This is a genomic window from Shewanella sp. (assembly GCF_047975355.1).
In the GTDB taxonomy this organism is placed as follows: Bacteria; Pseudomonadota; Gammaproteobacteria; order Enterobacterales; family Shewanellaceae; genus Shewanella.
In genome coordinates this window covers 115,343-173,013 of sequence record NZ_JBKEDJ010000004.1, presented here as the reverse complement: position 1 = coordinate 173,013, position 57,671 = coordinate 115,343, and the positions used below count along the sequence as shown (strand labels likewise).

At 46.8% G+C, this 57,671-nt stretch carries 50 protein-coding genes, 1 tRNA gene and 1 pseudogene (1 of these 52 cut by a window edge); 32 read left to right on the top strand and 20 right to left on the bottom strand.

The annotated features are described in order from the left end of the window. Positions 1-300 precede the first annotated feature (300 nt). From ACK5NH_RS02020 to ACK5NH_RS01995, 6 genes are all read left to right on the top strand, one after another. Positions 301-3,039 (top strand): DNA translocase FtsK 4TM domain-containing protein, encoded by a 2,739-nt coding sequence (locus tag ACK5NH_RS02020; protein ID WP_416917577.1) that lies wholly within the window; start codon positions 301-303, stop codon positions 3,037-3,039. A gap of 69 nt (positions 3,040-3,108) precedes the next feature. Then, positions 3,109-3,729 carry an outer membrane lipoprotein chaperone LolA gene (gene lolA, locus ACK5NH_RS02015; RefSeq protein WP_416917576.1) on the top strand — a complete coding sequence of 207 codons (621 nt, stop codon included), beginning with the start codon at positions 3,109-3,111 and terminating at the stop codon, positions 3,727-3,729. Between the two features lie 8 nt (positions 3,730-3,737). Beyond that, positions 3,738-5,069, top strand: coding sequence for a replication-associated recombination protein A (locus ACK5NH_RS02010; protein WP_416917575.1), 1,332 nt, complete (start codon positions 3,738-3,740; stop codon positions 5,067-5,069). Next, the gene (gene crcB, locus ACK5NH_RS02005; RefSeq protein ID WP_011622732.1) at positions 5,062-5,436 is read left to right on the top strand and encodes a fluoride efflux transporter CrcB; all 375 of its coding nucleotides are present in this window, start codon (positions 5,062-5,064) and stop codon (positions 5,434-5,436) included. Before ACK5NH_RS02010 ends, crcB begins: the two co-directional genes overlap by 8 nt. A gap of 18 nt (positions 5,437-5,454) precedes the next feature. Next, complete coding sequence (gene serS / locus ACK5NH_RS02000) at positions 5,455-6,741, top strand: serine--tRNA ligase (protein ID WP_011622733.1); 1,287 nt, start codon at positions 5,455-5,457, stop codon at positions 6,739-6,741. Between the two features lie 18 nt (positions 6,742-6,759). Then, positions 6,760-6,882 (top strand): hypothetical protein, encoded by a 123-nt coding sequence (locus ACK5NH_RS01995; RefSeq protein ID WP_011622734.1) that lies wholly within the window; start codon positions 6,760-6,762, stop codon positions 6,880-6,882. Positions 6,883-6,949: 67 nt separating this feature from the next. Here ACK5NH_RS01995 and ACK5NH_RS01990 read toward each other — a convergent pair whose 3' ends face one another. The 6 genes from ACK5NH_RS01990 to punR all read right to left on the bottom strand — a co-directional run bounded on the left by ACK5NH_RS01990 (position 6,950) and on the right by punR (position 10,204). Beyond that, positions 6,950-7,288: a TusE/DsrC/DsvC family sulfur relay protein gene (locus ACK5NH_RS01990; protein WP_416917574.1), complete on the bottom strand. Its 339-nt coding sequence runs from the start codon at positions 7,286-7,288 to the stop codon at positions 6,950-6,952. Beyond that, the gene (gene tusB, locus ACK5NH_RS01985) at positions 7,282-7,563 is read right to left on the bottom strand and encodes a sulfurtransferase complex subunit TusB (RefSeq protein ID WP_011622736.1); all 282 of its coding nucleotides are present in this window, start codon (positions 7,561-7,563) and stop codon (positions 7,282-7,284) included. The genes ACK5NH_RS01990 and tusB overlap by 7 nt, the downstream gene beginning before the upstream one ends. Beyond that, positions 7,563-7,919 carry a sulfurtransferase complex subunit TusC gene (tusC, locus tag ACK5NH_RS01980; RefSeq protein WP_416917573.1) on the bottom strand — a complete coding sequence of 119 codons (357 nt, stop codon included), beginning with the start codon at positions 7,917-7,919 and terminating at the stop codon, positions 7,563-7,565. The genes tusB and tusC overlap by 1 nt, the downstream gene beginning before the upstream one ends. A gap of 14 nt (positions 7,920-7,933) precedes the next feature. Beyond that, the gene (gene tusD, locus ACK5NH_RS01975; protein ID WP_037419061.1) at positions 7,934-8,323 is read right to left on the bottom strand and encodes a sulfurtransferase complex subunit TusD; all 390 of its coding nucleotides are present in this window, start codon (positions 8,321-8,323) and stop codon (positions 7,934-7,936) included. Positions 8,324-8,382: 59 nt separating this feature from the next. Further along, the gene (locus tag ACK5NH_RS01970; RefSeq protein ID WP_011717039.1) at positions 8,383-9,042 is read right to left on the bottom strand and encodes a Bax inhibitor-1/YccA family protein; all 660 of its coding nucleotides are present in this window, start codon (positions 9,040-9,042) and stop codon (positions 8,383-8,385) included. A 259-nt stretch (positions 9,043-9,301) separates the two neighbouring features. Then, on the bottom strand, positions 9,302-10,204 hold the full coding sequence (punR, locus tag ACK5NH_RS01965) for a DNA-binding transcriptional activator PunR (protein ID WP_416917572.1): 903 nt from the start codon (positions 10,202-10,204) through the stop codon (positions 9,302-9,304). A gap of 115 nt (positions 10,205-10,319) precedes the next feature. Here punR and punC point away from each other — a divergent pair, with 115 nt between their 5' ends. Further along, positions 10,320-11,591 (top strand): purine nucleoside transporter PunC, encoded by a 1,272-nt coding sequence (gene punC / locus ACK5NH_RS01960; RefSeq protein WP_416917571.1) that lies wholly within the window; start codon positions 10,320-10,322, stop codon positions 11,589-11,591. An 80-nt stretch (positions 11,592-11,671) separates the two neighbouring features. Next, positions 11,672-11,762 (top strand) — tRNA-Ser (locus ACK5NH_RS01955). A 404-nt stretch (positions 11,763-12,166) separates the two neighbouring features. On the opposite strand, the gene ACK5NH_RS01950 is transcribed toward ACK5NH_RS01955, so the two are convergent. Beyond that, positions 12,167-12,697, bottom strand: coding sequence for a hypothetical protein (locus tag ACK5NH_RS01950; RefSeq protein WP_416917570.1), 531 nt, complete (start codon positions 12,695-12,697; stop codon positions 12,167-12,169). A gap of 369 nt (positions 12,698-13,066) precedes the next feature. Here ACK5NH_RS01950 and ACK5NH_RS01945 point away from each other — a divergent pair, with 369 nt between their 5' ends. The 5 genes from ACK5NH_RS01945 (at position 13,067) to ACK5NH_RS01925 (ending at position 18,615) form a co-directional block, all read left to right on the top strand. After that, positions 13,067-14,740, top strand: a complete 1,674-nt coding sequence (locus tag ACK5NH_RS01945) for a ribulokinase (protein WP_416917569.1) — start codon at positions 13,067-13,069, stop codon at positions 14,738-14,740. Between the two features lies 1 nt (position 14,741). Next, positions 14,742-15,437: an L-ribulose-5-phosphate 4-epimerase gene (locus tag ACK5NH_RS01940; protein WP_011626173.1), complete on the top strand. Its 696-nt coding sequence runs from the start codon at positions 14,742-14,744 to the stop codon at positions 15,435-15,437. A gap of 38 nt (positions 15,438-15,475) precedes the next feature. Then, a complete protein-coding gene (gene araA, locus ACK5NH_RS01935) occupies positions 15,476-16,978 on the top strand; it encodes an L-arabinose isomerase (protein ID WP_169548513.1) in 1,503 nt (500 codons plus the stop codon). 76 nt (positions 16,979-17,054) lie between these two features. Further along, on the top strand, positions 17,055-17,663 hold the full coding sequence (locus ACK5NH_RS01930) for a beta-phosphoglucomutase family hydrolase (RefSeq protein ID WP_317519757.1): 609 nt from the start codon (positions 17,055-17,057) through the stop codon (positions 17,661-17,663). A gap of 235 nt (positions 17,664-17,898) precedes the next feature. After that, entirely contained in the window at positions 17,899-18,615 is a 717-nt protein-coding gene (locus ACK5NH_RS01925) for a FadR/GntR family transcriptional regulator (RefSeq protein WP_011622747.1), read from the top strand. Between the two features lie 87 nt (positions 18,616-18,702). On the opposite strand, the gene ACK5NH_RS01920 is transcribed toward ACK5NH_RS01925, so the two are convergent. Further along, a complete protein-coding gene (locus ACK5NH_RS01920; RefSeq protein WP_416917568.1) occupies positions 18,703-19,650 on the bottom strand; it encodes a glycoside hydrolase family 43 protein in 948 nt (315 codons plus the stop codon). Positions 19,651-19,826: 176 nt separating this feature from the next. Between ACK5NH_RS01920 and ACK5NH_RS01915 the strand changes: the two genes are divergently transcribed. The 11 genes from ACK5NH_RS01915 (at position 19,827) to ACK5NH_RS01865 (ending at position 31,318) form a co-directional block, all read left to right on the top strand. Beyond that, positions 19,827-21,560 (top strand): IlvD/Edd family dehydratase, encoded by a 1,734-nt coding sequence (locus ACK5NH_RS01915; protein WP_416917567.1) that lies wholly within the window; start codon positions 19,827-19,829, stop codon positions 21,558-21,560. A gap of 60 nt (positions 21,561-21,620) precedes the next feature. Then, on the top strand, positions 21,621-22,391 hold the full coding sequence (locus ACK5NH_RS01910; RefSeq protein WP_011717047.1) for an SDR family NAD(P)-dependent oxidoreductase: 771 nt from the start codon (positions 21,621-21,623) through the stop codon (positions 22,389-22,391). 78 nt (positions 22,392-22,469) lie between these two features. Further along, positions 22,470-23,525 carry an aldose epimerase family protein gene (locus ACK5NH_RS01905; protein WP_416917566.1) on the top strand — a complete coding sequence of 352 codons (1,056 nt, stop codon included), beginning with the start codon at positions 22,470-22,472 and terminating at the stop codon, positions 23,523-23,525. Positions 23,526-23,623: 98 nt separating this feature from the next. Beyond that, entirely contained in the window at positions 23,624-24,565 is a 942-nt protein-coding gene (locus ACK5NH_RS01900; protein ID WP_416917565.1) for an ABC transporter substrate-binding protein, read from the top strand. 31 nt (positions 24,566-24,596) lie between these two features. Continuing rightward, complete coding sequence (locus ACK5NH_RS01895; protein ID WP_416917564.1) at positions 24,597-26,096, top strand: sugar ABC transporter ATP-binding protein; 1,500 nt, start codon at positions 24,597-24,599, stop codon at positions 26,094-26,096. Then, positions 26,097-27,314, top strand: a complete 1,218-nt coding sequence (locus ACK5NH_RS01890) for an ABC transporter permease (protein WP_416917563.1) — start codon at positions 26,097-26,099, stop codon at positions 27,312-27,314. After that, positions 27,311-28,273: a galactofuranose ABC transporter, permease protein YjfF gene (gene yjfF / locus ACK5NH_RS01885; protein WP_011622755.1), complete on the top strand. Its 963-nt coding sequence runs from the start codon at positions 27,311-27,313 to the stop codon at positions 28,271-28,273. Before ACK5NH_RS01890 ends, yjfF begins: the two co-directional genes overlap by 4 nt. Continuing rightward, positions 28,248-29,384, top strand: coding sequence for a family 43 glycosylhydrolase (locus ACK5NH_RS01880; protein ID WP_416917562.1), 1,137 nt, complete (start codon positions 28,248-28,250; stop codon positions 29,382-29,384). Before yjfF ends, ACK5NH_RS01880 begins: the two co-directional genes overlap by 26 nt. A gap of 61 nt (positions 29,385-29,445) precedes the next feature. After that, positions 29,446-30,447, top strand: coding sequence for a family 43 glycosylhydrolase (locus tag ACK5NH_RS01875; protein WP_416917561.1), 1,002 nt, complete (start codon positions 29,446-29,448; stop codon positions 30,445-30,447). 281 nt (positions 30,448-30,728) lie between these two features. Beyond that, positions 30,729-31,157 carry a DUF4303 domain-containing protein gene (locus ACK5NH_RS01870; protein WP_416917560.1) on the top strand — a complete coding sequence of 143 codons (429 nt, stop codon included), beginning with the start codon at positions 30,729-30,731 and terminating at the stop codon, positions 31,155-31,157. 26 nt (positions 31,158-31,183) lie between these two features. Beyond that, positions 31,184-31,318 (top strand): hypothetical protein, encoded by a 135-nt coding sequence (locus tag ACK5NH_RS01865; protein WP_416917559.1) that lies wholly within the window; start codon positions 31,184-31,186, stop codon positions 31,316-31,318. Positions 31,319-31,636: 318 nt separating this feature from the next. Here ACK5NH_RS01865 and ACK5NH_RS01860 read toward each other — a convergent pair whose 3' ends face one another. Beyond that, complete coding sequence (locus ACK5NH_RS01860; protein ID WP_416917558.1) at positions 31,637-33,043, bottom strand: MFS transporter; 1,407 nt, start codon at positions 33,041-33,043, stop codon at positions 31,637-31,639. Positions 33,044-33,250: 207 nt separating this feature from the next. Between ACK5NH_RS01860 and ACK5NH_RS01855 the strand changes: the two genes are divergently transcribed. Next, complete coding sequence (locus ACK5NH_RS01855; RefSeq protein ID WP_416917557.1) at positions 33,251-34,321, top strand: arabinan endo-1,5-alpha-L-arabinosidase; 1,071 nt, start codon at positions 33,251-33,253, stop codon at positions 34,319-34,321. Then, a complete protein-coding gene (locus tag ACK5NH_RS01850; RefSeq protein ID WP_416917556.1) occupies positions 34,321-36,225 on the top strand; it encodes a family 43 glycosylhydrolase in 1,905 nt (634 codons plus the stop codon). Before ACK5NH_RS01855 ends, ACK5NH_RS01850 begins: the two co-directional genes overlap by 1 nt. 179 nt (positions 36,226-36,404) lie before the next feature. Here the strand turns inward: ACK5NH_RS01850 and ACK5NH_RS01845 are convergent, their stop codons facing one another. Continuing rightward, positions 36,405-37,160, bottom strand: a complete 756-nt coding sequence (locus ACK5NH_RS01845; protein ID WP_416917555.1) for a sulfite exporter TauE/SafE family protein — start codon at positions 37,158-37,160, stop codon at positions 36,405-36,407. Positions 37,161-37,347: 187 nt separating this feature from the next. Next, positions 37,348-40,158 carry a TonB-dependent receptor gene (locus tag ACK5NH_RS01840; protein ID WP_416917554.1) on the bottom strand — a complete coding sequence of 937 codons (2,811 nt, stop codon included), beginning with the start codon at positions 40,156-40,158 and terminating at the stop codon, positions 37,348-37,350. A 575-nt stretch (positions 40,159-40,733) separates the two neighbouring features. Here ACK5NH_RS01840 and ACK5NH_RS01835 point away from each other — a divergent pair. From ACK5NH_RS01835 to fdhE, 4 genes and pseudogenes are all read left to right on the top strand, one after another. Beyond that, complete coding sequence (locus ACK5NH_RS01835) at positions 40,734-44,099, top strand: LamG-like jellyroll fold domain-containing protein (protein WP_416917553.1); 3,366 nt, start codon at positions 40,734-40,736, stop codon at positions 44,097-44,099. 98 nt (positions 44,100-44,197) lie between these two features. Beyond that, a complete protein-coding gene (locus ACK5NH_RS01830; protein ID WP_416917552.1) occupies positions 44,198-45,049 on the top strand; it encodes a DMT family transporter in 852 nt (283 codons plus the stop codon). A gap of 99 nt (positions 45,050-45,148) precedes the next feature. Beyond that, complete coding sequence (locus ACK5NH_RS01825) at positions 45,149-46,045, top strand: SMP-30/gluconolactonase/LRE family protein (protein WP_416917551.1); 897 nt, start codon at positions 45,149-45,151, stop codon at positions 46,043-46,045. Between the two features lie 76 nt (positions 46,046-46,121). Further along, positions 46,122-46,271, top strand: a pseudogene (fdhE, locus tag ACK5NH_RS01820) (formate dehydrogenase accessory protein FdhE); the annotation flags it as partial. 1,348 nt (positions 46,272-47,619) lie between these two features. On the opposite strand, the gene ACK5NH_RS01815 reads toward fdhE, so the two are convergent. From ACK5NH_RS01815 to ACK5NH_RS01790, 6 genes are all read right to left on the bottom strand, one after another. After that, a complete protein-coding gene (locus ACK5NH_RS01815; protein ID WP_416917550.1) occupies positions 47,620-48,957 on the bottom strand; it encodes a zonular occludens toxin domain-containing protein in 1,338 nt (445 codons plus the stop codon). Continuing rightward, the gene (locus tag ACK5NH_RS01810) at positions 48,957-49,364 is read right to left on the bottom strand and encodes a DUF2523 family protein (RefSeq protein ID WP_416917549.1); all 408 of its coding nucleotides are present in this window, start codon (positions 49,362-49,364) and stop codon (positions 48,957-48,959) included. The genes ACK5NH_RS01815 and ACK5NH_RS01810 overlap by 1 nt, the downstream gene beginning before the upstream one ends. Further along, on the bottom strand, positions 49,357-50,724 hold the full coding sequence (locus ACK5NH_RS01805) for a hypothetical protein (RefSeq protein ID WP_416917548.1): 1,368 nt from the start codon (positions 50,722-50,724) through the stop codon (positions 49,357-49,359). The genes ACK5NH_RS01810 and ACK5NH_RS01805 overlap by 8 nt, the downstream gene beginning before the upstream one ends. A 98-nt stretch (positions 50,725-50,822) precedes the next feature. Beyond that, positions 50,823-51,026, bottom strand: a complete 204-nt coding sequence (locus ACK5NH_RS01800; RefSeq protein WP_416917547.1) for a hypothetical protein — start codon at positions 51,024-51,026, stop codon at positions 50,823-50,825. Between the two features lie 261 nt (positions 51,027-51,287). Continuing rightward, on the bottom strand, positions 51,288-51,629 hold the full coding sequence (locus ACK5NH_RS01795; protein WP_416917546.1) for a hypothetical protein: 342 nt from the start codon (positions 51,627-51,629) through the stop codon (positions 51,288-51,290). Positions 51,630-51,640: 11 nt separating this feature from the next. Next, positions 51,641-53,272 (bottom strand): phage/plasmid replication protein, II/X family, encoded by a 1,632-nt coding sequence (locus ACK5NH_RS01790; protein ID WP_416917545.1) that lies wholly within the window; start codon positions 53,270-53,272, stop codon positions 51,641-51,643. A gap of 68 nt (positions 53,273-53,340) precedes the next feature. Here ACK5NH_RS01790 and ACK5NH_RS01785 point away from each other — a divergent pair, with 68 nt between their 5' ends. Next, positions 53,341-53,523, top strand: a complete 183-nt coding sequence (locus tag ACK5NH_RS01785) for a hypothetical protein (protein ID WP_416917544.1) — start codon at positions 53,341-53,343, stop codon at positions 53,521-53,523. 345 nt (positions 53,524-53,868) lie between these two features. Here ACK5NH_RS01785 and ACK5NH_RS01780 read toward each other — a convergent pair whose 3' ends face one another. The 3 genes from ACK5NH_RS01780 to ACK5NH_RS01770 all read right to left on the bottom strand — a co-directional run bounded on the left by ACK5NH_RS01780 (position 53,869) and on the right by ACK5NH_RS01770 (position 56,175). Continuing rightward, a complete protein-coding gene (locus ACK5NH_RS01780) occupies positions 53,869-54,048 on the bottom strand; it encodes a hypothetical protein (RefSeq protein ID WP_416917543.1) in 180 nt (59 codons plus the stop codon). A 551-nt stretch (positions 54,049-54,599) separates the two neighbouring features. Further along, the gene (locus ACK5NH_RS01775) at positions 54,600-55,895 is read right to left on the bottom strand and encodes a tyrosine-type recombinase/integrase (RefSeq protein ID WP_416917542.1); all 1,296 of its coding nucleotides are present in this window, start codon (positions 55,893-55,895) and stop codon (positions 54,600-54,602) included. A 61-nt stretch (positions 55,896-55,956) separates the two neighbouring features. Next, positions 55,957-56,175 (bottom strand): hypothetical protein, encoded by a 219-nt coding sequence (locus tag ACK5NH_RS01770; RefSeq protein ID WP_416917541.1) that lies wholly within the window; start codon positions 56,173-56,175, stop codon positions 55,957-55,959. Positions 56,176-56,346: 171 nt separating this feature from the next. On the opposite strand from ACK5NH_RS01770, the gene ACK5NH_RS01765 reads away from it, so the two are divergent. After that, positions 56,347-57,671 carry the 5' portion of a DUF3369 domain-containing protein gene (locus tag ACK5NH_RS01765; protein WP_416917540.1) on the top strand. 253 nt of this gene lie beyond the right edge of the window, so only the first 1,325 of its 1,578 coding nucleotides appear in the window; the start codon lies at positions 56,347-56,349; the stop codon falls past the right edge of the window.

Here is a 57,671-nt window from a genome sequence, read left to right as displayed (position 1 = left end):
GTTTTCAATAAGGGGCTTAGGCCCCTAATTTATTCCAGTGTAAGTCGTTTCGAACACAATAATCACCTTGCTTTGCCCTTAGGTTTGCCAGCTTAGGGGCATATTTTTATCGTAAATAAATGCCGCAAATTGGTTATGTAATAACCAGTTAGTGCTCAAAAGCTTAGCTTTAAGTCATTAGCACGTTTTTTTTGTCTTGTACCAGCAAATCTTAGGATAAAAACAGCCTAAGATGCTCCACATTTAGTGGGATTCTGGTATCGTTAGCCCACCTGTTTTCATTTTTATGGATTACGTCGTTTGTCTCAAGGAAATAGTGTACGCACGCTCTCAGGCCTGCAGCGTCTGCTCGAAGGTGGACTCATCATTTGCTGTGTTTTAGCCACATATATTTTGCTCGCCTTAACCAGTTTTAGTCCGTCCGATCCGGGCTGGAGCCAGTCTCATTTTCAAGGCGATATCAAAAACTGGACGGGTGCAGTAGGGGCTTGGATTGCCGACATTCTGTTGTACTTTTTTGGTGTCACTGCCTACATCATGCCTATCATTGTGGCCTCTACAGGTTGGCTGCTTTTCAAACGCGCCCATGATTTGTTGGAAATTGACTACTTTTCGGTCGCTTTGCGCATCATAGGTTTTCTGCTGCTTATTCTCGGTTTTTCGGCATTAGCCAGCATGAATGCTAATAACATCTATGAGTTTTCCGCAGGCGGTGTGGCAGGAGATGTTATCGGCCAAGCCATGTTGCCGTATTTTAATAAGCTCGGCACTACCTTATTGCTGCTGTGCTTTTTAGGCTCGGGTTTTACATTATTAACGGGGATTAGTTGGTTAACAGTGGTCGAAAAGGTCGGCTTTGTCTCCATTTGGTGCTACAAACAACTTAAACGTCTGCCACAGGCGTTAAAGCGTGAGCGCGAAACCGAGGATACCCGCGGATTTATGACAGTCGTTGATAAGTTTAAGCAGCGCCGCGATTCCCAGCATCAGCTCGAAAAAGCCCGAGTGCGTGAGCCAGAAGTCGCACCAAGTCGTATATTCACCACTCGCCCCGCGAAGGAAGAAGAGGTTAGCGACGAAATCATCACCGAAGCAAGCACCGGTAAGGGTAAGCTGTCGGCGCTCGCAAAGATTTTGAGTTTGAACAGCACTAAAGCTAAGGCAGAAACCAAAGGCCTGCAAAGGGTTGAACCACAATTGGATCAAGCCAGCGCCGTTGCCGAACACGGTCATTTTGAAGCACCGCCTTGGGTGGCTAAGTCTAAAGATACTGATTTAGATGAAGATGAAACTGAGTTCAAAGCGCATGTATTCGAAGATGTCGATGACGATGAACCCGTATTCCACCGTGAAAACATGCTCGATGATGACGATGAAGAATTAGGTTTTAACGATGACGATGTTATCGATTTCGATACTAAAGCTTCGACGGGTGCGGTGACGCAGGCGCAGCGTCAAAAACAAGCGCCTAAGGCGAAGATTGTCGATGGTATTGTGGTCTTACCGGGACAAGAAGATAAACCTGTGCCTGCAAAACCCATGGATCCGCTGCCAAGTATCAGCTTGCTGGATGTGCCCAATCGCAAAAAAAATCCGATCAGCCCGGAAGAATTGGAGCAGGTCGCACGTTTAGTTGAAGCTAAGCTTGCCGACTTTAACATTGTGGCGACTGTCGTTGGTGTCTATCCTGGCCCTGTGATCACCCGTTTTGAACTTGAATTGGCGCCAGGCATTAAAGCTTCGAAGATTTCAAACCTTGCAAATGACTTAGCGCGTTCACTGCTGGCCGAGCGTGTGCGGGTGGTTGAGGTGATCCCGGGTAAATCCTATGTTGGCCTCGAACTGCCTAACAAGTTCCGCGAAACCGTTTACATGCGTGATGTACTCGATTGTGAAGCCTTTACCGAGAGCAAATCGAACCTGACCATGGTGCTTGGCCAAGACATTTCCGGTGAGCCTGTGGTGGTTGATTTAGGCAAAATGCCGCACTTACTGGTTGCCGGTACCACAGGTTCGGGTAAATCGGTCGGGGTGAACGTGATGATCACCAGCTTATTGTATAAGTCTGGCCCTGAAGATGTTCGCTTTATCATGATCGACCCCAAAATGCTCGAATTGTCAGTCTATGAGGGCATCCCGCATTTGCTCTGTGAAGTCGTTACCGACATGAAGGAAGCGGCCAATGCGCTGCGCTGGTGTGTGGGTGAGATGGAGCGTCGTTATAAGTTAATGTCTATGATGGGCGTACGTAACATTAAGGGGTATAACGCGAAGATTGCTGAAGCTAAGGCCAATGGCGAAGTAATTTTAGACCCAATGTGGAAGTCATCAGACAGCATGGAGCCTGAGGCACCTGCCTTAGATAAACTGCCATCGATTGTGGTGGTTGTCGACGAATTTGCTGACATGATGATGATTGTCGGTAAGAAAGTGGAAGAACTGATCGCCCGTATTGCCCAGAAGGCTCGTGCGGCTGGGATTCACTTAATTTTAGCGACCCAGCGTCCATCGGTGGATGTGATCACCGGCTTAATCAAGGCCAACATTCCGACGCGGATGGCATTCCAAGTATCTTCCCGTATCGACTCCCGTACCATTTTGGATCAGCAAGGTGCTGAAACCTTATTGGGTATGGGTGACATGTTGTACTTACCACCAGGAACTGCGGTACCAAATCGTGTCCATGGTGCCTTTATCGATGACCACGAGGTTCACCGAGTGGTTGCAGATTGGTGTGCCCGTGGCAAGCCGCAATACATTGATGAGATCCTCAACGGCGTGAGTGAGGGCGAACAAGTGCTATTGCCGGGCGAAACCGCCGAATCCGATGAAGAATACGATCCACTTTACGATGAGGCTGTCGCCTTCGTGACTGAAACTCGCCGTGGTTCGATTTCGAGTGTGCAGCGTAAGTTTAAGATTGGTTACAACCGTGCTGCGCGTATTATCGAACAAATGGAAATGCAGGGTGTAGTCTCGGCGCAAGGTCATAATGGTAACCGTGAAGTACTAGCACCTCCGGCACCGAAACACTATTAATGTTAAGCTAAACGTCAGTTTGAACTCGCCATAATGCGGCGAGTTCAACTTTTAGTCCAAAGGATACCTATGAAAAAACTGTTGTGTGCTGTGTTGTTATCACCAATGTTATACAGCAATGCAGTGTTGGCCGATGACGCGAAGCAATTACGCGAAACCTTAAACGGCACTGAGTCACTCAAGGCTGATTTCAAGCAAACCGTTACAGATATCAATAAAAAAGTTATTCAAACGGGCGCGGGAGTATTTGCGCTTGCCCATCCAAACCAGTTTTATTGGCATTTAACTTCGCCCGATGAATCCCAAATTGTCGCCGACGGTAAAGATTTGTGGATCTACAATCCCTTCGCCGAAGAAGTGGTGATTATGGATTTTGCCGAAGCCATTAATGCATCGCCGATTGCCTTATTAGTTCACCGCGATGACGCCACTTGGTCACAATATAGCGTGGCCAAGCAGCAAGACTGTTATGAAATCAAACCTAAAGCCACGGATGCCGGGATCTCCTCGGTCAATGTCTGTTTTAGCAAAGGCACGCTGAATAAATTCAATGTGCTCGATGATAAAGGCAACTTAAGCCAGTTTGATTTGAGCAATCAACACAGCATTAGCGCCGCGGATAAAGCGCTCTTCAAATTTGTGTTACCAGAAAACGTTGATGTGGATGATCAACGTATTAGAACCCGATAGGTTTACGCGTGAGCAGTTTATCGTTTAATTTTGCGCCTGATTTTCGTCCCTTAGCCGCGCGTATGCGGCCAAGGACGATTGCCGAGTATATAGGTCAAGCCCATTTGTTGGGGGAAGGCCAACCACTGCGCCAAGCATTAGAAGCGGGCCGAGCCCATTCGATGATGTTATGGGGACCGCCGGGCACAGGTAAAACGACTTTAGCCGAACTTATCGCCCATTATTCCAATGCCCATGTTGAACGCATCTCGGCAGTGACTTCGGGTGTAAAAGATATCCGCGCTGCTATTGAGCAAGCCCAAGCCATTGCCCAATCCCGTGGACAACGCACCTTATTGTTTGTCGATGAGGTACATCGCTTTAATAAGAGTCAGCAAGACGCCTTCTTACCCTTTATTGAAGATGGCACAGTAATTTTTATTGGGGCGACTACCGAAAACCCCTCATTTGAAATCAACAACGCCTTACTCTCGCGAGCGCGTGTCTATCTTATTAAGCGCTTAAGCCAAGACGAGATAGTGCATATCATCACCCAAGCCTTAACGGATCCCGAGCGTGGGTTAGGGCAACGTCAGTTAGTCATGCCAACAGATGTGCTCAATAAGCTGGCGCAGCTCTGTGACGGTGATGCACGCAAGGCGTTGAACCTGCTTGAATTGATGAGTGATATGGTGCCAGATGGCGGCAGTTTTACCACAGATATGCTGGTACAAGTCGCAGGCCATCAAGTGGCAGGGTTCGATAAAAATGGCGATCAGTTTTACGATTTAATTTCGGCGGTACACAAATCGATTCGCGGCTCGGCTCCCGACGCCGCGCTGTATTGGTTCTGCCGCATTTTAGAAGGCGGCGGCGATCCGCTATATGTCGCCAGACGTTTATTAGCCATTGCCTCGGAAGATGTGGGCAATGCAGACCCGGTTGCCATGACAGTTGCGCTCAATGCCTGGGATTGTTTCCACCGCGTTGGGCCTGCCGAAGGTGAACGGGCGATTGCGCAGGCGATTGTGTATTTAGCCAGTGCGCCAAAGAGTAATGCCGTGTACACCGCCTTTAAAGCGGCGAGGACGCTGGCACGCGAAACGGGCCAAGAGGCCGTGCCTTATCATCTGCGTAATGCGCCGACCAAACTCATGGCGGAAATGGGTTTTGGCGCCGAATATCGCTATGCCCACGATGAACCCAATGCCTATGCCAGCGGCGAGAATTATTTCCCCGAATCCTTACAAGAGTCGCAATTTTATTTCCCGACCGAACGCGGATTTGAGAAGCGAATTAAGGACAAATTGGCGCAATTAGCCCAATTAGATCAAGCCAGTGAGAGAAAAAGATATGAATAATCTCCTACTTGTAGCCTTGGGTGGTTCCATTGGTGCGGTTTTTCGCTATCTTATTTCAATATTCATGATCCAAGTATTTGGCAGCAGTTTTCCTTTTGGTACACTGTTGGTCAATGTCCTCGGTTCATTTTTAATGGGCGTCATTTACGCACTGGGACAAATGAGTCATATCAGCCCAGAACTCAAAGCCCTGATCGGTGTTGGCCTATTAGGCGCTTTGACAACGTTTTCAACTTTCTCAAACGAAACTTTATTGCTGATGCAAGAAGGAGATTGGTTGAAGGCGGCTTTGAATGTGGTGTTGAACCTAAGTCTATGTTTGTTTATGGTTTACTTAGGCCAACAACTGGTTTTTTCTCGCATTTAACTATTAAGAATATATCACATGTTAGATCCTAAATTTTTGCGCAACGAATTAGCAGTTACCGCTGAGCGATTAGCTACCCGTGGTTTTATTTTAGATGTCGCTCATCTCACTCAATTAGAAGAAAAACGTAAGTCACTGCAAGTGGCGACTGAAGAGTTACAAGCTTCGCGTAATGCTATTTCCAAGTCCATCGGACAAGCAAAAGCCCGCGGCGAAGATGTGGATGCCATCATGGCGCAGGTTGGCGATTTAGGTGCGCAATTAGATGCGAAGAAAGTCGAGCTGGCCGCGGTACTGGAAGAAGTAAACGCGATTGCCATGTCGATGCCAAACCTGCCGGATGAGTCTGCGCCTATCGGTGCTGACGAGACTGAAAACGTCGAAATCCGTCGTTGGGGCACACCACGCAGCTTCGATTTCCCAGTTAAAGACCATATCGATTTAGGTGAAGGCCTAAACGGTTTAGATTTCAAAAGCGCAGTGAAAATCACTGGCTCACGCTTCATCGTCATGAAAGGCCAAATCGCCCGTCTTAACCGCGCATTAGGTCAGTTCATGTTAGATCTGCACACCACTGAGCACGGTTATACCGAAGCTTACGTGCCATTACTGGTTAACGAAGCAAGCTTACTGGGTACTGGCCAATTGCCTAAGTTTGGTGAAGACTTGTTCCACACTAAACCTGCGACCGAAGAAGGCCAAGGCTTAAGCCTGATCCCAACCGCAGAAGTGCCATTAACGAATCTAGTGCGTGACAGCATTGTCGATGAAGACGAATTACCAATTAAGTTAACCGCACATACCGCCTGTTTCCGCAGTGAAGCGGGCTCATACGGTAAAGATACCCGTGGTCTTATCCGTCAGCACCAATTCGATAAAGTGGAATTAGTGCAACTGGTTAAGCCTGAAGACTCAATGGCGGCGCTCGAGGCATTAACGGGCCACGCTGAAACCGTGCTGCAACGCCTCGGTCTGCCATACCGCACAGTGATCCTGTGTACCGGTGACATGGGCTTTGGCTCAAGCAAAACCTACGATATCGAAGTGTGGTTACCAGGCCAAAACACTTACCGTGAGATCTCTTCATGTTCAAACATGAAGGACTTCCAAGCCCGTCGTATGCAAGCACGTTACCGCGTTAAGGCAGATAACAAGCCAGCCTTGCTGCACACCTTAAACGGCTCAGGCCTCGCGGTAGGTCGTACTTTAGTCGCTATTTTAGAGAATTATCAAAATGCCGATGGTAGCGTGACCATTCCAGAAGCTCTGCGTCCATACATGGGCGGACTGACTCAGATCGGTTAATTGGCGTAACACAACACCATGGATAAAGGTCAACGTTATCTTCGTTGGCTTTCCTACACCGCTGTCATCGCCGTGTTTTGCGCTGTGATGTTGGCCACCCTAGGTAAAGCCGTCTGGGTTGTGTTAGAAAACGTGAAATAGCACGACTCAAATAAAAAGGTATATTCCAGTGGAATATACCTTTTTTGTTAACAGAAGTGATTAAAGCTTAAATACACTTGGCTGGTTTAGGCAGGCCCGCAATCTTTGTCGCCTGTTTGGCAGGACCAACAGGAAAGAGGGTATAGAGGTACTTGGAGTTACCTTTATCCGGCCCTAATGTTTGACCAATAGCTTTGACTAACACCCTGATCGCAGGGCTGGTTTTATATTCCAGATAAAAATCTCGAACAAAATTAACCACCTCCCAGTGAGCACTGGTCAGTTCAATCTGTTCTTCTTGGGCTAACAGCGGCGCCATATCCGGCTGCCAGTCGGCGATATTCTTTAAATAGCCTTGATGGTCGCGTTCAATTTCGACGCCATTGAATATAAGCGGATTTACCACGTGATCACCTTATCGTGCTGCAAAGATTGAGCGACAAACTCGTTGTAATCAATTTGACTAATGTTTTTAAGACGTTCCGTTAAGCCGCGGGCGATAACATCGTCTTTCAGCACCATCACCTTAAAGGGCGATAGCGCCATGGCCCATTGGCGCAGTAATAATGCGTTAACGCCATCGCTCGAGAGTAAAATTGCATCCTCTTTGCAAGCATAACGCAGGCAAAGTTTGAGGGCATTGTCTCGGCTGGGCGAGGTTTGGATATGATGTAAAATCATTAGAATACTAAGACCTCATCGACGGCTTTTAAGTGAGCCGAGATGGCTTCATCGTTTAAGATCGTCACCGGAATCGACAGCAAGCCATGGCTTAAGCCGTAGTCACCTAAGGATTGTTTGCAGGCGAATACTGATTCGATGTCGTACAGCGGGAGTGCTTTTAGCGCCGCGAGGTAATCTTTACCACCGATAAGTTCGGGTTGTTGATCTTTAAGCAGATGCAACACGCCTTCATCGAGAAACACTAAACTCACTTCTTGCTCAAAACTGGCGCTTAACAGGGCAAAGTCTAAGGCTTCGCGACCTTTAGTAGTGCCATGGGGCGCGCTTCGGAACAATATACAGATTTTTTTCATAGCATTTCCGAAGCTTAAAAGCAGATCAAACGATCGGCTGATTCAATTCCCGTGACCAGTTCACCTAGTCCACCCATAATAAAAGAATGTTCTACATTCCAGTGGCTTAAGCCGTTCTCCTGCGCCTCTTGTTGCGAGACGATGCCACGTCGTAATGCCGCTGAAACACAGTTCACTAACGAGACTTGATGCTCGGCCGCCAGTTGTTTCCAACCTTTAACCACATCATATTCATCGGATGCGGGTAAGTTAAAGTCCGTCGAGTTATACACGCCATCCTGATAGAAAAACACGCAGACAATCTCATGTCCGCTTTGCAGGGAGGCTTGGGTGAAACGTAGGGCATTCACACTTGCCGACGTGCCATAGGCTGGCCCGTTTACTTGGATAATAAATTTGCTCATCATAAAAAAAATGGCCCTAAAAGTCGGGCCATTTTAGCGTAAGTTTCCCGAAAAGGGGATTAATCATCGTTACCAATGCCAAGCAAATGCAAAATGGCAATAAACAGGTTTAAAAAGTCCAGATACAAGGAGATAGTGGCGCGGATATAGTTAGTCTCGCCGCCATTCACGATACGGCTAGTATCGAACAGGATAAAGCCGGTCATTAACAGCGCAAGACCCGCGTTAATTGCCATAAAGGCCACACTGTTACCCACGAAAATGTTAATCAGCGCTGCGGCAATCACCACAATCAATCCAGCGAACAGGAAACCACGTAGGAAAGAGAAATCTTTCTTCGTCGTGACTGCGTAGGCCGAGAGCGCAATAAAGATAACCGAGGTTAATCCTAAAGCTTGCATGATAAGCTCAGAGCCATTGGTCATGCCGGCATAGTGGTTAAGCATGTAACCTAAAGAGGCGCCTTCCATACCAGTAAAGGCAAATACCCAGAAGATGCCCGCAGCCGAATCGGCTTTGCGCAGGGTAACGAACAACAGCACTAAACCACCGATAGATAAACCGAGTGACATCAGAGGGCTGATATTGAGTGCCATCGCTAAGCCTGCACACAACGCCGAGAAGGCGAGGGTCATGGCCAGCAATAAATAGGTATTTTTGAGAAGTTTATTCACTTCTAAGGTGGATGCACTCGCTGAGTACAAGGTTTGCTGAGTCATATCTTTCTCCATTAGCTTTTAAATCCAAACTGATCATTTTGATTTTTAACGGGGACAAGAGTTCCCATTAATATCGCAAATCCAGTAAAACTGGGTGAATACTACCGAAAACAGCGCTGGGCTTAAAGGATTGACACCACAAATAACAAGTTGTAATGACTGATTTTTCTGTGCGGCCTAACGCTTAAGGTGTATTTCGTTACACCAGTGCAACACAAAGACTTTAAAACAAGCTTAATCCTGTGGTAATACGGAAATATTACGCCAGCCATTCACGGTGTAATTTATCGGTATCCCCTAAGTAGTCGAGCACCCAAGCTAGGGCGGGCGACATCTTATCGGCGTTCCAAGCTAGGCAACAAGGGCTGGTTAATTTCGGATTTTCAAGCTGCTTTTCAACCAAGGCGCCCGCTTTAATAAATACGCTGGCCAAATGCACCGGCATATAGCCGATACCTAATCCCTCTCTAAAGCAGTTAATCGCACGGATCCAATCCGGTACTACGAGTCTGCGTTGATTCTCCAATAACCAGGTCATGCGCTTAGGAATTTCCCGCGAGGTATCTTCCAAACAAATGGAGGGGAAGGGACGCAATTCATCATCGGTCAAAGGACGGTCAATACTGGCTAAGGGATGGTTTTTACTCACCAAAAATGCCCATTGAATATCACCCATGTCCTTATATTGGTATACGCCCCCCACAGGGATAGCAGTTGTTGCGCCAATGGCGATATCACTGCGACCGGTCGCAAGCGCCTCCCAGACCCCGTTAAAGACCTCGATGCGAATGATAAGCTCAATATCATGGAAATGACGGTAAAAGTCGGCAATTAAAACGCTAATTCTGTCGGCGCGCACTATGTTATCTAAGGCGATAGACAATGTGGGTTGCCAGCCGTTGGCCACACGCTGGGTGCCGCGTTTCATCTCATCCATTTGAGTCAGCAAGTTTCTGGCTTGCTTAACAAAATGCTCTCCCGCTGGCGTCAAGCTCACGCTGCGGTGGTGGCGCTCAAATAACACTACGCCAAGTTCTTCTTCGATTTGTTTAACGGCATAACTGACCGCAGAAGGGACCTTGTGCAGTCGATTGGCTGCCGCCGTAAAACTCCCAACACGGGCCACGATATCAATGAGTTCTAACGCTTGTTCCGAGAGCATAGCTGACATCCATTGTGATGAAAATAATTGATAGCATCTGTCAAAAATAAACGTTTCCAATCAAATTAACAAGTATTTAAACTGCACGCCTTAAGTCTTTTGACATGATTATTTTATGAAAACGTCTAGTAATATCTTTGTAAATATGAAGTTTTTTATATTCTTATTCTATTTAGCCTTGTTAAGCATGTTAGGCTTTATTGCCACAGACATGTATTTACCTGCTTTCAAAGCAATTGAAAGTTCGTTCAATTCTTCACCGTCACAAGTGGCGATGTCGCTCACCTGTTTTCTGGCTGGTTTAGCCTTAGGGCAGCTGATTTATGGCCCTTTGGTGAATAAACTCGGCAAACGTTATGCCCTGATCCTCGGACTCGGCATTTTTGCGCTCGCCAGTGTGGCCATCGCCAATAGCGATTCGATACTGATGCTGAATATCGCTCGCTTCTTCCAAGCCGTAGGCGCCTGTAGTGCAGGGGTCATCTGGCAAGCAATTGTGGTCGAGCAATATGATGCCGAAAAAGCGCAGGGGATTTTCAGTAACATTATGCCGTTAGTGGCATTGTCACCCGCATTAGCCCCCATCCTCGGCGCTTATATTCTGAACGATTTTGGATGGCGTGCAATCTTTATCTCATTGTGTGTGATTGCCTTTTTATTGGTTTTGATGACCTTATACTTCGTGCCGAGCCACGCAGAGCATCAGGATACTAAGCCAAGCGCGGTTTCCTACGGGCAGATTTTGAAAAATACCCGTTACCTTGGCAATGTGGTGATATTTGGTGCCTGTTCGGGTGCATTTTTCGCATACCTTACTGTATGGCCGATTGTGATGGAGCAACACGGCTATCAGGCAACTGAGATTGGGCTGAGCTTTATTCCGCAAACCATCATGTTTATTGTGGGCGGATACGCGAGTAAGTTATTGATAAAACGCATTGGTGCCGACCGTACACTCAACGTATTGCTGACCATTTTTGGACTCTGCGTTATCTCAATTGTGTTTTTCACCTTATTAATGAAGGCGGAAACTATTTTCCCACTGCTGATTTCCTTCTCGATACTCGCTGCGGCGAACGGGGCGATTTATCCGATTGTGGTTAACAGTGCTTTGCAACAATTCACTCAAAATGCGGCTAAGGCGGCAGGATTACAGAACTTTTTGCAAATCACCATCGCCTTTGGCGCCTCAAGCTTAGTCGCGCTCTGGGCAAGTTCGGGAGAAGTCGCCATAGGTTGGGGCATTCTGAGCTGTTCATTGGTAGTGATCTTGGGTTACCTGTTAAAAACCGAACAAACTTGGGCTGATTTTGCCAAACAATTTACTGCGCCGGATCCTGCTCGTCTTGGGATCAATGCTGATACGAAGCAAAATCAAGCAGATTGAATGTAATACGAGCAGTTAGCGCAGAATTATCAGTTTGTGCTTTACAGTCAGTAAACTAACTTATATTATGCGCATCGTTCGGAGGGGTGGCAGAGTGGTTTAATGCACCGGTCTTGAAAACCGGCGTGGGTTTATAGCCCACCCAGGGTTCAAATCCCTGCTCCTCCGCCATATTCTACGGAAAAGCCATCAGCAATGATGGCTTTTTTGTTTTTGTCATTTCGAAAGTTGAACCCAGGGTTCCTCATGCTAAGCGCAGCTCCTCCGCAATATTCCACAGATAAACCATCAGTAATGATGGCTTTTTTGTTTTTGCAATTTGAACCCCAAGGTTCCTGATGCTAAGTGCAGCTCCACCGCAATATTCCACAGATTTGTCATCTGTTATGGTGACTTTTCTGTTTTTGGAATTTCGGAAGTTAAACCCTAGGGTTCCTCATGCTAACCACAGCACCTCCACCAAATTCAGATAAAAAGGCCGCTAAGTCATTAGCGGCCTTTTTCTTTCGAAAGAGATGTTATTTCCCAATAGCTTGGTTGTTCAAATAGCAAAGCTGCTTAGGTTTAAGGCTAGGCTAAGTGAGCTTATGCCTGATAAGGCTTAGCGCAAAAGCTTCATAGGCAGGAACCGCTTCACTTCCCACCCATGTGCAATAAATGCAGTCGGGATCGTTCAATATAAGTCCCAGAGCGTCAAGATAGTCGGGGCCGTTGACCGCGAAGAACTGCTTTTTATAGGGCAACAACACCATCCGCGGTGCTTGCTCCAAAAAAGCCAACGCCTCATCAAAACAGCTAAACCAGTGATTGAGCAAGGTATCGCAGCGCCTGTTATGGAATAGGGTACCTAAGTCTTCACCAATTAACGCTTGCCCCGATAACACTCTTTGACAGTGATTAAAATCAGTAAAACCGAGCTCACGAGCCAATAGGCTTTGGCAATGCTTAAGCTGTATATCCTGCTGTGTTAAATCTTGCTTATTCATCAAGGAGGCGAGTTTATCTAGTGCCACTATATCGCCTGCTTGGCAGGCTTTAAGGTGCTTTTTAGCGAGGATTTTGACTTCAGTTAAGGCGCGTGGTGCTGGGGTAATTTGTTGTGTCACAAACAATTCTCCTAAGTTTTATTGGCATCTCCGCTAAGCCAAACCTAATCAATTGTTGTGTCATACATGTGATGCGTACATCGAGATATGAGTCAGAGTGATGTCATCTTCTGCGGATAGGCGTCTCTGCAACCTGGCGCCATTATTCGACTTCTTTATGCTCGAGTCAAGCTCAGCACTGCTTCGACCTTCCTTCCGCTTCATCCCCTGAATCGTTACATGCTCAGCCTTAATGTTAAAAATTTTATCACTCAACAACTAAAATCATATTGTATTACTATTGAGCTGTAGTAATATTGTAGTACTAAATAATATTTACTCTACCTGCGTAAACCGGATCGGACGCAGACAAAATGTACGGGGATACAAATGTCGAATGTTTTAGGGGCTTACGCGTTAGGGCTTGATTACGGCTCTGATTCAGTTCGCGCGTTATTGGTGGATACCCAAACGGGCGCAGAAGTAGCAACGAATGTGGTGTACTACCCACGTTGGAAGAAAGGGCTTTTTTGCGATCCCGCGAAGAATCAATTTAGACAACATCCCCTCGATTACATCGAAAGCCTTATCGAGGTAGTACAAGGACTCTGGGCAAAAGCTCCCAGTGGCGCCGCGCAAAGAGTCTGCGGTTTGAGTGTTGATACCACAGGTTCAACCCCGATTGCGGTTGATGAATCAGGTGTTGCTTTAGCCTTGAAACCAGAGTTTGCGAGTAATCCCAATGCCATGTTTTTGCTTTGGAAAGATCACAGCGCCATTCTCGAAGCCCAGCAAATTACCGCAGCGGCAAACAATTCAAGCGAAAATTACCTGAAATATGAAGGGGGAATTTACTCCTCCGAATGGTTTTGGGCGAAAGCGCTATTTGTACTGCGTCACGACACAGAAGTTAGACAAGCGGCCTATAGCTGGGTCGAACACTGTGATTGGATCACCGCATTAATGACAGGCACCACACATCCAAAAGTCTTTAAGGCAGGGCGCTGCGCTGCCGGTCACAAAGTGATGTGGCATGAGTCATGGAATGGTTATCCGCCGAATGACTTTTTCGTTGGTATCGACCCCTTACTCGATGGATTGAGAGACAAGTTACCGCTTGAAACCTGCACATCTGACAAAGTTTGCGGCCAGCTAACCTCTGAGTGGGCACAGCATTTAGGGCTATCGACCGAGGTTATCGTGTCTTTTGGCTCATTTGACTGCCACGCAGGCGCCGTTGGAGCCAATGTTAAGCCCGGCGTCTTAACTAAGGTGATGGGGACTTCTACCTGCGACATTACCGTTGCCAGTTATGAAGATATTGGTGAGCGTTGTATCAAAGGCATTTGCGGTCAAGTGGATGGCTCAGTATTACCCGGCATGATAGGGCTGGAAGCGGGTCAGTCAGCCTTCGGCGATCTCTACGCTTGGTTTAGGGATCTCACCGCATGGCCGATGCAACAGCTCGACACCTCAGCCTTATTTGATGACAACACCAAGGCCAAACTCATTCAGCAACTCGAATCTGAAACTCTGACAATGTTAGGCAATGCGGCCGCGAAAATCCCCGTTGGCGAGACTGGTATTGTCGCGCTCGATTGGATTAACGGACGTCGCACCCCCGATGCCGACCAGTCTGTTGCCATGGCTATCACAGGGTTAACCATGGGCAGCCAAGCACCGCAAGTCTTCAAAGCTTTAGTGGAAGCCAGTGCCTATGGCGCACGGGCCATTATCGAGCGCTTCAAACAAGAAGGCGTTTGCATTGACCATGTGGTCACCATCGGTGGGATCTCGAAAAAATCTGACTTCATTATGCAAACCTGTGCCGATGTGTGGAATTGCAACATCGACGTACTCGAGAGCGAGCAAAGCTGCGCACTGGGCGCTGCCATTTATGCCGCAACCGCAGCCGGGGTTTATCCCGATGTACTGAGTGCCCAAGCCGCCATGGCCTCAAACGTTGCCAAAACCTATCAGCCAAATCCTGAAAACGCAGAGAAATATGAAGCGCTTTACCAAGCGTATTTAGCCCTTGGCCACTATGTTGATGGAGCGAAATAAGATGTCTTTTTTAGAGCTAAAACGCGAAGTATACGAAGCCAACATGGAGCTTGAGAAACGCAAACTGGTGACTTACACCTTTGGCAACGTTTCACAAATTGACCGCCAACTCGGCGTCATTGGTATCAAACCAAGCGGTGTGCCCTATGAAGATTTGAAGGTTGAAGACATTGTGATTGTTGACCTTGAGAATCAAATCGTAGAAGGGCGCATGCGTCCTTCATCCGATACCAAGACACATACCTATTTGTATCGCCAGTGGCAGAGTATTGGTGGCATTACCCATACCCACTCGACCTATGCCACCGCTTGGGCGCAGGCACAGATTGCGATTCCCTGCTTAGGCACGACACAGGCCGATTATGTGTACGGTGAAATCCCATGCACAGCGGTGATGCGCAACGATCAGATAAGCCGCGACTACGAAGAAGAAACCGGCGTGCAGATCCTTGATTGTTTCGCCGACCGAGATCCCAACGAGTCGCCCATGGTGATCGTTGCAGGCCATGCACCGTTCACTTGGGGCGCGAATGCGGCTAAATCTGTGTACCACGCCGTGTTGCTCGAAGAAATCGCTCGGATGGCATATCTCACCAAAACATTATCACCAGGTATCAGTCAGTTAAAACAAGAGCTTATTGATAAGCACTATTTGCGTAAGCATGGAAAAGACGCTTATTACGGCCAAAGCAAGTAATTGCCAGTCGGGTCTCATTTCAAACTAGAGAGAGTAATATGAAAGCCTTCAAACAAAAACAAGTGTGGTTTATCACGGGTTCGCAGGATTTATACGGCCCGAAAGTATTAGAGCAAGTCGCTAAAAACAGTGAGCAAATTGTTCATGGCTTTAATGAATCATCCGCCATTTCCATCGAAGTGGTGTATAAGCCAACCGTCAAATCCCCACGGGAAATTCACGCCGTATGCCAAGCGGCCAACAGCGATGAAAACTGTGTTGGCGTTATTCTGTGGATGCACACTTTCTCTCCTGCCAAGATGTGGATTGCAGGCCTTAATGAATTAAGCAAGCCATTCATGCACTTACACACGCAGTTCAATGCTGAGCTCCCTTGGAGCGAAATCAACATGAACTACATGAACACCCACCAAAGTGCTCACGGTTGCCGCGAATTTGGTTTTATCGGCACTCGTATGCGTAAAGAGCGCAAAGTGGTTGTGGGTCACTGGCAATCGAGCGATGTACAGGCACAAATCGATGATTGGTGCCGCGCAGCGGCGGGTTGGCATGAGAGCCAAAACCTGCGTATTGCCCGCTTTGGCGACAACATGCGTCAAGTGGCCGTAACCGAAGGCGACAAAGTTGCCGCACAAATTCAATTCGGTTACGAAGTGCACGCCTACAGCTTAGGTGAACTCAATGAAGCGATTGCAGCCATTGCCGAAGGTGATGTAACCGCACAACTCGACCGTTACGCCAGCGAATACCAAGTGGGTAACGAGCTATTTGGCGATGAATACCAATTAGACCGTTTAAGAAAAGAAGCCAAGATTGAACTCGGCTTAACCCAATTCTTAACCCAAGGCGGATTTGGTGCCTTTACCAACTGCTTCGAAAACCTGACCGGTATGACAGGATTACCGGGACTGGCTACCCAACGTCTGATGGCGAACGGTTTCGGTTACGGCGGCGAAGGCGACTGGAAAACGGCTGCCATGGTGCGCATCATGAAGGTGATGGGCCAAGGCCGTACCGGTGGTACTTCATTTATGGAAGACTACACCTATAACTTTGGCGCGACTGACCAAGTTCTTGGCGCCCACATGTTAGAAGTGTGCCCATCGATTGCTGCTGCAAAACCGCGTTTAGAAGTTCACCGCCACACCATTGGTGTGCGTTGTGACGTGCCACGTCTGTTATTCACAGGTAAAGCTGGCCCAGCAATCAACGTATCGACTATCGATTTAGGCAACCGTTTCCGTATCATTCTCAATGAATTAGATACAGTGACACCACCACAGGATCTGCCAAATCTGCCTGTCGCGTCTGCACTGTGGGAGCCTCGTCCGAATTTAGCGGTTGCCGCCGCTGCTTGGATCCACGCCGGTGGTGCTCACCACTCGGCTTATAGCCAAGCTATCACGACGGATCAGATTGTCGACTTTGCTGAAATGGCCGGTGCTGAGCTGGTTATCATCGATGCCGACACTAAGATTCGCGAGTTTAAGAATGAGCTTCGCCAAAATTCCGTTTATTACGGTTTAGCAAGAGGTTTATAATTCTCGCACAGCAATAAAGCCGCCTTCGGGCGGCTTTCATTTTTCTGGCACCATTCATTTCATAGGGTTAACACAGATGTATACAGAATTTGACGGCATTATCTTCGATATGGATGGCACCTTAGTCGACAGCGGTCAGTTGCATGAGCAGGCATGGCGACAAACCTTGAATCACTTTGGGATCCCGGTAGAGCCTGCACTGATGCGCTCGTTAGCGGGCGTGCCCACCATTGGCACCTTAGAGATTCTGATCGCCCATTTTGGCGTCACGCCAACGGCCAGTTGCGAGGCCATGAACGAGTATAAAGAAGCCCTAGTGCGCGACACTATGCATTTATATGTGAAACCGACAGCATTAGCCGAATTTGCCAAGCATAATCAGGGCAAACGCCCAATGGCGGTCGGCACAGGCGCCTACACAGAGGAAGCAATTCAAATCTTGACCCTGTGTGGATTGTTGAAATTAGTCGATTATGTGGTGGGCGCCGACCAAGTCGCGTCACCCAAACCCGCGCCAGATACCTTTTTACGCTGCGCGGAACTGATGGGCATAGCGCCTGAGCGCTGTATCGTATTTGAAGATGCGAAGGCGGGCATCCAAGCCGCCGAAGCTGCGGGGATGTTTGTGGTCGATGTGCATGCCGAATTACAGATTGAAAATGACTATTTCCTAGGCGCTCAGTAGCCGTTGCGAGCTTGTCCAATCACTGGCTAAAACGCAAAATTAGGCTTTACAATGTAAAAGTTTGGGGTAAGGTAGGGACAGTAAGTTTGAGGAAATTCCCATAAATTCTTAGCGTTAACAAAATTTTTATTACCTTTATCAGGAAAGGTAGTATCATAACATTTGTTTATCAGCGTTAAGCACCTTATCCAGCTGATTGGATTGAGCACAGAGATAGAGAGTTAAAGAGGGCACTATGGCAAATCAGGCAAATAACCGTCCGCAGAATATCCATAACTGGGTGGCAAGCGAATTAGGTTCTCGCATTGTGGGCGGCTTTTATGCGCCAGGTGAATATATCCCTAATGAAAATGCTATCTGTGAAGAGCTGGAAGTGTCACGCACCTCCTTAAGGGAAGCCTTTAAGGTGCTCACGGCAAAAGGGCTTATCGAATCTCGTCCTAAACTTGGCACCCGTATTCGTGAGCGTCGCCACTGGAATATGTTCGATCCGGTGATCTTAAACTGGTTTTCCCAATCTAAACCTTCACCCGAGTTTTACACTTCTCTCTATGAAATCCGTGAAGTGTTTGAACCCGCAGCGGCGGAACTGGCGGCGAAAAAACGCACCCCTGAGCAGCTTGAGGTGATTGCGGCGGCCTATGCCAAGATGGAAGCGGCCGAATTAGGCACGGATGAAGTCTATACCTCGGATATCGATTTCCACATGGCGATTTTAGATGCGACCAATAACGAGTTTATGGTGTCCCTCGGTGTGTCGATTCAATCCGCGCTGCTCGAAATCTTTAGACTCAGTAGCACAATTCAGGATGACTTTATCCAATCACTCCCAGGCCATAAGGCCATTTATACTGCGATTGCCGCAGGGGACAGTGAAGGCGCGAAAGCCGAGATGAATAAATTACTCTCGACGTCTCAAGATACAGTGCATAAAAATATTGAGCGTAAATAACGAGTTATTCATTTTGAACGCACTCGACCCATAAAAAAGGTGAACTTAGGTTCACCTTTTTTGCTTTGCTGTGAGCAGAAAATAGGGTTACTGCGGCTCGCTGATACCTTCGCTGGTCATATGAATGCGTTGTAGGGTGCCATCGGCATTGTAATGCAGCGGGTCAATGGCAACTGAACGTCTAAATTCACCGCCACCATCCTGCGATGCGCCGGTATGGTAGATAAAGTAGGATTTACCTTTAAATTCAATAATCGCTTGATGGTTTGTCGGCGAGTTGCCCGCCACTTCATTTAAGATGCCTTGGTACTTCCACGGACCCAGAATGCTATCACTGGTGGCATAAGCAATTTTTTCAGGGAAGCCTGAAGCGTATGAAAGATAATAAGTTTTATCTTTTTTATGTACCCAAAGCGCTTCGGTAAAGTTAGGCACATCAATGGCATGAATTGGGCCATCGAGTTCAATCATATTGTCTTTAAGTTTTGCATATCGCGGTTTAGTGTTACCCCAGAAAATATAAGCTTGCTTGTCATCGTCGATAAAGACCGCAGGATCGATATCATCCCAATCAATCTCAGTATCTGTGGTCATGTCATTGGTGATAAGGGCTGTGCCGCGGGCATCCTTGAAGGGGCCAAGTGGACTATCAGCAACCGCGACACCAATGGCAAAGCCATTGATTTTGTTGTGTCTTGCCGTCACATACCAGTAAAACTTACCTTCTTTTTCGATCACATGGCTAGCCCATGCATCTCCTTTAGCCCAGCTGAAATCCTTCACCGATAACTCGCTGCCATGGGCCGTCCAATTATGCATATCCTTAGAGCTGAAAACGAGCCAATCATGCATTTCGAAGAAGGTGCGATTGTCCTTTGCTACGTCATGGCCAGTATAAAGATAGACAGTATCTTGATGCACTATAGCGGCGGGATCGGCGGTAAATACATCCGTAAACAGAGGGTTAGCAGCAATCGCTGCAGTGCTAATAGTCGTACTCAATGCCAAACACACACTCAAAAATGCCTTTTTCATACTTCCTCTATTGTTTTTTGATATTTTGGTATTATAGTAATACCAATACTTTTACGTGCTAGCAATATTAAAGTACAAATTCTTAACTCAGGGCATTAGGTTCGTCCGTTCGTTTTATGTTGAGTGTTACTCAATCGTTCGGGCAGGGCATATGCCTTGGAAGACGAAGGTGTCATATGAATAATAAAAAACCGAAAACACTTCGTTCGGCTAGTTGGTTTGGTAGTGATGACAAAAATGGCTTTATGTATCGCAGTTGGATGAAAAACCAAGGCATACCCGAGCATCACTTTCAAAATAAGCCTGTGATTGGTATTTGCAATACCTGGTCAGAATTGACGCCCTGTAATGGTCATCTCCGGGAATTGGCGCAAAGAGTAAAGAATGGCATTCGGGAAGCGGGTGGCATTCCACTGGAGTTTCCAGTGTTTTCGAATGGCGAATCCAACTTGCGTCCAAGCGCCATGCTCACCCGTAACCTTGCGGCCATGGACACGGAAGAAGCCATTCGAGGCAACCCCATCGACGGTGTTGTGCTGTTAGTGGGTTGTGATAAAACGACTCCGGCGTTGTTAATGGGCGCGGCCAGTTGTGATTTACCGACAATCGTTGTTACCGGTGGTCCCATGCTTAATGGTAAGCATAAGGGCAAGGATGTCGGTTCGGGCACACTCGTATGGGAACTGCATCAAGAATATAAAGCGGGCAACATCAGTCTCGCCGCATTTATGAATGCCGAAGCGGATATGTCACGCTCAACGGGCACCTGTAACACTATGGGCACGGCATCAACCATGGCCTGTATGGTGGAAACCCTTGGGGTGAGTTTGCCACACAATGCAGCCATTCCTGCGGTGGATTCTCGCCGCCAAGTATTGGCGCATATGTCGGGAATGCGAATAGTGGACATGGTCAAAGAGGATTTGACCTTAAGTAAAATTTTAAGCCGTGATGCTTTTATCAATGCCATCAAAGTCAATGCCGCCATTGGTGGCTCAACCAACACCGTTATCCATTTAAAGGCGATTGCCGGCAGGATAGGGGTTGAGCTGTCACTCGATGACTGGCGCCATGGTTACACAGTACCGACCATAGTGAATCTTAAACCTTCGGGTCAGTACTTAATGGAAGACTTTTACTATGCAGGTGGTCTGCCAGCAGTATTAAGGCAGCTGTTTGAGCATGATTTACTGAGCAAAAACACGCTTACAGTCAATGCAGCTAGCCTTTGGGATAATGTCAAAGAGGCGCCTTGTTATAACCAAGAGGTGATCATGTCATTTGAAAATCCCTTGGTTGAAAATGGTGGCATTCGCGTACTTCGCGGCAATCTCGCGCCCCGAGGCGCAGTGATCAAAACTTCAGCCGCCAGCGCACACCTGATGCAACACCGCGGTAAAGCCGTGGTGTTTGAAAGCTTCGACGATTACAACGCCCGCATCGGCGATCCTGAATTGGATATCGATGAAAACAGCATTATGGTGCTTAAAAACTGTGGCCCGAAGGGATATCCGGGCATGGCCGAGGTCGGCAACATGGGACTGCCACCTAAGTTGTTGAAAAAAGGAATTAAGGACATGGTGAGGATTTCTGATGCGCGCATGAGTGGCACCGCCTTTGGCACAGTTGTGCTGCATGTTGCCCCAGAAGCACAAGCCCTTGGGCCACTGGCCGCCGTCCAAAATGGTGACATGATAGCGCTAGACACCTATGCCGGAACGTTACAGTTGGAGATCAGTGACCAAGAATTGCAGGCTCGTCTTGCCAAACTGGCGGCGGTGAAATCCATTCCCGTAAATGGTGGCTATCTCTCGCTCTTTAAAGAGCATGTTCTCCAGGCGGATGAGGGCTGTGATTTTGATTTTCTCGTGGGATGTCGAGGTGCAGAGATACCAGCACATTCCCATTAAATATGAACTCGTTTTCTTTTATAATAAAACCAGATAATTATTTTAATAAAAGGTTGAGTTATGAAGTTGACTAATCAATACCCGAGTTTACAAGGGAAAACCATTTTTATCAGTGGTGGCGCAACGGGTATTGGAGCTTGCTTGGTTAATGCTTTTTTAGAGCAGGGCGCTAAGGTGGCATTTGTCGATATTTTAGTTGAGGAGTCGACTCAACTCGTCGCAGACCTTAAGCAGACTCAACCAGAGGCCAGCGTAACATTTTATCACTGTGATCTTGTCGATATCGCCGCCCTCAAGCGTGTGATTGCTCAGGTCGAGGACGATTTAGGTCCAATCTCGGTATTAATTAACAATGCCGCGTGCGATCAACGCCATAGCATCGACGAAGTGACCCCAGAATATTGGGACCAATGCCTAAACACCAATTTGCGGCATTACTTTTTCGCTGTACAAGCGGTCAGGCCGCAAATGCAGCGCCTAGGCGGAGGCTCAGTGATCAACTTAGGTTCAATGAGTTGGCACAATCGGCAGGCGGGCATGGCGGGTTACACCGCATCTAAGGCTGGCGCCATGGGCTTAACCCGTGGATTAGCTGCCGATTTAGGTAAAGATAAAATCCGGATTAATACCTTAACGCCGGGTTGGGTGATGACAAAACGTCAACTCACACACTGGGTAGATAAAGATACGGCAAAACATATCGAAAATAACCAATGTATTAAAGAATATGTGATGCCCGAAGATATTGCTGCTATGGCATTATTTTTAGCAGCAGATGATAGCAAACTCTGCACCGCACAAAATTTTATTGTCGATGGTGGTTGGATTTAAATATCACAATAAAATTTCAGTTCATTGAATAATGAGGTGAGTGCTGAGTTTATTTTAAATAAAGGTAAAGCACTCACCATGCAACTCTCTGTTACTCAAAAAAGCCTACAACACGCTGCATTTGCGGATGAATTACAATTAGTCACGCTCACCAATAGCCACGGGCTTGAAGTGGTTCTCTCAAATTACGGCGCCAGTATTTGGTCGGTCAAACTTTATGGTCAAGCGCAAGAACCTATTTCATTAAGTCTTGGCTATCAAGATATTAAAGATTGGGCGACTAATCCGTATTATTTTGGTATTACCGCCGGCCGTGTCGCCAATCGCATTGGTAAAGCACAATTCCCCTTAGCGGGTAAAACGATTCAATTAGTCGCCAATGAAGGCAATAATCAACTTCACGGCGGACCTAAAGGATTAAGCCATTGCACTTGGCAGGTTGAGACGTTGCAGGACAATGACAGTGTGGCGGCGGTTTTCAGCATTATCAGCCCCGATGGCGATCAAGGATTTCCGGGTAATCTTGCCATTAAGCTAGAATACCGCCTCAATGAAAACAATGAATTAACTCTGAACTATCAAGCCGTTTGCGATCAAACCACCCCCGTCTGTTTAACCAATCATGCTTACTGGAATCTTGCCTCCAACAAACAGCAAGGCATTTTAGGGCACGAACTCTCCATTCAAGCCAGCCATTTCCTGGCGCTCGATAATGAACAGATCCCAACAGGCGAATTAATCTTAGTCGACGATAGCGCTTACGATTTCAAACAACCAAAGCTAATTGCCACGGATATAAAGCAATTAACCAATGGTTATGATCATTATTTTGTTATGGATAGAAATCCTGACAATAAAAACAGTTTGCAGACTATTGCGGTGTTAAAAGATCCGCTTTCTGGCCGAGAAATCGAAATTAGTACCACTGAAGTCGGCGTGCAATTTTATAGTGGCAACTTTCTCGATGGCAGCCATATTGATGATGAAGGTTATAGCATTAATCAATTCCATGGCCTGTGTTTAGAAACCCACGGTTATCCGAATGCGGTAAACATTGACCATTTCCCGAGTGTCATGCTTGAGGCAAATACTCAATATCAACAAATTACGGTACATAAGTTTAAGAATATTTAATTCATTCAAGGCGAAAGAACATTTATTTGTACGAGTTAGCCTGCTGTTAACAGCAGGCTAGGGGATCTCTGTTACCTAAAATTATAAAGGGAATAATAATGAAACATAATAAAATCATTACCGCATTGGGATTATGGGCTGTCAGTGCAACTTGTGCCTACGCCACCACGGTGGGCTTTTCACAGGTTGGCTCCGAGAGTGGTTGGCGCACCAGCTTTAGTGAAGCGGTCAAGGCCGAAGCTAAACAGCGTGGCATCGATTTGAAATTTGCCGACGCTCAGCAAAAACAAGAGAACCAAATCAAAGCCGTGCGTAGCTTTATTGCCCAAGGCGTGGATGCCATTATTATTGCGCCCGTGGTAGAAACAGGCTGGAAACCCGTACTCAAAGAAGCCAAACGTGCCCATATTCCTGTGGTGATTGTCGACCGTAATATCAAGGTCGATGATGACTCCTTATTCCTTACCCGTATCGCCTCCGACTTTACCGAAGAAGGCCGCAAGATTGGCCAATGGCTAATGGATAAAACCCAAGGCAACTGCAATATCGCCGAGTTGCAGGGCACGGTAGGTGCAACTGCAGCGATAGATCGCGCAGCCGGTTTTAACCAAGTGATTGCCAATTATCCCAATGCCAAGATTGTTCGTAGCCAAACTGGCGAATTTACCCGCGCTAAGGGTAAAGAAGTGATGGAAGGTTTCCTCAAGGCGCAAAACGGTCAGCCACTGTGCGCCGTGTGGTCGCATAACGATGAAATGGCCCTTGGCGCCGTGCAAGCCATTAAAGAAGCGGGTTTAAAACCGGGCAAAGATATTCTGATTGTCTCCGTGGACGGTGTTCCCGATTACTTTAAGGCGATGGCCGATGGCGATGTTAATGCCACGGTTGAGCTTAGCCCATACTTAGGCGGCCCAGCGTTCGATGCTATCGATGCGTACCTGAAGGGCAATAAGGATCAAGCCAAGCTTATTAGCACCACGGGTGATGTATTTACCCAAGAAACCGCTGCCGCAGAGTACGAAAAGCGCCGCCAGCAATAATCCCATTGACGCTTTCTTGGGGAATAGCGCTATGAGCCTTATTTTAGAACTCAAGCAGATCAGTAAGCATTATCCGGGCGTTAAAGCCCTTGAGGATGTGAGCTTACGGTTATTTGCGGGGGAAGTTCACGCCCTATTGGGCGAAAACGGTGCGGGTAAATCAACCCTGGTGAAAGTGATGACAGGCGCCCAGTCGAAAGACATGGGCGACATCCTCTTTCTTGGCGAGCCGCAACACTTCAACACACCAATGGACGCGCAAAAAGCGGGGATCAGCACGGTTTATCAGGAGGTGAACTTAGTGCCTAACCTGACCGTGGCACAAAACCTGTTCCTCGGTTATGAGCCGCGACGCCTTGGGCTGATCCATTTTAAAAAAATGTATGCCGACGCGCGGGCCGTGTTAACCCAGTTCAAGCTAGATATCGATGTTAGCGCACCGCTGTCGGATTATTCCATCGCGGTGCAGCAACTGATCGCCATCGCCCGCGGCGTAGCCATGTCGGCCAAGGTATTAGTGCTCGATGAGCCTACCGCGAGCTTAGATGCCAAAGAAGTGCAAGTACTGTTTGGGATCTTAAACCAGCTCAAAGCCAAGGGCGTGGCTATCGTCTTTATCACTCACTTCCTCGATCAGGTTTATCAGATAAGCGATCGCATTACCGTGTTACGTAACGGGCAGTTTATCGGCGAATATCTGACGGCAGAACTGCCACAACCTAAGTTGATTGAAGCCATGCTCGGGCGTTCTCTGCAGGAGCAATTGGTTGATAAACAGGAAAAGGAGAGCACCGTCACCCGCGCTGAGGCCGTACTCTTGTCACTCAAAGATGTATCGGTAAAAGGTTCAATCCAATCGATGAATCTCACCGTGCCAAAGGGGCAGGCAGTTGGACTTGCGGGGCTGTTAGGCTCTGGGCGCAGCGAAGTCTGCAACGCCGTATTTGGGCTGGACTTGGTCGATAGCGGCAGTATCCATTTAGCTGGGCAGAAATTGAATCTGTCACAACCCGTAGATGCAATCAGCGCCGGGATCGCCCTGTGCCCGGAAGATCGCAAGATTGACGGCATCATCGGCCCTTTATCGATTCGTGAAAACATCATACTCGCGCTGCAGGCGCGTATCGGGTGGTGGCGGTATCTATCCAATACTCGGCAGCAGGAGATTGCCCAGTTCTTTATCGATAAATTACAGATTGCAACCCCAGATGCGGATAAACCCATAGAGCAATTGAGTGGTGGTAATCAACAAAAGGTGATCCTCGCGCGTTGGTTAGCCATCGAGCCCATTTTGCTTGTGTTAGATGAGCCGACCCGCGGCATTGATATTGGCGCCCACGCCGAAATCGTCAAACTTATCAGAACTTTGTGTGATGAAGGCATGTCGCTGCTGGTTGCATCGTCTGAGCTCGATGAGCTCGTGGCCTTTTCAAATAAAGTCGTGGTATTACGCGACAGATATGCAGTACGTGAACTTTCAGGAGCGGAATTAACCTCGCAACACGTAATGCAAGCGATTGCGGAGGGATAAATGAAAAGCTCAGCCGAAACCCTATCATCCACACGCATGTCCGCTGATTTGCTCTCACCCCAGATAAACGCATCTGAGGCGCATTCATCTGAGCGGCAACCGCGGATGCAGGAAAGCCACAAGACCATGGTTCAAGAAAAAAACGCCCGTTACCAAGCGGGCAAGTCGACCTCCATTGGTCGATACCTCTGGCCACTATTGGCCTTAAGTATTCTGTTACTGGCCAATCTGTTTATTGACAGCAGTTTCTTCAATATCAGCTATCAAGACGACAGACTCTATGGCTCTTTGATTGATATTTTAAATCGCAGTGCACCCGTGGCGCTGCTCTCCATTGGCATGAGTCTCGTGATTGCCACTGGCGGAATCGACCTGTCGGTTGGTGCCGTGATGGCGATTGCGGGCGCGGTTTGCGCCAATCTACTGTTAGTGCCGGATATCAGCTTAATCACCGTCATTGCAGCAGGCTTGATCGTTGGGCTCTTAGCTGGCTGTATTAATGGCGGTCTGGTGAGTTTCTTAGGTATTCAACCGATTGTCGCGACCTTGCTGCTCATGGTGGCGGGGCGCGGTGTCGCTCAGCTTATCAACCAAGGGCAAATTATCACCTTCCAGCACCCAGGCTTTGCCGCCATTGGCGTGGGCCAGTTTTTAGGCCTGCCGATGCCAGTGTGGATTGTGATTGGGATGCTAACCTTCAGCCAATTACTGCTGCGTAAAACCGCTTTAGGGCTTTTTATCGAAGCGGTTGGCTGTAATGCCAAGGCGAGTCGTTACCTTGGGATCAACGATAAATCCATCAAACTGTTTGCCTATGGCATTGCGGGTCTGTGCGCGGCGTTGGCCGGCATGATCAGCACCGCCGATATCCAAGGCTCAGATGCGAATAACGCCGGGCTTTGGCTTGAGCTCGATGCGGTGCTCGCCGTCGTGATTGGCGGCGCTGCGCTTACGGGCGGGCGTTTCTCGTTAATTTTGTCTGTCGTCGGCGCGCTGATCATCCAGACCTTAGCGACCACCATTATCGTCAGCGGTTTACCCGCTAAGTTTAACTTGCTGATCAAGGCCATCGTTATCCTGACCGTGCTGCTGTTGCAATCGGCTAAATTTAGGCGCCAATTGTCGGCGCTGTTCACATCCAAGCGCCAAACTGATGACAAACCAGCAGAAAAGGGCACAAGTGCAAAAGCCAGTACAGCAACAGGAGAAAAACCATGATAGCAAGACGTTTTATCCCGCTGTGGATCACCGCCTCATTGCTGCTGACCATGTTTCTGGTTGGCACCTTTCAGTTTGACGGTTTTGCCAGTGGCCGAGTAGTCACCAACCTGTTGCGTGACAATGCATTCCTATTGATCACCGCATTAGGCATGACCTTAGTGATTATCTCTGGCGGGATCGATCTTTCGGTTGGCGCCGTCATCGCCTTAAGTGGGGTCGTCACCAGTTTATTGATCACCGAGTACCAGTGGCATCCATTGTTGGCCTTTGCGGTTATTCTGCCCCTAGGCACTCTGTTTGGCGCACTCATGGGCACTATTATCCATGTGTATAAGTTGCAGCCATTTATTGTGACGCTTGCGGGCATGTTCTTAGCGCGGGGCTTAGCGACGACGCTCAGCGAAGAGTCGATTGCCATTGACCATCCATTTTACGATGCGGTGGCCGAGATGAGCATTGCACTACCAGGCAATGGCGCGCTCGATTTAAGCTCGCTGATCTTTATCCTGTTCTTTGTGATTATCGCCGTGGTTATGCATTACACCCGTTTTGGTACGAATGTATATGCCATTGGTGGCAATCAACATTCCGCCGAGCTAATGGGGATTTCCATCGCTAAAACCACTATCAGTATTTACGCCATCAGTAGTTTTCTGGCGACGCTGGCGGGCATTGTGTTTACCTTTTACACCTTCTCTGGCTATGCGCTTGGCGCCATTGGCGTCGAACTGGATGCCATTGCGGCCGTGGTCATTGGCGGCACCCTGTTAACTGGCGGCAGTGGCTTTGTGCTCGGCACTGTGCTTGGGGTGATTTTGATGGGGGTGATTCAAACCTATATTACCTTCGATGGCAGCTTAAGCAGTTGGTGGACCAAGATAGTCATTGGCCTGTTACTGTTCTTCTTCATCCTGTTACAGAAACTCTTGAATGGACGCAAAACACAACATGGATAATCGTCAACCTAACCTGTCGGTCTTTCGACGCTTGCCTTTGACCTGTGGCTTACTCGCCGCATTGGCGCTGCCATTAGCGCAAGCTGTGCCTGTGCTTGATATTAGCCGCGCACAATCCCACAGCGCCACGGCGCAAACCCTCGATGCGAATGCGCCCTTTATCGAGAGAAGGGCGGATCCTTGGGTGATCCGCGATGATGACGGCAGTTACTACTTTATTGCCTCGGTGCCTGAGTTTGACCGCATCGAACTTCGCCACGCCAAAACCATCGACGATTTGCAGCGAGCAACACCCAAAACCCTGTGGCGCAAGCATGAAACCGGCCCCATGAGTATCGATATTTGGGCGCCTGAGCTGCACAAAATTGATGGTCACTGGTATATCTATTTTGCGGCCAGCAATAAGGATGTGCGTTTTCATAACCGCATGTTTGTCTTAGGACTTGAGGGCGACTCTCCGATGACGGGCCAATGGCAAGAGCTTGGCAAGTTGCAATCAGCGCAGGATGCCTTCTCCCTCGATGCGACCAGCTTTAGCCTGAAGGGCGAGCGTTATTTTATTTGGGCGCAGCAGGACAAAGCCAAGCGTTACAACACTGGCTTAGTGATTGCCAAAATGCTATCGCCAACTCAACTCTCTGATAACGAAACCATTATCAGTGAGCCCTTATTGGATTGGGAGCGTTTAGGCTTTAAAGTCAACGAAGGCGCTGCTGTGTTGGTTAAAAACGGTAAAGTCTTCGTGACCTATTCCGCCAGTGCCACTGACGACCGTTATGCCATGGGGCTATTATGGGCCGATGAAAATGCCGATTTACTCGATCCCAAGAGTTGGCATAAATCGCCAAGCCCAGTCTTTACCACTGAGCCTAGTTTGAATCGTTTTGGTCCTGGCCATAATAGTTTTGTGCTCGCAGAGGATGGTAAAACAGAGCTGATGTTTTACCATGCACGAAATTACCTTGAGCTGCAGGGGACACCATTGACCGACGGTAATAGACACACTTACTACCGTGCCATTCGCTGGTCGGCGGACGGTTTCCCAGTATTTGATAATCAGCACAGCGATAGCCAAACCCTGCATCAGCAAGACACGCAATCCCGCGAATAAGCGAAATGCATTTAACAGACACGAACAGCACACTTAAGTAATCGAAATAGACAGGTTTTCCATGATAAGAGCAACAAACAGCCCCCTAGTCGAGCAGCGCGCCGATCCCTTTGTGTACCTACATAGCGACGGTTATTACTACTTTACGGGCTCTGTTCCGACCTACGATCGGATTGAACTGCGTAAATCAAAGACCTTAGACGGCTTAAAAGACGCCCAAACCTTCGATATCTGGTTCAAACACCAAAGCGGCCCGATGAGCCGCCATGTATGGGCGCCCGAGATCCATTATCTCGACGGCAAATGGTACATCTACTTTGCGGCCAGCGAAGAGGAAAATATTTGGGCCTTGCGCCCCTATGTGCTTGAGTGTCTTGGACAAGATCCCTTGAATGATGAATGGATTGAACTTGGCATGATGCAGGCGGCCGAGGGTGATAATAAGTCATTTATCGACTTTTCCTTAGATGCGACCATTTTCGAAAACAACGGTAAGCGTTACTTCTGCTGGGCGGAGAAAACCGGCGGACAATTTGCGGCATCCAACCTGTACCTAGCGGAAATGGCATCGCCCATCAAGTTAAAGACGGCGCAATTTATGCTCACCACCCCAGATTACGATTGGGAGCGAGTCGATTTTTGGGTTAACGAAGGGCCTGCAGTACTTAAACATCAGGGAAAAATCTTCATTACTTTCTCGGCAAGCGCGACAGGTGCTTGTTATTGCATGGGTTATATGGAGGCCGATGAGCATGCTGATTTGCTCGATCGTAACTCATGGAAGAAAACCCGCCAGCCAGTGCTGTGCACTGATGTCGACAAGCAAATCTATGGTCCAGGCCATAACAGTTTCACCGTGGCTGAAGATGGCGTGACGCCCATCTGTGTTTACCATGCCCGTGATTATGAACATGCAGTGGGCGATCCTAGCGTGGTGCCAAAGACAGATACCCGTCCATTAGCGCAAATCATTAAAGATCCACTCTATGATCCCAATCGCCATGCGCGGACGTTAGCGGTGTCATTTGATGAGAGCGGGCGCCCCTTGTTCAACCTCTACTAATTGATTTGCCGCCACAAATGATTCAATAACCGCGGGGCATGCTTCAGCAGCCCCGCTTTTCATGCCTGACTTATGCACTATTGTTAGGTGAATCGCGATTTTTAGGCTAGCACGCACAACAAGCTATTCCGGTCGCAATTTCAATCACTTAACCGATTCAACCCTTGAACCTATTGATGTTATATTGCCGCCCGAGCATTCACATGGAGAGCAGAAGTACTGCCTGCGTGTGGTAGTGAATATCAGTGATGATGATTTTGCCAAGTTCGAGGAGAAGGGATATGGCGACAAACAAGGACAAGCTTAGTGCAAATATTGAAGCAAGAATGGATGAGTTTGCTCAGGAAATCACTCAGGCACTTGCGAAATATTACGATTGGTGGCTGTCAGAATATCCGGCGCAAACCCTCTACGGTTTTTGCCTATACAGCACGCCCTTAGTGGAATATTTAGGCGTCACCCTTTTCACCGAGGAAGGCCTAACGGCCGTCGCAGAGCAATATCAAAACGATCATCGTTTTCGGCATAAATCCCTCGCACAGCTTAAGCAAACACTGCGCTGGTCGGCCTGTGACTCTCCACATCACGATGAAAATGAAGATATTTTTGAGGCAGTTAACGACAAACTGCAATTGCTGCATGAGGACGCTGAAGCGCTTGAGTCCGAAGAGGCATTTGATGCTTACCTCAGGCCTTGTACGCCATATTAGTCAGGGCGCTCAATGAGGTTAAAGCCATGCGCCCGCTAAACCCGCAGGCCATATTGTTCTCCGTCTGGTTTGGCGACCAAAGCGATGCTGATATCGATTATTTTGTTCGAAGTTGTAACGATGAAGATAAAGTTGCACAGTTTTATCAGCAGTGGCGATAGTTTTTGCACGCAAAAATTTTCAACTCAACTGTCTTATTTAGTCTGCAACTGATCTCATCGAACTCGATATTGGCATAGGGCCACCAGCAAAGATCCAGCAATGCCAAGAGCTGAATCGATGGGAAAGGGGATAAAGAAATAAGGAAAAGATATGCATTTTCCCTTGCCCGAGGTCAGCGTTTTTACCCTAAGTCCATATCGGCCAAATAATCGGGAAATTTCATCCTGGCTCCCTTAATTCGGATTTGGGGTTAGCGTCAGCTTTAGGGTGATAAAAAGCCCCCGAATGGGAGCTTTGTCATACTTGTGCTAAATGGGTTACGCCGAGATTTGGCGCGTCACAGCCTTAGTATTGACTTCATGGCTGGCTTTAACTTGGCTAAAGTGCGCCTGCTCTGGCAAAGCCTGTTTGATTTCTTCATAAACGCGGTCAGAAATCTTATATTTGAACATCAGTAAACCCATCAGCGCATGGAATGCGCCAGGGATCACCGTCAGCATTAACGAAATACCGGTCAACGCAAACTCGCTTTGTGTTTCACCGGGTTGATAGTTGAAGTAGGTCAGCAACATACCCACCACAAATCCCGCCGCGCCCATGCCCGCTTTTTGGGCGAATGAGATCCCGCCAAAGGCAAGGCCAGAAACCCTGTGGCCCGTTTTAACTGTGCCGTAATCTACCGACTCGGAAATCACCGACCAGAAGACAGGCGCATGTAAATCCACCACGAATGAAATCGCAAAGTAGAATACAAAGGCCAGTACTATGTCACCCGGTTGCACAGCAAAGAACATGATGACGCTTAAGATCCCAACTACGATTTGGCTATAGCGGAAGAGTTTCAATTTGCAGTAACGCTTAGTGATCCAAGTTGAAGCGACCATGGCCAGAATCGCAGCCCCCACACCGGTCGACAGGAATGCCGAGAGCATTTTGGCATCGCCGCCCAAGTAATAGGTGGCGTAGTAGGCTGCTACCGAGCCGCGGATCACATAGCCAATGGTGCCAATCACACAAATCGCGACTAAGACTAACCATTGATCGTTTTTAAACAATAATCGCAGTTGCATGCCAACAGGCTTAGTTTCTACCTTGTAGGCCACGCGCTCTGTGGTAGTGAAAAAGCAGAACAAAAACAGTAGGGTCGCCATCAACGCCATTACACCCATGGCTTTTTGATAGCCCGCAGCAATGTTCTCACCGCCCCAGGCAGACGCCAACATAGGCACGATAATGGTCACTAAAAAGGCGGCAATCTTTGCGAAGAACAAACGATAACCGTTGGCGGATAACCGCTCTTTTGGATCGTCGGTGATCACGCTGATAATCGAAATATATGGAATAGTCACAGTGGTAAAGATGATAGTGACAAGAATATAGGTCGAGTAGGCCCAGATAAGTTTGGCATTGTAATCCCAATCCGGGGTTGAGAAGGTTAAGAACACCGAAATACCAAAGGGAATCGCCATAAACAGGAAGTAGGGGCGATATCTTCCCCAGCGGGTCGTCACTTTATCGTTAATAATGCCCATTAAAGGATCGGTAATGGCATCGATAAGACGAACCAGCAGGAACAATATCCCGACATCGGCGGGTTTTAACCCAAAAATATCGGTATAAAAGAAGGTAATAATTAACATCATTGACGAAATCACCACGTTAACGGCCATGTCCCCGGAGCCGTAACCGATCTTTTCAATGACTGACAATTTATGAGAACTCATCAGAAATCCTTATTATATTTATTATAAACAGTGAGTTATTGTGTTATTTTGCGATTTAACGCCTCCGCAATGTTAACACATTTTTCTCCTGTTAATTTTTTTGCATTTGATTGTTACTTCCTTGTCCTGATAGTATGACAACTTAATTCATCATACAATAGCATAATATCTATTTTATTATATGAATGGGGTTCATAAGGAGAATTGATGCCAGCTATGAAAGTCACACCGAAAACAGCCCTAAAACGTCACCTTAAGATGCTCAATTGTGCGCTGCTAGGCGTATTGGGCACCCTAGGCCAAGTAAGTGCCAAACAGGTGAGTATTCACGATCCTGTGATGGCAAAAGAGGCCGGACAGTATTATCTCTTCAGCACAGGTCCCGGTATTACCTATTATTCCTCAAAGGATAAGATCCATTGGGCATTGGCTGGGCGGGTATTTGAAACCGAGCCTAGCTGGGCAAAGGATGTTGCGCCGGAGTTTAACGGCCATTTATGGGCGCCGGATATCATTGAGCATAATGGCTTGTTCTATCTGTATTACTCAGTATCAGCCTTTGGTAAAAACACCTCGGCCATTGGCGTGACAGTCAATAAAACCCTCGACAAAAACTCAAAGGACTATCAGTGGACAGATAAGGGAATCGTTGTTCAATCTGTGCCAAATCGCGATCCATGGAACGCGATTGATCCCAATATTATTGTCGATGAGCAGGGTACGCCTTGGATGAGTTTTGGCTCCTTCTGGCAAGGGTTAAAACTGGTCAAGCTCAATCTAGACTTTATCTCCATCGCCAAACCTGAGGAGTGGCACACGCTCGCCAAGTTAGAACGCCCCGCACTGCTTGGTGAAACCGAGCCAGGTCCTGCTGAAATCGAAGCGCCTTTTATCTATAAAAAAGATGACTATTACTATCTTTTTGTCTCCTACGGCCTTTGCTGTCGTGGAGATGACAGCACTTACCACTTAGCCGTGGGCCGCGCCAAAACGGTGACAGGGCCTTACCTCGATAAAGCGGGCAAAGACATGGCGCAAGGCGGCGGAACAGTTTTACTGCATGGCACTAAGGCTTGGCCTGGATTGGGCCATAACAGTGTTTATGCCTTCGATGGCAAAGATTACTTAGTCTTTCATGCCTACGAATCCGCCGATAATGGCTTACAAAAACTCAAGATGGCGGAACTTAGCTGGCGCCAAGGTTGGCCAGAGGTCGATCCTAAGGCGCTCAATCAATACCAGAGCGTATTAGTTGCACCCGAAGGAACAAAACAATAATGACTCACACAATCAACAAACGAATGGCTACGCTTGCGCTGGCCATGGGACTTAGTGCGACCTGCTTGGGGGCAGGTAACCTATATGCCGCAGAGAGTGCGAAGGGCGCGGATGAAAACCGCATTACCGCAGCGACCTTTGCCAATCCGTTATTTCGAAATGGAGCCGATCCTTGGCTCGAATACCACAATGGTAACTATTATCTCACCACCACCACGTGGACCTCTGAGCTGGTGATGCGTAAATCGCCCACCATTGCAGGGCTTGCCGATGCGCCAGCCCACAATATTTGGAGTGGCACAGATAAATCCAACTGCTGTAACTTTTGGGCGTTCGAATTCCACCCTCTGCAAACTGCGCAGGGATTACGTTGGTATGTGATTTACACCTCGGGCGTGGCAGAAAACTTCGATGGCCAGCGTAACCATATCCTCGAGAGTGAAGGCAGTGACCCTATGGGGCCATACAAGTTTAAGGGCACGCCAATGCCCGACCACTGGAATATCGACGGCAGCTATTTGGAGTATAAAGGCCAGTTATATTTCCTCTGGTCCGAATGGCATGGCCAAGATCAAGTCAACTTGATTGCCAAGATGAGCAACCCTTGGACCGTCGAGGGCGAACATAAGGTGATCACAGCGCCCATTCACGACTGGGAAAAATCAGGCTTAAACGTCAACGAAGGCCCTGAAATCATCCAGCATGAAGGCAGAACCTTCTTAGTTCACTCGGCAAGCTTTTGTAACACTGAGGATTATTCCTTGGCCGTGGTTGAACTCACCGGTGACGATCCTATGGATCCAGCCGCATGGACTAAGTACGACAAGCCTTTCTTTAGCAAGGCCAATGGTGTCTATGGCCCTGGCCACCATGGTTTCTTCAAGTCTCCCGATGGGAAAGAAGATTGGCTCATTTACCATGGCAACTCCTCGGCCTCCGACGGCTGTAGTGGTACCCGTGCGGCACGTGCTCAACCCTTTACTTGGGATAACGAAGGCTTGCCTAAATTTGGCGAACCAATGGCGGATAAAAAGCAGTTGCCAGTCCCAAGTGGCGAGTTTGGTCCGATAACCACCCAAGTGGAAGGCGTGAAATACCGCATCGTGAGCCGTGAGGTCGGTCAATGCCTAGTGACCAATGCCACGGGGCAGGTCAGTGTCGGTAAGTGCGAGGATGACAACAGCCAATGGGTAATTGATCCGAGTAACGATGGCCTGTATCGCTTTGCTAATGTGGGTCAGGGAACCTTTTTAACTCAGGCTCAGTGCCAAGATGAGTCTTCAACGGCACTGAATACTGCGCCTTGGGTCGCCTCCCGTTGTCAGCGTTGGTCGGTGGATTCGACTCGCGAGGGCTGGTTCCGTTTCGCAAACGATCGCTCCATCGGCAATCTGCAGGTGAAAAACTGCAGTAAAAAGGCTGGCGCCGAGGTGATTGCCGGGGAAAACCGTGTCAGTGAATGCACCGATTGGCGGATTGAGCCAGTCTCAACATTTGCCATAGTCAACGCCCATAGCGGCCGAGTGGTCAGCGCCGAACAATGTCAGCTTAAACCTAATGCCAATGTGGCTCAGTTTGAATACACCGGCGATGCCTGTCAGCAGTGGCAAGCCATGCCGACAACCGATGGATTTTACCGTCTACAATCCATCCAACGTTCAAACAACAAGGCGCAACAATGCCTTGTGACCAACGAAGGTAATCTGGAGCTAGGGGCTTGTACTGCAATCGACAGCGAGTTCCGTAGCGAGTTGATGCCTAATGGCTCATTAAGGCTAGTGTCTCGCAAGGGTGGTTCGTCGATGAAAGTGGCCAATGGCTCCTATGCCAATGGCGATAACATAGTGGAAGACGTGTGGAAAAACACCATTTCACAACAGTTCTATTTTAGAGAGGTGAAATAATTCATCCTCTAAATAACTGAGCATCACCACGGCAGTGGTTAAACGCGTGCTTGTAATGTCGTTTAAGTTGAGGTCGCTTAACGGCATCTTGGTTGAGCCTAAATTGCTCGGCACCAGAGCAGTAGTTGTGTATGCAGCTGCTGCTCTTTTTTATTCAGGCTCTTTTATCCCATGATTTTTTATCCCGTGATGGCCTGCCACAGTAACCGCACCGCAAGTAACGTGAGTATCAAATCAAAGGCTAAGTTGAAATGTTTATCCGTTACCCGAGTGAGCATCTTAAAGCCTAGCCATGTTCCAATACTGCCACTGATGATCATACAAACAAACAGAGGCCACCATGGAAGGATGGGAATATCGACCCCCTCAAAAACGATAACTTTGATCCCATGTTGTAAGGACATAATCATCGCAAAGGTGGCTACGGTACGAAATCGATCTATCTTTAATTGCTTGATAAACGCCGCAACCAAAGGGCCTGTTGCACCAACGAATAATGAGATAAAGGTCGTTATCCCACCCGCAATTAGCATGCCCATAGTACCTAGTACTACACGAGGTATTTTGGGACCCCAACAGGAATACAAAATAAATAGGGCAATGGTCAGATACATCACCCTTGGGGGGAGCGCCACCAATACTAAACTCCCAAGTGCAGCGCCAACGAGCGCACCCGGTAAAAATATCTTAATAATTCGCCATTGAATGTGCTGCCATCCCAATAGGGCTCGTCCCAGGTTAGAACCGAGTTGCACAACGCCGTGGAGGGGAATAATCACTTGTGGTGGCAGCATTTGCGCCATCACTCCCAGTAACATTACGCCACCACCAATCCCAAAACAAGCGGTAAAAAAAGCAGTAAAAGCAGAGGCGAAGGTTAACAGCGCAAATATATCAACAGGGATCAGCTGAAAGTCGAACCAAGAGGTTTGCATAGTGATGTCTAATAAAGAACAGGTATTAAGGAAGCAGTCACACTACCAAAACTTATCTCCAGACAGAAGCAATTTGGCCGCTCCAAAATAGAATGATTCTCGTAAAAATGTTGATATTGGCTTGATAAAAAAAGAAAAAGCTAATCCTGTGATTAGCTTTTTCGGTTCAAATCTAAATAATCTTTAATTAGAAGGAGTAACGCACACCTAGAGCAAAGGTACGAGTAAAGATATTGTTCGTACGGTTGAATAGGGTCGAATCCTCGTAGTATTCCTGATACACATCATCCAGTAGATTGGTTGCATCGAAACTAACAACTAAGTCATCACTGATGTTATAGCTTAACTGGAAGTCCAGTGACTGCTCGGGTTTGCGATAAATACCTCGAGGCATGGCAAAGTTAGGCGCATCATAGGAGTTTAAGAACTCACTGCGCCAAGTGTATGACATACGCGCGCTGAAGTAATCCTTATCATAAATCAACACGGCGCTATAAGATTCATCAGATACCCCAAACATATCACGGGTCGTTACACCAATTCGTTCACCCGTATCCGTGTTATATTCAGGAATATCCTGCGACGAATCAAGCATAGTCGCACTTAACTGGGTGCCTAAACCGTCTAACAGGCTAGGTAATCCTTCGGGGAAGTACACTGCACCTAATTCAAAACCCGTTAACTTACCGTTAGAAGTGTTACCAGGACGACTTAGGATATAGGTTTCATCTACTCCATCGCCATCATAGTCGTAGAGCGTGGTCGATAGAGAATTATATACCAGACCTTCAATATCGCGGCGGAAGTAAGTACCGTATATCGAATTGCCATCCCCAAAATAGTATTCGAGGGTGAAGTCATAGTTTTTAGAGGTCACTGGCTCTAAATCAGGGTTACCACCACTGGCAGAACCATAATTCGTCTTAGATAAGTCTGGTACGTAATAAGTAAAAGAGTTCAGATCAGCGAAGGCTGGTTGGCGAATGGTTTCGGTATACGCGAAACGCGCAACAAAATCATCCGTTAACCAATAACGCATCACTAAACTCGGTAACAATTTTGAGCTGTCAGTGGTATCACTGCTAATGGCGGTATAGACATTGTCATTAGCGTCTTTGGCATCATTGTCAAAGAAATCCATATCCGCTTTCGTGCCTTCGTAGCGAACACCTATTTGACCATCTAAACGCTTACCAAAGACTTCTGTATCAAAGTCGGCCATCAAGTAACCAGCCCAAGCTTGTTCAGAGATATCAAAGGTTTTCATGAGTTGTAGCTTTCTGGCATCGAAGCCCCAAAGCTTTTCAAACTCACTGCGGTTTTTGTATAGGTTATAACCATTGATTACCGCCCATGAGTCAGGCACATTCGCGCGGCCTTCAAAGAAGCCCGATGTCACCATATACATTGAGGGGTCTAAATCCGCATAAGCTATTTTCTTAGCGCTGCTGACGGAACGACTAAAGTTAGTTGCAGTACGTTTTTCATAACGCGCCCCGAATTGCAACTTAGTGAAAATGGCGTAATCAACATACAGACTGCCGTCCATTGTCCAAGACAAGGAATCACCTTCGTCTTTACTGCCATTATCAAAGAAATCAGCAGTTTGCCACAGTGCTGGGTTAGTCATGTCTGACTCATCGAGTGCGGTATCGGGATTATCTAAATAATTCCAGCTTGGGATACCATCGTCAGCATTAGCATCAATTGCCACACCATAAACCGTTGTATCACCGCGCATTGCAGTAAATTCATTCTCATAGGTACTTTGCTGATAAACGACTTCCGACTTTAATTGGAACTCGTCGGTAATATCCCATTTACCCCCTAAGGCGAATACATAGCTATCGGTGCTGGCTTTGGAGTGATCGCCACTGGTGAAGTTGTAGGCATTGTATGCGGTGCGCGATTTCACCACGTTGGTGCCATCGTACACTTCTATACCATCTTGGATCACTTGCTGCCAGTTGGCGGGAGAATCAACAAAACTAAACAACATAGAGTTAAAACTTTCATTGCGATAGCCATTGTAGAAGGCTTCGAAGGTGTATTCAGAGCTATCATTTGGCGCCCATTGCAATGAAATATTAAACGCAGGGCGTTCACGCTCGCCCTCTAGAATGTTACCAAACATCGCATCGCGGGCCAGTAGATATTCTTTACCATCAATAGTGGCGCCAGCGCTGGTATCGATACCATGGGCAGAACCAACGTTCCAACCACTGGTAATGCGTGAACCATCTTCAACAAAGTAGGGGAAGGATGCGCCGGGAGATACACTTTCGTCTTTATAGTTAGTGCGGATATAAGACACGTTAACTAAGGCGCCAACTTCACCGATACTGGTATCCCAGCGATTGCTCGCTAATGCGCTGAAGTTAGGATCGATAGTATCGGGTTGATCGGAATAGATGCCCTTTGCGGCAACTGAAACTTTGCTTTCTTCAAAATCGAAAGGCTTATGGGTGCGGATATCGATTTGACCCGCGATACCGCTGGCTACTTGAGAAGAAGAACGGGTTTTAAAGACTTCAACACTGCCGAGCAGCGCGGCGGGAATATCGGCGATAGCGACTGAGCGGCCCGTTGCAGTGAAGATTTGGCGGCCGTTCACGGTCGTCGTCACATCCGTTAAACCACGAATACTGACAACATTCGCTTCACCAGACGCGCGGTCGGTCACTTGAACACCCGTCACCCGTTGTAAGGCTTCAACCACGTTATTATCTGGGAATTTGCCAATATCTTCGGCAACGATGGCATCAACAACTTGAATATTTTGGCGTTTAAGTTCTACCGCTTTATTTAAACTACCGCGGATCCCTTGAACCTGAATGATCTCCATCTCTTCATTACTATTTTGTGCTTTGCTGCTAGAAGAGGACTGAGTCGTTTCTTCAGCCTGAGGCTGCTGTGTCGCTTCAGTTTCTGCCGCATAACTCGCTTGACTGGCAAGAGCAAGCACAATAGCACTTGCCAAATAAGTCTGTTTAAACATCTAGTTAATCTCCGGTAGTTTTATTATTTGACCCGGTAGCCTAAGACACCATCTGACGTCCCGGTCTTTTTTATTCCACTTCAGAGTCACGGACATCCCCACAGTGTCCCTGAAAATTTAGAATTTTGTAACGTACTTTTCGTCGCGAGAGGGCGATGACACCTCGACGAGCGAAGTTAATAATTTATCACAAGTGTTAAAATCATATTGTATGACTATTTGCATGTCAACTCACTGTTTGACGCAATAGAAAAGCAAGATCACATTTCTCAAAAATGCTGCACGAATAGATAAATACCACTATCAACTTGAAACAAAACAACTTATATGAATAAAACCTAAGGAGTCACAGCAAAATTGCACTGTATTGTGAAAGGATAAATTAACCCAGCAAGCTGACCTTAACGTCAAATGTTTTGCAAAATCTCACAATTCTATGTCACAAGATATTTACTTCTATCCCCATAATGCTAATGTAACTTTAGTGTTACAGTAGTATTGTATTACTTTTAAATTTGATACATTGATACACGCTAACCTAACTATCAAACACAACAATAAAAGGAACGACGCTCATGGTGCTTAAACGCTCATTCGTGTCTGCAAGCTTGATCATGGCACTAGCCTCCTGTGGTGGGGACGACAGCAGCTACAGTGCGAACGACACAAATACCTTTACCCCTCCAGCCCCTGTGACATCGGCAGATCCGACAATTGCAGGTGAGGTGAGCTACAAAAATGCAGTGGTTCATGATCCTTCCATCATTAAAGATACCGACGGTACCTATTATGTTTTCGGCTCCCACCTCGCGGTGGCCAGTTCTACCGACTTAATGAACTGGACACAAATTGCCTCGGATGGTGTCGCCTCTAGCAGCTTATTCAACACCTATGCGACCGAAATTGCAGAAGGCATCGCGTGGACGGGCGGCTTTGTTGGCTCGTGGGCACCGGATGTGATAAAGCTTGCCGACGGTAAGTACCATTTCTATTACGACTTCTGTGGCGGCCCCGATAAGATTGATTGCGTATCGCGCTCCTATTTGGGGATGGCCACCTCGGACAATATTCTCGGTCCCTATGTTAACCAAGGCTTGATCTTAAAGTCTGGGCAGGTTGGAGCCGAAAACCCCGGCGTCAATGGTCAAAACTACAACGGTTTTGTAGACCCTAACGCTATCGATCCCGCCGTGTTTTACGATAAAGATGGCGGTCTATGGATGACCTATGGTTCCTATTCAGGCGGGATCTGGGTGATGCAGTTAGACCCTGCAACGGGTAAACCGTTAGCGGATCAGGGCTATGGCACTAAGATCATGGGTGGTAACTACAGTGCCATCGAAGGGTCTTATGTTATCTACAGCCCAGAATCTGAATACTATTATATGTTTACCTCCTTTGGTGGCTTCGCCCAAAAAGACGGTTACAACATTCGTATATCTCGCTCTAAAAATCCTAACGGTCCCTATGTGGATGCTGCGGGTCTGGACATGATTGGCGCAACAGCCGCAGGCAATATCGCCGACTATGGCGTCAAACTGATGGGCGGTTTCCAATTTGTGGCCCACCCGGGCGATGTGGGTCATGATCACGGTTACCTGTCACCCGGCCACAACTCCGTTTTTTATGATGCACAAACGGGCAAATACTTCTTAGTATTCCATACGCGCTTCCCCGATACTGGCGAAGGTCACAGCGTGCGCGTGCATGAGCTATTTCTCAACAGCGATGGTTGGTTAGTTGCCTCACCACAGCGTTATGCACCGATCAACGGCGATAACATTGTCGATGAAATCGATGTTACTGGTGATTATCAATTCATTAATCACGCAAAAGATATCAATACGGCGGCGCACACCTCCCTGCACATTAAGTTATCCCGTACTTGGACCAATAAAGGCAGCGTGTCTGGCGATGTGACTGGTACTTACCAACAGGGCGATAACAACCAAATCACCTTAATGCTTGACAATTTAGGCACTTTTGAAGGCGTACTCGCCTGGCAATGGGATCCTGAGCAAAACAAACTCATGCCGACGTTTAGCGCCATTTCTAATGATGGGGTGAGTATTTGGGGCGTGAAGCTCACCGATAAAACCACTGAGGAAATTTTAAAGGCATCGGCAAACGGCATTAGCCTGCCGACCGAAGCTACCGAAGGTAAGATCGCCTTACCGACACAAGGTACCCGTGGAGCAACTATCGAGTGGCAATCGAGCGACGAGTCAGTGATCCGTGCCGATGGCACCATTATCCGACCTAACGTGGGCGAGGGCGATAAGGTCGTGACCTTAACCGCGACGATTATGGTCAATGGTAAGAAGGTGACTAAAACCTTCCAAATCACCGTATTTGCCCGTAAAACCTATAACCGTATTGCCCTGTACAGCTTCGAGAATAACCTCAAGGATTCTTTAGGCTTATTTGGTGATGGTCAACCCACTGGCGATAGGATCTTCAAAGCGGGTGATGCCATTGGCTACGCCACAGGCTTTGAAGGGCAAGCCCTATCACTAGATGGTGCTCACGGGGTGTTACTGCCATCGGGCATTATCTCCAGCTACGAGTACACAGTGTCTTTCTGGGCAAGTCCTGCGGTTATCACAGGATTTACCACGGCATTCTTCGGCGCAGTTAACGAGCAAACCGCTGAAGATGGTAGCAAGTTCTCCAATACTTGGATCAGTTTGCTGCCACAGGGCTGGGACGGTAATACCATGTTCTGGAGCCATAATATCGATACCAGCGGCAGCTCAGTGCTGGAGACCTGGTTTGATGGTGTCACCGGTGAGCGCATCGCTGAAAACACTTGGTCGCATCTGGCGTTCTCCGTCAATAAAGGGCTAGTTAAAGTCTTTATCAACGGGGTTGAGCGCTTCAGTAGCGGTAACCTTGCCAACTACTATACGGGTGCACAGGGTATTTTCGGTCTTGGTGTTAACTACTGGGATCTGCCATACAACGGCCTTATCGATGAACTGAAAGTATATGAAGCAGCATTAACAGCTGAAGAAGTCAAAGCCCTCGATATCGACAAGTTAGCCGACAGTGAACTCTTGTCCTCAGCAACGGCCATTCTGGAGCTAGGCGACTTATCTGCGGTACGTGAAAACATCGAACTGCCAGTAACGGGTCCTTATGCTTCGGCAATTACTTGGGTCTCTTCCGATCCAACCATTATCGATACCCGCGGCACGGTCAATCAGCCAGGCCGTGAGGAAACCGATAAGGTGGTGACCCTAACGGCGACCTTAAAACTCGGTCAAGCGACACAGACGAAAGTCTTCACCGCCACCGTTAAGTCTAAGGCGCCGCCAACACCGGTCGCAGTCTATAGCTTTGAAGACAATCTTAACGACAGTACCGCTAACTTCGGCGCGGGCACTGTAGTGGGTAACCTGATTGACGTTGAAGGCGGTAAAATCAGCTATGTGGATGGCGCGGTAGGCAAGGCGGCGGTCTTTGATGGTGCCTCTGGTATTGTATTGCCGAATAACCTTATCAAAGACTACACCTATTCAGTGTCAATGTGGCTCAACCCTGAGCAGCTGAATAAGTACACTACAGCCTTGTTTGGTTATGCGACCGATTCTAGCTGGACCAGCGTCTTACCAGGCGGTCAAAATGATTATGAGCGCATGGTGTTATGGTCAGGCACAGCATGGTACGACGGTAGAACCGGTTTTGTGATGCCAAAATCCCAATGGACGCACCTAGCGTACACTGTGAATGGCGGCGATGTGAAGGTCTATATCAATGGTGAATTGAAGTTTACCGGCGCGAACTTCCCGAACATCTTCTCAGTACCGACCACTAAGTTTGCAGTAGGGGTTAACTTCTGGGATGTGCCTTTCAAAGGGGCAATTGATGAAATCAAGTTCTATGACGAAGCGATTACTGAACAAGATGTAGCTGATTTATTTGGCGAATCTAATCAATAATCGGCATTAGCTGTCTATACTAAAAGCACTCATTCGGGTGCTTTTTTATTGTCTGCAACATGGCAATTGAGTTTGGTTATCCGTGACTAAGGAATTTGATGACTGTTTTTCGCCTATTTACGCTAACGACGCTTACCATGTTGGCCTTTGCCTGTAACTCGATACTTTGTCGGCTCGCGCTCAAGGATGGCAGTATCGATGCTGGCAGCTTTACTCTGATCCGCTTGTTGTCTGGGGCCATCATGCTCTGGCTATTAAGCCTAAACAAACCTGCACCGAAGGCAAAGGGCCATTGGGGCTCAGCCTTGGCATTGTTTGTTTACGCAGCGGGGTTTTCCTACGCCTATATCAATATGACGGCCTCAATGGGGGCACTGCTACTCTTTGGCGCCGTACAAGCCAACATGATTGGCTATGGGCTGTACCGAAAAGAAACCTTTAATACCAGACAATGGTTTGGGTTTGTCTGCGCCGGTGCGGGCTTGATTTTTCTGTTGTTACCCGGGCTGTCGGCGCCGCCGCTTTTGAGCTCATTGCTGATGATAAGCGCTGGAGTCGCTTGGGGGATTTATTCGATTCAAGGCAAAGGGGCCCAGCATCCCATTCCAGTCAGTGCGGGCAACTTTATCCGCACTGTGCCGATGGCACTGTTATTACTGCTATTAGTTCGAGATCCCATAGCGGTAAGTCAGATGGGAATTATCTATGCGTTAGCCTCGGGCGCCATCGCTTCGGGCGTAGGTTATGCGATTTGGTATTCCATTTTACCTTTATTGTCATCCACCTACGCCGCCACAGTACAATTGAGTGTGCCGTTAATTGCCGCCGTTGGCGGAGTGCTATTGCTGGGTGAATCCCTAAGCCTCCGATTAGTGCTAGCCTCCTGTGCCATCCTCGGTGGCATTACACTGGTTGTCCTCAACAAATCTGCACTACAAAATAAAAGTTAAATAGAAAGAAACATTTATCTTTTCCTTTTGCCCTTGCGTCTACCAACGCCTTGTTTAAGAATAAGGCCATTCTGGATAAAAGGACGTCTTGAGTAATTCATGCAAACGGTCACGGTTGGCGAGCTGTTGATGACAATCCCTGTGGGCAACCGCCTTGGTGAAGGTGTGCTATGGGATGATTTACACCAATCCATTTGGTGGACAGACATTTTATCCTCTGTGATTTATCGTTTTCATCTCGACAACCGCTCCTTAGATACTTTCCCCATGCCGCACCGCGTCGGCTCCTTTGGCCTTACGGCAAAGCCTACAACACTTATCGTCGCATTCGATATCGGTATTGCAACTTATGATATTGAAGAGCAAAGCCTGACATGGTTGGCGCAGCCAGAATCTCATTTTGCTGGCAATCGCTTTAATGATGGTCGCATCGATAGGCAAGGGCGTTTTTGGGCGGGCACTATGGTTGAGCGGCGCGATACTTTGCAACAAACGGCAGCCCTGTATTGCATTGACGAGAATGGGGATTGCCACCAACGCCTAACGCATCTCGAAATCTCCAACGGCCTATGCTGGAGCGTAGATGGACGAACGCTCTACCATGCTGATTCGCCAAAACACCAAATCTATCAATATGATTTTGATATTGAGCAGGGGTTATTGAGTCGTAAGCGCCTCTTTGCGAGCACGAGCCATCATATTTTCCCTGATGGTTCCGATGTCGATGCGGCGGGTTATCTCTGGAATGCCCAGTGGGGCGGTGGCCAAGTGGTGCGCTATCGTCCCAACGGTGAAATCGATCTGAACCTTAAGTTACCCGTAACCCTTCCAACCAGCATCGCCTTTGGCGGTGAAAAGCGCGATTTGTTGATCATCACTAGCGCCAAACACTCCCTTGACGCATCACAATTAAACCAAGAACCCCAAGCCGGTGACGTGTTTATCTATCAATTACAGGGTATTTATGGCGTAAACAATCCACGTTTTCGCGGTTAAATTAAGGTAAATATCATCGTTGCCAGTGCAAATAAAATCCACTCGCATACCTTATGGGTAAAAGCGATTCACCTGTACCTGCTGCGAACAATCTCGCGAGATATCCATCAGGTCCTTTGACGATCATAAGGCTGCCGTGCGGATTGAAAGCTGCGAGGCTTGTAAGGGATACACTAAGATGTTGTTTATCAACTGTTTGCCATTGTTAGATGCACATGATGCCTAACCAATAAACAGGGTAGAATAAACAAGACCATGGCTGGTCTTTGATAATGTATGTTCCATTCGAACACCACTTTGGTTGTGACCGAATAAGCATTGACTGTGATATCAAATAACTCGCCGATAAAGTAAGAGTGGGGCGGTTATCTGGTTTTTTGGTATACGCTGTATCGATTGAGTATGACCCTGCGCTTTGTCCTCTTCACTTTATAGCTAAAATATCTAAAGCATTATCAGGACCTTTAATGGTTATAAAGAATCCATTAGGAATACCTATTATGATAAAGCAACATTGACTATGCGTTAAATCTTCTTTATTTAGAATTACTTGATTAAAACATAGTGATTTAATTGTGCCAAGCCTGCATACACGATTACAAAGATGCCCTCAACGAAACGAACCAATAAGCATCAATCCATTCCATAGAAATACTTAAGCCGCTCAAACCAGTTTGTCCTATCGTAGAAAACCTTGAGATAAGAAACAATTGCGTTGTTCAGCTTGAACTCAAATACAACTGGGATAGTGAACCTTGAGTCGAAATCATCATTCAAGGTAACAGACTTCTCAATGTGGGTGGGTTTAACAGTCCGATCCTTGGGATAATTTCTCCAAGCAAAGCTGGAACTATGCTTAAAGACGATTGCGCAGATGGAAAGTTTGTAAATTGAGGGAATCTAAATATTGTGAGTTTTGCACCAACAGATAAGCATAAATTAAACAATGTAACATAGCGAGGCTCATCTAAAGCGCTCAATAGCGCTTAAAGCGACTCAATCCAAACTTGTCGAAATCACGGAACCTTCATATTTGGAAGTACCAAGTTCCATTCGTGCGCTACGTGAAATCTGAAAAACTTGCAGGGGCAATCTAACCAGATATTCAAGTAAGAACGCCTTTAAATAAATCCATTAAGCGCATCCTCGGGCTGATGATTCAAAATCAACGGTGAGTGTTAAAACGAGGGCAATTTTAAACCTTGATTTAAGTGACCAATAAAACTCAGTCATTTGCATAGGGAATGATAGCCAACCATATTTACCCATATGTCATTTAACATAATATACATTGTGCGCAGTTGTGGCTAGGGCTGTTCTCAATCATTATCTGAGGGCTTAGAACAGATTGCGCAGAAACTAATAAAAAAACCTATTACAACAGCAGCAAGAATTTCAGGATAAAATATAAGAGCCTCCGACATAACCTAACAGAACAAAAAAGAGATAAAGCGCGAAAAGTAACAATGCAGGTCTAATCAAATATTCGTATACGGTCATAGAATCCCCTTGGCGGCGCCGCTGCGCTTCGCTTGCTCAGGCTCCGCAGCTATGCGCTGCGGCGCCGCCCTATATTAAAACAAACTAACGGTTGGTTGATTATCATTTTTTGCCACTTCTCGAGGGACAAACTCATGAGTCTCTCGAGGTAAGCAAGTTGCATTAACAACGGAACCAGCGTTCTTGGCCACGACTAAGCACTCATGCTTATATTCGAACGTCCATCCCATTTGAGTAAGTAACTCACTCGAAATCGCGTAAGCGCCAGCTGCTCCACGTAGCTCAAAGAAGTAATCACGACCGACAAGAAACCTGTTCTGATTAAAATTAGAGATCACACCTGTGAGATATAACTCTTTGGAGTTGTAAGGCAAAGGAACGGGAGCTAGAGAACTAGCGCCACGAACAGCAGCTTTATTGCCTTCAGTATAAGAATTAACAGCAGGAGCCGAAGAAACAACTTCCCCACCGCCTTGAACAGGTTGCACAGGCTGTTCAGGATTGGCCGTAGGAGTCTCGAAAATAAAGAAGAACCAGATGTAATAGATAATGACTCCGAGGAGGACGAGTAAGACTCCGATAAATCGGATGTCGCTGAAGGGAGTTTTACCTTTTGTTTGAGCAGTGACAGCTCCGGTTGAGGTCGATTTGTAGAGCGAAAAAACCTTAACGGGAACCTTGCGAGTAAAGATTGCTGCTTTTTGTGGGACATAGCTTCCAGACTCCGATGGTTTGTGTGGATAGATACGAGGGCGACGGTCGTAATAAGGAATAATTTTACCAAGTGCATCGTTATGCTTATAAGCGTAAGCAATCTCAGCAATACCTCGAACTAAGGGATGCACTTCCTCAATAAAGGGAGTGCAGTAGACTAAATCCCAGTTATATTTTCTGTGCCTGTTGAATGCGTCAGATATATCAGCAGGGTAAATAATATGACCGTTATCATCAAACAAAGAGATACCCAAATCATCGACATCGCCCTCACTTAAAGTATCCGCTGAAATATCATCTAGACGCGCAAAATATTCTTGAAGAAATACATCAGGCAAACCTTCTAATTTATCTGGCAATACCTTAGTTAATGATTCCATCTTAAAAGACTTATCAACTTTAGCACTGGGATAAACCCCTTGAACTTCATCTATTAAGATAAATGCGCCAATTGGTGCCCAACACCAAAAGCGCCGCATGAGAGCTAGGCCAAGGGCGTTCTGTGTAGAGATACGCCAAAGTTTTGCACTAGGAGGGAATTTCTCGCAGAGAATCCCCTCAATAGTTTCTAAAGGCTTTAAGCCCTCGACATTAGTGATTACTAAGCGCCCTTCCCTTAATGCAGGAAGCATTTCAAACCAAAGCGTACTGGCACTTTTATAAGAGCCCGGTGCGCCATGAATAAAGATACTCGACATTAGATAAACCTCAGAACCATACGGGTTACATAAGCATTCAATATAACGTTTAACGCATCTATAAGACGTAAATCTGTTATTACGGCTCTTATAGTTGGTGATAACGATGATAATGATGATGTAATCGTTTCAGATATGCTTAAGTCGGAAATAATCAACTTGGCTACTTGCCAAGAGAATTTAATGGACTCGATATAAAGCAGAAACTTTATATAGATAAATGCTTCAAATGCCCATGCAGTTAAACGGTGGAAAAAGCTAGGCACCGCAATAGTAAAGAAATTCATTATATCTGTAGCAAAGTCAATTAACGCCTGAAAGGCACCGCCAAAACCAGTATTTGAATCAGCAGCAAAAGCAAAAAATGATAATGGCAGCAATACCACTAATAGAAATATCTTAATCATTACGACCTCCCATAACTATTGATGCAGCGATTAACCAAGCCAAGGCCATAATAGCCGCAGCTATGATAGATACGTTTTGCTGAAAGAACTCCCAAACCTTTGAATGAAAACTACCGTAGGAAAAATCTAGCGTTAAATCCTCATAAGAACCGCCAACAGAACTCACTTTAAATAAACCACTAAATTCATCACGAATATTATTAATTAAAGTACTAGCCTCATCTTTCTTATCTGAAGCCATGTTTTTTATTTCAGTTAAATCAGCCTCACCAAATAATTCATCAAAAGCGCCGAACTCCTTACGGCCTTCGTTCTTCTGAGTAGTGAAGTCGTTCTTCTTATTTAGTTCCTTAAGCTGGTCAACGACTGGGCCAAGGTCGATGGTCGCACCACCGCCACCAGTTTCACCACCTTCATCAGGTGGAGTTGTGCCAGTACATTTTGGATCAGTTGGATTGGCCGCGCAGAACTCAGGGTCAGGTTCTTCGACACAGACAGGCGCGTCAGGGTTAGTTTCACAGTTAACAGGTGGTGTTGGTTTATCACAATCTTCACCAGTACAAGGAATGAAGCAGTAGAACTCTTTATTAACGTAACCGCACTGGTCTTGACAGTTGCCCATTGCATCACACTTTTCTTCGGGCTTTTCTTTGCAGACCATTAGCTGGTCGTTAACCTTTGCACAGGTTTCAGGTTGTGGCATAGGCTCAGGGTCATATTCAGGCACCTTTTCACCATCACCAAAGCAATTCATCTCGAGATCTAATTGATAACTTGGGTCACCATCTTTTTTTGAATAACCACAGCTAGCACCCGTTTCGGTATCAGTCTTACAAACACGAGTTGCTAGGTTAGTGAGCGCTGGGAGCATTGAACCGACCTGATTGGCACAATTAGAAGCATTGTCTAATTCATCGGGATTGTAACATTGGTCAGCATTACCATCGTTATTAGTATCACGTTCAAAGGAATAATTTGGGTAATCCGCAGGAGGACATGACTGAGAAGTTCTCGGAGGCGAAAAGTTATAACCAAAAGAAACTATCTTTGTAGTCCATGAGTTAGGTTTCCAATCAATATTACAAAAAATTGAATCTCCACCAAGATTTTGAATTCTGGGATTTGAATACTCAGGATTAGTTGAAATTCTAGCAGTACACAATGTAAGTACAGCAGACTCTTTTGCACCAACAGAGGTAGTAATGAAATATTCATTAGGAAAATCTTTATCAGTAACATCAATAACTGACGATGACAAAGGGCCTTGATATGTAGAAGTATCAAAAATGGTTGTTGCACTTAATTGTGCAGTAAATAAAAAGGCTATCACTAGCCCGAAAGTTAGAAATAGCCTTTTCATATTGTTCACCGTGTTTATTAACTGGCTCGAATGCCTGTGCTGAACCCTTCTACAAACATATAAACAGAAATCGACACAAGCACGATTGTAGTAAGCAATTAACGCAACCAGCGAACTAACAAGCCAAGGCCGAAAGATACCGCAGCAACTGCAATTACAGCACCAGCGATAGCACCTTGGTTAGTTTCAGCCGTAGCTTTAACCGCTTCAATTTGCGCAGTGTAGTCATTCGCAAATGCAGAAGTTGAAGCAGTTACATAACCAGCAGCGGCCAGCATAGAAGCATAAATAGTCTTTTTCATGGTATATCCTTAATTAATGTTTGCCCAAAGTTCGAGTTAATCTGCCAATGCCGTGGGCAAATAGAAACGACAAAAGCAGAAAGCCATTTAATTCAGCGAATAATTCAAAATCGAATGCAAATAAGTCATTCAGTGTTTCAATTAATTGCTGATTTGATACGTTCTTATAATCCTGCTCAGTTAGTAAAACGAACTGACAATTAGTAGAGGATAAATCCGCCACTAATGAACCATCAGGATTAATAAGAACGCATTGCATAATTAGATACTCGCTGAACGGGTATCAGCGGGTTTACTTGCAACAGGCGAAGAAACAACTTTATTTTCTTCGGCCAACTTATAATCTTTAATAACGGTAACAACCTTACCCGCTTTAGATTTAGCACCTGTAGTGATTGAGATCTTAATCGGAGCCTTAGCGCGTTGGAGTTCTCCAACTAGACGTTTGCCTAACGCATTATTGTTATCGGTATCGATATCGATCTTACCGACCTGACAACCTGCCCCGCCTTCTTTGTCTGAATAGTCAGTTAACATTTGAGCATTAGCCCAAAGCTGCCCTTCCATATCACCGTAACCAACATAAAAAACTGTAACTTCCATAGGTTCACCCCTTAAACATTTGACTTGTAGGAATAGCGACTAGCTGGATTGATACCCAAGAACGCCATTTCAGCGTGAGCATCTTCAGCACTTAAAGCGGAGTCACGCGATAAGAGCCTAAACTCCAACTTATCCTTGATGCGCCGAAGTTCTTCTTCGGACTCGACAAGCTCAAAGTCACCATCTTCGAAGACGGCCAGCGACAAGTTGCGCTTACCATCAAGACGAATAGAACGGCCAGCCTTGAGACCATCGATAAAGGAATCTGATAAACCGAAGCCTTGAAGCGCGATTGCTAAACGAGCATCGAGCGTCAGAGCACCATCAGGGATTGAGCTACTGGAGATAGCTGCTATGAATTCGTCATAGTTCAGGTCGGCCATCGGCATCCGAGGCTCGATATAGCTATCTGGACGTTGAGCGTCAAAGTCGAATTTAAAGAGGTGGACAAGCGGAAGTGTTTCCTTCTTATCCAAGTTCTGTAGCTGAGCCTTGCTAAATCCTGCTTCACGCAGCTCACTTACAGCATTGTAAAATGACGATTTGCCAGTGGTTCCCATAGTACGTTTCACCTGTGCATAGCCTTCGGTCACTAGACGGCGATAGAAACCAAACAAGCGGACGCTCTTAGCAGTTCTCAGCTTGCCGTTTTTATCTATCGTGTCGTAGATTGAATGGAGCAGTTTTCTTACTTTCTGGTCGTGAACGACTGTTATTTTTTGGCCGTCGATAGCCTCTAATAGATCCTTCATTGCCTCAGTCCAGAGGTAACGACAGAAGGAGCCCTTCCCGTTCTCTTGCTCAAAGCCCTTAACGAACGACAGCAGAGACTTAACACGGGTAGGTAATTGGTGACGCTCAAAGAAGCGCGAACAGATACGGGCTTCGAAGCGTAAACGGTTAGTTGCAAAATACTGTAAGGAATCATCCTTTAGAGCCTCGATAACGGCGTTATATCGAGAGGTTTTTTCCTTCTTAGCCTTTGCCTCCAAGTCTTGAATTTGATGCAAGATTTCGTCTAGCTTGGAGTAGATACACAGTGAGCTTGAACGGCCAGTGTTGCGCCCTTTCTCACCACGTACTTTGTTGAAATAGATCGTAGTCTCATAGTCCCCGTCCCTACTTGGGCGAAGGTACTTGTTAGAGACTTTAGAAAGTGAATCGAGCGCAGAGGCCAAAGAATCGGAGGTTGGCAGCTTCAAACTAAAAGTCGCATCGATGCGGAAAAACTCCGCGGTGTCAAAGTCGAGCATTTGGGCAAAGTCAGGCAATGCGCTAACAAGAGCCTGAAAAATGTTCCTTACACCCAGTTCTAACGAGTCAGAACCGAACACGTTATGACCCTGAGAAATTTTAGCCGGTGATGCTTTCAACTCGATGCAGGGCTGCTCCCTGAAACCGCTAGACTGATACAGCTTAAACGCTATACCTGTGAAGCTAGACGGCAGAGACTCCCAAGGATGATAGAGATCGTGAACTTGATGTGACCCGTCAACGTGCCAAGTCATATCGCGAGGAACGATTTTAAGGCCACGGCGAGCAGCTTCGGTAATGTCAACATAAGACACAACACGCTCATTGGCGAACGTGGTGTGAAGGTATTCATCTTTGAAGAAAATTCGCAGTCCGTTGAAGTCGTACACCCAAAAACCTCGGTTTCTAACAATCTAAGAAATTAGTTTATGATTTAATAAGAAACAAAGGAGTAAACATGCCAACTAAGCATATCAACGACACAACATGGCGTTTGGTCGAAAAAGAAACTGTGAGAGCGGTACTAGAGACTAGAGAACCCGTGAAGGATACCGACGTTTTGAACTGGCTAATCCTGAGGGGGTTGAAGGACATTGATAAAGCTGACTATAAGGAGTTAAAAAAAGACGACAAGAAATAAGAGTGTTCAGGTCTGCCAAAGCACAATATGTAGTATTTTAAAGCGCCTTTGCATTCCTATGCCCACTATATATTGAGTTGAAACTATTCCGTAGTTTGGACGATAAGCCACTATTAGAGCGTGTGGCTTATCTCCCCCTCAAAAACCTGAAAATCGGGTTTGTCTCCGACCGTTTAGCAGCCGAGTTGCTGAAAATTTCGTGCAGAAAAGAAAAAGAGTCTGGCAGGACGGGTTTTGACACTGGAGAACCTAAAAGTAACGAGTGCGGTTTGGGCGGCTGGAGGCGTTGCACGTTCCCGCAAAAGCGCCTCGCTTCGCTTACATTAGGGTTTCACCCTAATAACCCTATTTACCAACCCAATCAGTTTGGCCGTCAGATTCGACAGCTACAGAGCGATAACGCTCGATAAGAGCGCGAACCTCATCAAGACAACCCTGAGGAACACGAACCATGACAGTCGGCTCGGACTTAGGACGGCCAGCGCCCTTGCGAGCGCCTCCACGTGTAGATTTAGATTCAGACATTGAAATGAGCCTTTAGCCAAGAAACGATCTCTTTGCGCACTAGAGCTGGCGTTGCGTTATCAGGGACGTAAATCTTGCCATAGCCGTCTGGTGTGACAACGATTTGATTAGAACGTGCTTCCCAGTAAAACTCGAAAAGCCCATCAAAAGTACACCACACGCAAGACTTTGTATTTTCTTTGAAATTCAATTGTGATTGGTTCATTTCCCTGCCCTCTGTTTGATTACTGTTTACATGATTCATTATAGCAAAAGATTGAATCTTGTAAACACTTTTCAAGCGGAAAATGAAAATATTTGTATACGGAAATCAAAAGGCGGTATGTCATTTTTTACGTTAAAAATGACATACCAGGTCAACAATTAGAAACTTTGCATGTTTGACCTGGGAGTGATTGAAATGCCACTTCGCACAATGCGGATTATATTAAACTCGGCCGCTGGCCGTCCCTCGATGCTGCGCATTATATCGAGCGCAGCAGTTCAACATAATGCCGTCTACACATTGTACGCAGTTTTATGTGGGAGGGATTTGGGATGCGACCTCAGCACTAGTCAATGCCTTGTAAATGATCTAATGGCTTATTAAAGGCGCTTTCGTGTCTTTCTATTTGCGTGGTGTGCAAATATTTCGATGTGGTGTCGATGCTCTCGTGACCCGCATCGGCCTGTACATGTGATAACGGCCGTCGATTGATATTGATGTCGTGGGTAATCCCAGTATGGCGGATATTATGCGCGGTGAGTTTTCGCATTTGCTCAGCATCTTGGTTAAAGCCATCGGTTTGTGCATTATCCGCCGCAAGATTGATAATAGTCTGAATTTCTTCACGTATTTGACGGATCCCGAGATTGGCGTTAACTAAGCCCGCATCTCGACCACGACCAGCGGCTCGATGACGCACAAACAATGGATGATTCTCTCCTTGGCGAGGATAATCTGAGAGCCCTAAAAATTGCCGATATTTCACAAGACCCTCGAGTAATGCCTTGGAAATGGCAACGCTACGCTTTTTCCCGCCTTTACTGAGAGGTATGTAAAAACTCCAAATACCTGTCTGTGGATTTTGTCTAAATTGTCCCATAACCGGCGCATAACCAACCCGAGCGGAGACATCTGAAATGCGCAGATAACAAGAATAAATCAATGAAATCAAGAACAAACTACGTTGATGCAATTCGGGTGACGTTTCAGCCGATTGAGTGACTGTGCTCATCACATAAGACCACTGTAATTCAGTAAAAGCCAAGCTGTTTTCATCTTCATCAGTTTGTCTTTGATAGTGCTTGTTTTGGCCGAAGCGGCTGTGATTCAACCAAATTTGGGCTGGATTACGCTCGCAAAACTCCTCACTTATTAAGTAGCTATAAAAAGAAGATAAAATGGCAATCTTAGTTTTTAATGCATTATCGCTCAGTACATAAGGTTGGACTTGCCCTAGCAGTTTCTTGCCGACAAATGGCCGCCAAAGACTATTGGGGATCCGCTCATCACACTGTTTATCGAGTTTAAATTGTGGCACGTTAAAGTAACCAATCAGCGCCAAGGGTGGCGTCAAACAATAATCCACATAGCGACTCATGTCCTTTCGCATCACCTGCGTGGGTGACATTTTGGCAATATCAAAACACCAATGCAGAAATGTGGTGAGTTCGCTACGGTAGGCTTTATAGTTGTTTTCACTGTATTTTTGCTCGAATAACCAATCGGTTGCGTGTTCCATCACTAAACCCGCATCAGGCACGTCAGCAAGACTGACCTGAGTGATGTATTGATTCACCACACTGTTTCCATCTTGTATGAATTCTATTGAATCAAATAATGGCAATACAGGAGGAAGTTGCATATTAACTTTAAAATTTAATGATTTATTACATGATAATACTTAAATGCAAATGCCGATAATGTTATTTATCGGCATTAACCAAAATATCAATTTGTGGACAGCTAGTTTGAGTACATTGTTGGCAACTGATACGTTTTTGACAGCAAATCAGGCAAAGTTGCCAGACTTTGCGTTTAGATTGACTATCGAGACACGAGAAATCCGCCGCGCATAACGTGCCTTCACGGATAAGCTGTGCAAGTTTTTCCTCTGAGATGGATAGATTGATGCGTTCTGCCATATAAATCCCCTGCGATTAACCCTAGCTCGATAATATCTTAATGAGAATAGTTATCAACAACATTGCTTCAATAATGCTAACTCCCCCGCTATTTTAATTATTTCCAACTGATCTGATTGGCTTCAACTACACTCTAACTGTGTGATGTTCCTTTACGTGTTGAGGTACCGGATGGTGATTGATCTTACAAACAAAAAGCCGTTGTTCTCCACTAAGAAAACCACTGAAACATCAACCTCTGGGACACCTTGGAAGATCCTCGTTGTCGATGATGAACCCGATGTCCATACCGTTACAAAACTCGCCCTTTCCCGTTTTCGACTCGATGGACGTGCCCTCACCTTTATTAATGCCTACAGCGGGGAGCAAGCGAAAGAATTGCTGGCTCAAGAGCAAGACATCGCCGTCGCCTTTATCGATGTCGTGATGGAAAGCGACCATGCGGGACTGGAGTTGGTGAAATGGATCCGCGAAGTGCAAGTGAACAAAAATATTCGACTGATTTTACGTACAGGTCAGCCCGGACAAGCCCCCGAAGAAGATGTGATTGTCAATTACGATATCAATGATTACAAAGCAAAATCGGAACTCGATTCCCGCAAATTAATGACAAGTGTCTACTCTGCCCTACGCTCCTATCGCGACATTATGGAGATAGAACAAGCAAGACGAGCACAGGTTAACCATCGTAAAGGTTTGGAACGTGTGCTTGAGGCAACCTCAGGCTTATTTGAACTCAGAACCTTGCACCGATTTGCCGATGGCCTGTTAACCCAAGTCGCAACCTTGCTCAATCTTGATACCGAAACCTTACTACTGACTTGCAATGCGATGGATGCGATCAGTGGTCATGTCGATTCGGCCGAAATCGAAATCCTGGCGGGAACAGGACAATTTGCCAATAGTCCACCACATAAGGATTTACCAGAGCATATCAGTAAGCTCCTGCGTAGTGCGTTAATGCAAAAACGCTGTTTGTACGAAGATAATTGTTTTGTTGGCTATTTTCCGACAAAGAGTGGCCTTATCAATCTGCTCTATATGGATGGAATTGATAAAATTGATGATTTGGACAAAAAGCTGGTCGATATTTTTGCGATAAACGTGGGGGTCGCCTTTGAAAATCTGCTCCTAAATCAGGAGGTCGAGGATACCCAATCAGAACTGATCTTGCGTTTGGGAGATGTTGTTGAAAGTCGCTCTAAAGAAGCCGCGAATCATGTTAAACGCATGGCGGAATACTGTGCCCAACTGGCGATGTTGGCAGGGTTAACCGAGACTGAAGCAGACTTGTTACGCCGTGCTTCACCTATGCACGATATAGGCAAAATAGCGATCCCTGATGCGGTATTGCTCAAACCCGGTAAGTTAGACGACCAAGAATGGTCGGTAATGCGTCAACATCCCACCATTGGATATCAAATACTCGCCAATTCCGAGCGGCCGATATTAAAAGCGGCGGCAATTATCGCCCTACAGCACCATGAAAAATATGA

Excerpts from the sequence above, each read along its gene's own strand:
- ACK5NH_RS01920 (WP_416917568.1), bottom strand. The coding sequence starts at position 19,650 with ATGAAAAAGGCATTTTTGAGTGTGTGTTTGGCATTGAGTACGACTATT.
- ACK5NH_RS01770 (WP_416917541.1), bottom strand. The coding sequence starts at position 56,175 with ATGGCAGAACGCATCAATCTATCCATCTCAGAGGAAAAACTTGCACAG.
- ACK5NH_RS01895 (WP_416917564.1), top strand. The coding sequence starts at position 24,597 with ATGAGCCTTATTTTAGAACTCAAGCAGATCAGTAAGCATTATCCGGGC.
- ACK5NH_RS01995 (WP_011622734.1), top strand. The coding sequence starts at position 6,760 with ATGGATAAAGGTCAACGTTATCTTCGTTGGCTTTCCTACACCGCTGTC.
- ACK5NH_RS01930 (WP_317519757.1), top strand. The coding sequence starts at position 17,055 with ATGTATACAGAATTTGACGGCATTATCTTCGATATGGATGGCACCTTA.
- tusD (WP_037419061.1), bottom strand. The coding sequence starts at position 8,323 with ATGAGCAAATTTATTATCCAAGTAAACGGGCCAGCCTATGGCACGTCG.
- ACK5NH_RS01825 (WP_416917551.1), top strand. The coding sequence starts at position 45,149 with ATGCAAACGGTCACGGTTGGCGAGCTGTTGATGACAATCCCTGTGGGC.
- punR (WP_416917572.1), bottom strand. The coding sequence starts at position 10,204 with ATGCTCTCGGAACAAGCGTTAGAACTCATTGATATCGTGGCCCGTGTT.
- lolA (WP_416917576.1), top strand. The coding sequence starts at position 3,109 with ATGAAAAAACTGTTGTGTGCTGTGTTGTTATCACCAATGTTATACAGC.
- ACK5NH_RS01910 (WP_011717047.1), top strand. The coding sequence starts at position 21,621 with ATGAAGTTGACTAATCAATACCCGAGTTTACAAGGGAAAACCATTTTT.
- ACK5NH_RS01785 (WP_416917544.1), top strand. The coding sequence starts at position 53,341 with ATGCCAACTAAGCATATCAACGACACAACATGGCGTTTGGTCGAAAAA.
- ACK5NH_RS01805 (WP_416917548.1), bottom strand. The coding sequence starts at position 50,724 with ATGAAAAGGCTATTTCTAACTTTCGGGCTAGTGATAGCCTTTTTATTT.
- ACK5NH_RS01795 (WP_416917546.1), bottom strand. The coding sequence starts at position 51,629 with ATGGAAGTTACAGTTTTTTATGTTGGTTACGGTGATATGGAAGGGCAG.
- ACK5NH_RS01815 (WP_416917550.1), bottom strand. The coding sequence starts at position 48,957 with ATGTCGAGTATCTTTATTCATGGCGCACCGGGCTCTTATAAAAGTGCC.
- ACK5NH_RS01875 (WP_416917561.1), top strand. The coding sequence starts at position 29,446 with ATGATAAGAGCAACAAACAGCCCCCTAGTCGAGCAGCGCGCCGATCCC.
- ACK5NH_RS01850 (WP_416917556.1), top strand. The coding sequence starts at position 34,321 with ATGACTCACACAATCAACAAACGAATGGCTACGCTTGCGCTGGCCATG.
- ACK5NH_RS01845 (WP_416917555.1), bottom strand. The coding sequence starts at position 37,160 with ATGCAAACCTCTTGGTTCGACTTTCAGCTGATCCCTGTTGATATATTT.
- ACK5NH_RS01905 (WP_416917566.1), top strand. The coding sequence starts at position 22,470 with ATGCAACTCTCTGTTACTCAAAAAAGCCTACAACACGCTGCATTTGCG.
- ACK5NH_RS01900 (WP_416917565.1), top strand. The coding sequence starts at position 23,624 with ATGAAACATAATAAAATCATTACCGCATTGGGATTATGGGCTGTCAGT.
- ACK5NH_RS01870 (WP_416917560.1), top strand. The coding sequence starts at position 30,729 with ATGGCGACAAACAAGGACAAGCTTAGTGCAAATATTGAAGCAAGAATG.
- ACK5NH_RS01830 (WP_416917552.1), top strand. The coding sequence starts at position 44,198 with ATGACTGTTTTTCGCCTATTTACGCTAACGACGCTTACCATGTTGGCC.
- ACK5NH_RS01970 (WP_011717039.1), bottom strand. The coding sequence starts at position 9,042 with ATGACTCAGCAAACCTTGTACTCAGCGAGTGCATCCACCTTAGAAGTG.
- serS (WP_011622733.1), top strand. The coding sequence starts at position 5,455 with ATGTTAGATCCTAAATTTTTGCGCAACGAATTAGCAGTTACCGCTGAG.
- ACK5NH_RS01865 (WP_416917559.1), top strand. The coding sequence starts at position 31,184 with ATGCGCCCGCTAAACCCGCAGGCCATATTGTTCTCCGTCTGGTTTGGC.
- ACK5NH_RS01915 (WP_416917567.1), top strand. The coding sequence starts at position 19,827 with ATGAATAATAAAAAACCGAAAACACTTCGTTCGGCTAGTTGGTTTGGT.
- ACK5NH_RS01840 (WP_416917554.1), bottom strand. The coding sequence starts at position 40,158 with ATGTTTAAACAGACTTATTTGGCAAGTGCTATTGTGCTTGCTCTTGCC.
- punC (WP_416917571.1), top strand. The coding sequence starts at position 10,320 with ATGAAAACGTCTAGTAATATCTTTGTAAATATGAAGTTTTTTATATTC.
- ACK5NH_RS01860 (WP_416917558.1), bottom strand. The coding sequence starts at position 33,043 with ATGAGTTCTCATAAATTGTCAGTCATTGAAAAGATCGGTTACGGCTCC.
- ACK5NH_RS01945 (WP_416917569.1), top strand. The coding sequence starts at position 13,067 with ATGTCGAATGTTTTAGGGGCTTACGCGTTAGGGCTTGATTACGGCTCT.
- araA (WP_169548513.1), top strand. The coding sequence starts at position 15,476 with ATGAAAGCCTTCAAACAAAAACAAGTGTGGTTTATCACGGGTTCGCAG.
- yjfF (WP_011622755.1), top strand. The coding sequence starts at position 27,311 with ATGATAGCAAGACGTTTTATCCCGCTGTGGATCACCGCCTCATTGCTG.
- ACK5NH_RS01855 (WP_416917557.1), top strand. The coding sequence starts at position 33,251 with ATGCCAGCTATGAAAGTCACACCGAAAACAGCCCTAAAACGTCACCTT.
- ACK5NH_RS01890 (WP_416917563.1), top strand. The coding sequence starts at position 26,097 with ATGAAAAGCTCAGCCGAAACCCTATCATCCACACGCATGTCCGCTGAT.
- ACK5NH_RS01800 (WP_416917547.1), bottom strand. The coding sequence starts at position 51,026 with ATGAAAAAGACTATTTATGCTTCTATGCTGGCCGCTGCTGGTTATGTA.
- ACK5NH_RS01925 (WP_011622747.1), top strand. The coding sequence starts at position 17,899 with ATGGCAAATCAGGCAAATAACCGTCCGCAGAATATCCATAACTGGGTG.
- ACK5NH_RS01810 (WP_416917549.1), bottom strand. The coding sequence starts at position 49,364 with ATGATTAAGATATTTCTATTAGTGGTATTGCTGCCATTATCATTTTTT.
- tusB (WP_011622736.1), bottom strand. The coding sequence starts at position 7,563 with ATGATTTTACATCATATCCAAACCTCGCCCAGCCGAGACAATGCCCTC.
- ACK5NH_RS01835 (WP_416917553.1), top strand. The coding sequence starts at position 40,734 with ATGGTGCTTAAACGCTCATTCGTGTCTGCAAGCTTGATCATGGCACTA.
- ACK5NH_RS01880 (WP_416917562.1), top strand. The coding sequence starts at position 28,248 with ATGGACGCAAAACACAACATGGATAATCGTCAACCTAACCTGTCGGTC.
- ACK5NH_RS01775 (WP_416917542.1), bottom strand. The coding sequence starts at position 55,895 with ATGCAACTTCCTCCTGTATTGCCATTATTTGATTCAATAGAATTCATA.
- crcB (WP_011622732.1), top strand. The coding sequence starts at position 5,062 with ATGAATAATCTCCTACTTGTAGCCTTGGGTGGTTCCATTGGTGCGGTT.
- ACK5NH_RS01780 (WP_416917543.1), bottom strand. The coding sequence starts at position 54,048 with ATGTCTGAATCTAAATCTACACGTGGAGGCGCTCGCAAGGGCGCTGGC.
- tusC (WP_416917573.1), bottom strand. The coding sequence starts at position 7,919 with ATGAAAAAAATCTGTATATTGTTCCGAAGCGCGCCCCATGGCACTACT.
- ACK5NH_RS01940 (WP_011626173.1), top strand. The coding sequence starts at position 14,742 with ATGTCTTTTTTAGAGCTAAAACGCGAAGTATACGAAGCCAACATGGAG.